Origin of the sequence: Erwinia sp. ErVv1 (assembly GCF_900068895.1) — a bacterium.
In the GTDB taxonomy this organism is placed as follows: domain Bacteria; phylum Pseudomonadota; class Gammaproteobacteria; order Enterobacterales; family Enterobacteriaceae; genus Erwinia.
Map to the genome: position 1 here is coordinate 57,672 of NZ_CDPK01000006.1, position 57,671 is coordinate 115,342.

The 57,671-nt window shown below is 55.3% G+C and carries 49 protein-coding genes and 1 pseudogene (1 of these 50 only partly in view); 15 read left to right on the top strand and 35 right to left on the bottom strand.

The genetic code is table 11. From position 1 onward, the window contains the following. Positions 1-13, bottom strand: the start of a protein-coding gene (locus A1830_RS22630; RefSeq protein ID WP_156484986.1) for a hypothetical protein. Its footprint begins 125 nt before the window's first position; the window shows 13 of its 138 coding nt (coding positions 1-13); its start codon is at positions 11-13; the stop codon falls past the left edge of the window. A gap of 100 nt (positions 14-113) precedes the next feature. Here A1830_RS22630 and ubiG point away from each other — a divergent pair, with 100 nt between their 5' ends. From ubiG to yfaE, 4 genes are all read left to right on the top strand, one after another. Next, positions 114-842 (top strand): bifunctional 2-polyprenyl-6-hydroxyphenol methylase/3-demethylubiquinol 3-O-methyltransferase UbiG, encoded by a 729-nt coding sequence (gene ubiG / locus A1830_RS10810; protein ID WP_067705637.1) that lies wholly within the window; start codon positions 114-116, stop codon positions 840-842. A gap of 525 nt (positions 843-1,367) precedes the next feature. After that, positions 1,368-3,653, top strand: coding sequence for a class 1a ribonucleoside-diphosphate reductase subunit alpha (gene nrdA / locus A1830_RS10820; RefSeq protein WP_067705642.1), 2,286 nt, complete (start codon positions 1,368-1,370; stop codon positions 3,651-3,653). A gap of 88 nt (positions 3,654-3,741) precedes the next feature. Next, the gene (nrdB, locus tag A1830_RS10825) at positions 3,742-4,872 is read left to right on the top strand and encodes a class Ia ribonucleoside-diphosphate reductase subunit beta (RefSeq protein ID WP_067705644.1); all 1,131 of its coding nucleotides are present in this window, start codon (positions 3,742-3,744) and stop codon (positions 4,870-4,872) included. Between the two features lies 1 nt (position 4,873). After that, positions 4,874-5,134, top strand: coding sequence for a class I ribonucleotide reductase maintenance protein YfaE (gene yfaE, locus A1830_RS10830; RefSeq protein ID WP_067705646.1), 261 nt, complete (start codon positions 4,874-4,876; stop codon positions 5,132-5,134). A gap of 51 nt (positions 5,135-5,185) precedes the next feature. Here yfaE and A1830_RS10835 read toward each other — a convergent pair whose 3' ends face one another. Continuing rightward, positions 5,186-6,382 (bottom strand): nicotinamide mononucleotide deamidase-related protein YfaY, encoded by a 1,197-nt coding sequence (locus A1830_RS10835; protein ID WP_067705648.1) that lies wholly within the window; start codon positions 6,380-6,382, stop codon positions 5,186-5,188. A gap of 140 nt (positions 6,383-6,522) precedes the next feature. After that, positions 6,523-7,440 (bottom strand): LysR family transcriptional regulator, encoded by a 918-nt coding sequence (locus A1830_RS10840; protein WP_067705649.1) that lies wholly within the window; start codon positions 7,438-7,440, stop codon positions 6,523-6,525. A gap of 97 nt (positions 7,441-7,537) precedes the next feature. Here A1830_RS10840 and A1830_RS10845 point away from each other — a divergent pair, with 97 nt between their 5' ends. From A1830_RS10845 to A1830_RS10855, 3 genes are all read left to right on the top strand, one after another. Next, positions 7,538-8,401 carry an aldo/keto reductase family oxidoreductase gene (locus tag A1830_RS10845; RefSeq protein WP_067705651.1) on the top strand — a complete coding sequence of 288 codons (864 nt, stop codon included), beginning with the start codon at positions 7,538-7,540 and terminating at the stop codon, positions 8,399-8,401. Positions 8,402-9,557: 1,156 nt separating this feature from the next. Beyond that, positions 9,558-10,256: a hypothetical protein gene (locus tag A1830_RS23330; RefSeq protein WP_231877613.1), complete on the top strand. Its 699-nt coding sequence runs from the start codon at positions 9,558-9,560 to the stop codon at positions 10,254-10,256. Positions 10,257-10,343: 87 nt separating this feature from the next. Next, on the top strand, positions 10,344-11,165 hold the full coding sequence (locus A1830_RS10855) for a hypothetical protein (RefSeq protein ID WP_067705654.1): 822 nt from the start codon (positions 10,344-10,346) through the stop codon (positions 11,163-11,165). A gap of 616 nt (positions 11,166-11,781) precedes the next feature. On the opposite strand, the gene A1830_RS10860 is transcribed toward A1830_RS10855, so the two are convergent. From A1830_RS10860 to A1830_RS21440, 5 genes are all read right to left on the bottom strand, one after another. Continuing rightward, complete coding sequence (locus tag A1830_RS10860) at positions 11,782-12,558, bottom strand: UvrD-helicase domain-containing protein (protein ID WP_197473325.1); 777 nt, start codon at positions 12,556-12,558, stop codon at positions 11,782-11,784. Positions 12,559-12,719: 161 nt separating this feature from the next. Further along, positions 12,720-13,340 (bottom strand): LysR family transcriptional regulator substrate-binding protein, encoded by a 621-nt coding sequence (locus tag A1830_RS21430; protein ID WP_255362078.1) that lies wholly within the window; start codon positions 13,338-13,340, stop codon positions 12,720-12,722. Positions 13,341-13,374: 34 nt separating this feature from the next. After that, on the bottom strand, positions 13,375-13,596 hold the full coding sequence (locus A1830_RS23975; RefSeq protein ID WP_369815706.1) for a helix-turn-helix domain-containing protein: 222 nt from the start codon (positions 13,594-13,596) through the stop codon (positions 13,375-13,377). Between the two features lie 172 nt (positions 13,597-13,768). Continuing rightward, positions 13,769-14,368 (bottom strand): DJ-1/PfpI family protein, encoded by a 600-nt coding sequence (locus tag A1830_RS10865; protein ID WP_067705657.1) that lies wholly within the window; start codon positions 14,366-14,368, stop codon positions 13,769-13,771. 252 nt (positions 14,369-14,620) lie between these two features. Further along, on the bottom strand, positions 14,621-15,073 hold the full coding sequence (locus A1830_RS21440; protein WP_073980999.1) for a serine hydrolase: 453 nt from the start codon (positions 15,071-15,073) through the stop codon (positions 14,621-14,623). 92 nt (positions 15,074-15,165) lie between these two features. Here A1830_RS21440 and A1830_RS10870 point away from each other — a divergent pair, with 92 nt between their 5' ends. Next, positions 15,166-15,870: an IS6 family transposase gene (locus A1830_RS10870; RefSeq protein ID WP_067705659.1), complete on the top strand. Its 705-nt coding sequence runs from the start codon at positions 15,166-15,168 to the stop codon at positions 15,868-15,870. A gap of 55 nt (positions 15,871-15,925) precedes the next feature. Here the strand turns inward: A1830_RS10870 and menE are convergent, their stop codons facing one another. From menE to elaB, 7 genes are all read right to left on the bottom strand, one after another. After that, entirely contained in the window at positions 15,926-17,362 is a 1,437-nt protein-coding gene (gene menE / locus A1830_RS10875) for an o-succinylbenzoate--CoA ligase (RefSeq protein ID WP_067705661.1), read from the bottom strand. Positions 17,363-17,402: 40 nt separating this feature from the next. Next, a complete protein-coding gene (gene menC, locus A1830_RS10880; RefSeq protein WP_067705663.1) occupies positions 17,403-18,413 on the bottom strand; it encodes an o-succinylbenzoate synthase in 1,011 nt (336 codons plus the stop codon). Continuing rightward, positions 18,413-19,270: a 1,4-dihydroxy-2-naphthoyl-CoA synthase gene (gene menB, locus A1830_RS10885; protein ID WP_067705666.1), complete on the bottom strand. Its 858-nt coding sequence runs from the start codon at positions 19,268-19,270 to the stop codon at positions 18,413-18,415. The genes menC and menB overlap by 1 nt, the downstream gene beginning before the upstream one ends. Positions 19,271-19,279: 9 nt before the next feature. Further along, entirely contained in the window at positions 19,280-20,044 is a 765-nt protein-coding gene (gene menH / locus A1830_RS10890) for a 2-succinyl-6-hydroxy-2,4-cyclohexadiene-1-carboxylate synthase (protein ID WP_067705669.1), read from the bottom strand. Next, on the bottom strand, positions 20,041-21,810 hold the full coding sequence (gene menD, locus A1830_RS10895) for a 2-succinyl-5-enolpyruvyl-6-hydroxy-3-cyclohexene-1-carboxylic-acid synthase (protein ID WP_067705671.1): 1,770 nt from the start codon (positions 21,808-21,810) through the stop codon (positions 20,041-20,043). Before menD ends, menH begins: the two co-directional genes overlap by 4 nt. Positions 21,811-21,862: 52 nt before the next feature. Beyond that, positions 21,863-23,161, bottom strand: a complete 1,299-nt coding sequence (locus A1830_RS10900; RefSeq protein ID WP_067705673.1) for an isochorismate synthase — start codon at positions 23,159-23,161, stop codon at positions 21,863-21,865. A 152-nt stretch (positions 23,162-23,313) separates the two neighbouring features. Next, the gene (gene elaB / locus A1830_RS10905) at positions 23,314-23,628 is read right to left on the bottom strand and encodes a stress response protein ElaB (RefSeq protein WP_067705675.1); all 315 of its coding nucleotides are present in this window, start codon (positions 23,626-23,628) and stop codon (positions 23,314-23,316) included. A gap of 344 nt (positions 23,629-23,972) precedes the next feature. Here elaB and A1830_RS10910 point away from each other — a divergent pair, with 344 nt between their 5' ends. Beyond that, on the top strand, positions 23,973-25,628 hold the full coding sequence (locus A1830_RS10910; RefSeq protein ID WP_067705677.1) for a glucan biosynthesis protein D: 1,656 nt from the start codon (positions 23,973-23,975) through the stop codon (positions 25,626-25,628). Positions 25,629-25,670: 42 nt separating this feature from the next. On the opposite strand, the gene A1830_RS10915 is transcribed toward A1830_RS10910, so the two are convergent. The 16 genes and pseudogenes from A1830_RS10915 to lrhA form a co-directional block, all read right to left on the bottom strand. Then, positions 25,671-26,132, bottom strand: a complete 462-nt coding sequence (locus A1830_RS10915; RefSeq protein WP_067705680.1) for a GNAT family N-acetyltransferase — start codon at positions 26,130-26,132, stop codon at positions 25,671-25,673. A gap of 28 nt (positions 26,133-26,160) precedes the next feature. Next, on the bottom strand, positions 26,161-27,459 hold the full coding sequence (locus A1830_RS10920) for an HdeD family acid-resistance protein (RefSeq protein ID WP_067705683.1): 1,299 nt from the start codon (positions 27,457-27,459) through the stop codon (positions 26,161-26,163). Positions 27,460-27,704: 245 nt separating this feature from the next. Then, a complete protein-coding gene (gene nuoN / locus A1830_RS10925) occupies positions 27,705-29,162 on the bottom strand; it encodes an NADH-quinone oxidoreductase subunit NuoN (protein WP_067705685.1) in 1,458 nt (485 codons plus the stop codon). 6 nt (positions 29,163-29,168) lie between these two features. Beyond that, positions 29,169-30,689, bottom strand: a complete 1,521-nt coding sequence (nuoM, locus tag A1830_RS10930; RefSeq protein ID WP_067705687.1) for an NADH-quinone oxidoreductase subunit M — start codon at positions 30,687-30,689, stop codon at positions 29,169-29,171. A 218-nt stretch (positions 30,690-30,907) separates the two neighbouring features. Continuing rightward, the gene (gene nuoL, locus A1830_RS10935) at positions 30,908-32,746 is read right to left on the bottom strand and encodes an NADH-quinone oxidoreductase subunit L (RefSeq protein ID WP_067705689.1); all 1,839 of its coding nucleotides are present in this window, start codon (positions 32,744-32,746) and stop codon (positions 30,908-30,910) included. Beyond that, positions 32,743-33,045 (bottom strand): NADH-quinone oxidoreductase subunit NuoK, encoded by a 303-nt coding sequence (gene nuoK / locus A1830_RS10940; protein ID WP_067705691.1) that lies wholly within the window; start codon positions 33,043-33,045, stop codon positions 32,743-32,745. Before nuoK ends, nuoL begins: the two co-directional genes overlap by 4 nt. Then, the gene (nuoJ, locus tag A1830_RS10945) at positions 33,042-33,596 is read right to left on the bottom strand and encodes an NADH-quinone oxidoreductase subunit J (RefSeq protein ID WP_067705694.1); all 555 of its coding nucleotides are present in this window, start codon (positions 33,594-33,596) and stop codon (positions 33,042-33,044) included. The genes nuoK and nuoJ overlap by 4 nt, the downstream gene beginning before the upstream one ends. A 10-nt stretch (positions 33,597-33,606) precedes the next feature. Then, positions 33,607-34,149, bottom strand: coding sequence for an NADH-quinone oxidoreductase subunit NuoI (gene nuoI, locus A1830_RS10950; protein WP_067705696.1), 543 nt, complete (start codon positions 34,147-34,149; stop codon positions 33,607-33,609). Positions 34,150-34,160: 11 nt separating this feature from the next. Continuing rightward, positions 34,161-35,138, bottom strand: a complete 978-nt coding sequence (gene nuoH, locus A1830_RS10955; RefSeq protein WP_067705697.1) for an NADH-quinone oxidoreductase subunit NuoH — start codon at positions 35,136-35,138, stop codon at positions 34,161-34,163. After that, entirely contained in the window at positions 35,135-37,861 is a 2,727-nt protein-coding gene (nuoG, locus tag A1830_RS10960) for an NADH-quinone oxidoreductase subunit NuoG (RefSeq protein ID WP_067705699.1), read from the bottom strand. Before nuoG ends, nuoH begins: the two co-directional genes overlap by 4 nt. Positions 37,862-38,066: 205 nt before the next feature. Continuing rightward, positions 38,067-39,413: an NADH-quinone oxidoreductase subunit NuoF gene (gene nuoF / locus A1830_RS10965; protein ID WP_067705700.1), complete on the bottom strand. Its 1,347-nt coding sequence runs from the start codon at positions 39,411-39,413 to the stop codon at positions 38,067-38,069. After that, positions 39,410-39,925 (bottom strand): NADH-quinone oxidoreductase subunit NuoE, encoded by a 516-nt coding sequence (nuoE, locus tag A1830_RS10970; RefSeq protein ID WP_067705701.1) that lies wholly within the window; start codon positions 39,923-39,925, stop codon positions 39,410-39,412. Before nuoE ends, nuoF begins: the two co-directional genes overlap by 4 nt. Positions 39,926-39,927: 2 nt before the next feature. Then, positions 39,928-41,741, bottom strand: a pseudogene (gene nuoC / locus A1830_RS10975) (NADH-quinone oxidoreductase subunit C/D). A 121-nt stretch (positions 41,742-41,862) separates the two neighbouring features. Beyond that, entirely contained in the window at positions 41,863-42,537 is a 675-nt protein-coding gene (locus A1830_RS10980; protein WP_067705705.1) for a NuoB/complex I 20 kDa subunit family protein, read from the bottom strand. A gap of 15 nt (positions 42,538-42,552) precedes the next feature. Then, positions 42,553-42,990, bottom strand: coding sequence for an NADH-quinone oxidoreductase subunit A (locus tag A1830_RS10985; protein WP_067705708.1), 438 nt, complete (start codon positions 42,988-42,990; stop codon positions 42,553-42,555). A gap of 689 nt (positions 42,991-43,679) precedes the next feature. Beyond that, positions 43,680-44,606 carry a transcriptional regulator LrhA gene (gene lrhA, locus A1830_RS10990; RefSeq protein ID WP_067705899.1) on the bottom strand — a complete coding sequence of 309 codons (927 nt, stop codon included), beginning with the start codon at positions 44,604-44,606 and terminating at the stop codon, positions 43,680-43,682. A 1,023-nt stretch (positions 44,607-45,629) separates the two neighbouring features. Here lrhA and A1830_RS10995 point away from each other — a divergent pair. Both A1830_RS10995 and yfbR read left to right on the top strand, forming a co-directional pair. Further along, positions 45,630-46,844, top strand: coding sequence for a pyridoxal phosphate-dependent aminotransferase (locus A1830_RS10995; protein ID WP_067705710.1), 1,215 nt, complete (start codon positions 45,630-45,632; stop codon positions 46,842-46,844). Between the two features lie 224 nt (positions 46,845-47,068). Beyond that, a complete protein-coding gene (gene yfbR, locus A1830_RS11000; RefSeq protein WP_067705712.1) occupies positions 47,069-47,665 on the top strand; it encodes a 5'-deoxynucleotidase in 597 nt (198 codons plus the stop codon). A 41-nt stretch (positions 47,666-47,706) separates the two neighbouring features. On the opposite strand, the gene A1830_RS11005 is transcribed toward yfbR, so the two are convergent. From A1830_RS11005 to yfbV, 4 genes are all read right to left on the bottom strand, one after another. After that, the gene (locus A1830_RS11005; protein ID WP_067705714.1) at positions 47,707-49,539 is read right to left on the bottom strand and encodes an SLC13 family permease; all 1,833 of its coding nucleotides are present in this window, start codon (positions 49,537-49,539) and stop codon (positions 47,707-47,709) included. A 79-nt stretch (positions 49,540-49,618) separates the two neighbouring features. Next, complete coding sequence (locus A1830_RS11010) at positions 49,619-50,278, bottom strand: sugar phosphatase (RefSeq protein ID WP_067705716.1); 660 nt, start codon at positions 50,276-50,278, stop codon at positions 49,619-49,621. 20 nt (positions 50,279-50,298) lie between these two features. After that, complete coding sequence (locus A1830_RS11015) at positions 50,299-50,793, bottom strand: YfbU family protein (RefSeq protein ID WP_067705718.1); 495 nt, start codon at positions 50,791-50,793, stop codon at positions 50,299-50,301. 148 nt (positions 50,794-50,941) lie between these two features. Continuing rightward, the gene (gene yfbV / locus A1830_RS11020) at positions 50,942-51,394 is read right to left on the bottom strand and encodes a terminus macrodomain insulation protein YfbV (protein WP_067705720.1); all 453 of its coding nucleotides are present in this window, start codon (positions 51,392-51,394) and stop codon (positions 50,942-50,944) included. Positions 51,395-51,720: 326 nt separating this feature from the next. Here yfbV and ackA point away from each other — a divergent pair, with 326 nt between their 5' ends. The 4 genes from ackA to A1830_RS22635 all read left to right on the top strand — a co-directional run bounded on the left by ackA (position 51,721) and on the right by A1830_RS22635 (position 57,502). Further along, entirely contained in the window at positions 51,721-52,923 is a 1,203-nt protein-coding gene (gene ackA, locus A1830_RS11025; RefSeq protein ID WP_067705721.1) for an acetate kinase, read from the top strand. A gap of 158 nt (positions 52,924-53,081) precedes the next feature. Beyond that, positions 53,082-55,226, top strand: coding sequence for a phosphate acetyltransferase (pta, locus tag A1830_RS11030; protein ID WP_197473327.1), 2,145 nt, complete (start codon positions 53,082-53,084; stop codon positions 55,224-55,226). Positions 55,227-55,582: 356 nt separating this feature from the next. Then, on the top strand, positions 55,583-56,584 hold the full coding sequence (locus A1830_RS11035) for a TIGR04086 family membrane protein (RefSeq protein WP_067705725.1): 1,002 nt from the start codon (positions 55,583-55,585) through the stop codon (positions 56,582-56,584). Between the two features lie 639 nt (positions 56,585-57,223). Continuing rightward, positions 57,224-57,502 carry a hypothetical protein gene (locus A1830_RS22635; protein ID WP_156484987.1) on the top strand — a complete coding sequence of 93 codons (279 nt, stop codon included), beginning with the start codon at positions 57,224-57,226 and terminating at the stop codon, positions 57,500-57,502. Positions 57,503-57,671: the final 169 nt, after the last annotated feature.

Below are 57,671 nucleotides of genomic sequence, written 5' to 3' on the forward strand. Positions count from 1 at the left end.
TTGGATATTTCATCTGCCGGGTAAACGGACCGGGTGGGCGCAGGCAACTCCGCTGCAACTTGCGGGATGAAGGGTATATACTTGCGGCAAACATTGAAGGGAGTGACCAGGTAATGAAGGCAGAACAGAACGCCGCCACGGCGAATGTGGACCAGAAAGAAATTGCCAAATTCGAGGCGGTAGCGTCGCGCTGGTGGGACCTGGAGGGAGAATTCAAACCTCTGCACCGCATCAACCCGCTGCGCCTCGGCTATATTGCTCAGCACAGCGACGGCCTGTTCGGTAAGAAGGTACTGGACGTGGGCTGCGGCGGCGGCATCCTGGCAGAAAGCATGGCGCGCGAGGGTGCGGAGGTGACCGGCCTGGATATGGGCGCGGAACCGCTGGCGATCGCCCGTCTGCATGCGCTGGAGAGCGGCGTTAAGGTGGATTACGTTCAGCAGACCGTGGAAGAGCACGCTGACCAGTTCGCCGGGCAGTATGACGTGGTGACCTGTATGGAGATGCTGGAGCATGTACCCGACCCGCGCTCGGTGGTTCACGCCTGCGCGAAGCTGATCAAACCCGGCGGCGAAGTTTTTTTCTCTACGCTAAACCGTAACAGCAAGTCCTGGCTGATGGCGATTGTGGGTGCCGAGTACGTTCTGCGTATGGTGCCGCGCGGCACTCATGATATTAAGAAGTTTATTCGCCCGGCCGAACTGTTGAACTGGGTCGATGAAACGCCGCTGCGCGAGCGTCATATCATTGGGCTGCACTATAATCCGCTGACCAACAGCTTTAAGCTCGCTCCCGGCGTTGACGTTAACTATATGGTGCATACGCACTGCCTCGCAGGTTAATACGTCCTGCGCTCAGCTCCGCTATGCTCTGCGACCGGCAACTGGCAACTGGCAACTGGCAACTGGCAACTGGCGGCATTTATAATGCCGCCGTTCACCCGAGGCAATAGCATTGTTTGCCAAAACGGACCGGCTAAAAATCTGTTTTTTTACCGCCAGGGCCGCGACGAACAAAAATCAGACTGGCGCGAGCGAGCGGTTTTCACTCAAAGTTACCCCTGCCATTTCTCAACTGAACAGGAAACCCGCTTCCGATCATAGAACAAAAAAAAAGATCAACCTGTTGACATGGCGGCACGCCTTGATAAACGAGGACTTAGGAAAAATACCCCCCTCTGAACAGTAAAATGGCGGTAAAATCAAGCCTTGTTAAGCGCGGATAAATATCTAAAATACTCACCATATTGATACAAATACTTCCCCAACCCCCTATATATAGTGTTTATCCACAGAGTTACTCACATCTGAAGATGCTGTGTATAACCGGGGGATACTTTCGACTTACGGACAGGATAACTACGCGACATGAATCAGAGTCTGCTTGTCACCAAACGCGACGGCCGCAAAGAACGCATCAATCTTGATAAAATCCACCGCGTGCTTGACTGGGCTGCCGAAGGGTTGCAAAACGTCTCCGTTTCGCAGGTTGAACTGCGCTGCCACATCCAGTTTTATGAAGGGATCAGGACCTCTGATATTCATGAGACGATTATCAAGTCTGCGGCGGATCTGATCTCCCGCGATGCGCCCGACTATCAGTATATGGCCGCGCGCCTGGCGATTTTCCACCTGCGTAAGAAAGCGTACGGCCAGTTTGAGCCGCCAACGCTTTATGACCAGGTGAAGCGCATGGTCGATCTCGGCAAGTATGACCGCCACCTGCTGGAAGACTACAGTCAGGAAGAGTTCGAGCAGATGGACGGTTTTATCGACCACTGGCGCGATATGAATTTCTCCTATGCCGCGGTGAAGCAGCTGGAAGGCAAATATCTGGTGCAGAACCGCGTCAGCGGTGACATCTACGAAAGCGCGCAGTTCCTTTATATCCTGGTCGCTGCCTGCCTGTTCTCCGGCTACCCGCGCGAGACGCGCCTGGACTACGTTAAGCGCTTCTACGACGCTATCTCGACCTTTAAAATTTCACTGCCTACGCCGATTATGTCCGGCGTGCGTACGCCGACCCGTCAGTTCAGCTCCTGCGTACTGATCGAATGCGGCGACAGCCTGGATTCCATCAATGCCACCTCCAGCGCGATTGTGAAATATGTCTCTCAGCGTGCCGGTATCGGCATCAACGCCGGCCGTATTCGCGCCCTGGGCAGCCCGATCCGCGGGGGAGAAGCCTTCCATACCGGCTGCATTCCTTTCTATAAGCACTTCCAGACCGCCGTTAAGTCCTGCTCGCAGGGCGGCGTTCGCGGCGGCGCGGCCACCCTCTTCTATCCTATGTGGCATCTGGAAGTGGAAAGCCTGCTGGTGCTGAAAAACAACCGTGGCGTCGAGGGTAACCGCGTACGTCATATGGACTACGGCGTACAGATCAATAAGCTGATGTACCAGCGCCTGCTGAAGGGCGAGGATATCACCCTGTTCAGCCCGTCCGACGTACCTGGCCTGTACGACGCCTTTTTCGCCAATCAGGACGAATTCGAGCGGCTGTATACCAAATATGAGCAGGACGACAGCATTCGTAAGCAGAAGATTAAGGCCGTCGAGCTGTTTTCGCTGATGATGCAGGAGCGTGCCTCAACGGGCCGTATCTATATTCAGAACGTTGACCACTGCAATACCCACAGCCCGTTCGATCCCAGCATTGCGCCGGTACGTCAGTCTAATCTCTGCCTTGAGATCGCCCTGCCGACCAAGCCGATGATGGACGTTAATGACGAAGATGGCGAAATCGCCCTCTGTACGCTCTCTGCCTTTAACCTGGGCGCGATTGAGAGCCTGGACGATTTGGAAGAGCTGGCCACGCTGGCGGTGCGCGCGCTGGATGCCCTGCTGGACTATCAGGACTATCCGATCCCGGCGGCAAAACGGGGCGCGATGGGCCGCCGCACGCTGGGTATTGGCGTCATCAACTACGCTTACTATCTGGCGAAGCACGGCGTACGCTACTCCGACGGCAGCGCCAACAACCTGACGCACAAAACCTTTGAAGCCATTCAGTACTACCTGCTGAAGGCGTCAAACAATCTGGCGAAAGAGCAAGGCGCCTGCCCGTGGTTTAATGAAACCACCTACTCTCAGGGCATTCTGCCGATCGATACCTACAAAAAAGATCTGGATGCGATCGGTAACGAGCCGCTGCATCTGGACTGGGAAAGCCTGCGCGAAGAGATCAAAACCCACGGTCTGCGTAACTCCACGCTCTCTGCCCTGATGCCGTCTGAAACCTCATCGCAGATTTCTAACGCCACCAACGGTATTGAGCCGCCGCGCGGACATATCAGCATTAAAGCGTCCAAAGATGGCATTTTGCGTCAGGTGGTGCCGGAGTATGAGCGCCTGAAAGACAGCTACGAGCTGCTGTGGGATATGCCGAACAACGACGGTTATTTGCAGCTGGTCGGCCTGATGCAGAAGTTTATCGACCAGGCAATTTCGTCCAACACCAACTACGACCCTACGCGCTTTGCTAATGGTCGCGTACCGATGAAGCAGCTGCTGAAAGATCTGCTGACCGCCTACAAATTTGGTGTGAAGACGCTTTACTATCAAAACACCCGCGACGGTGCGGAAGATGCGCAGGACGATCTGGCCCCTTCCATTCAGGATGACGGCTGCGAGAGCGGTGCCTGCAAGATTTAATCGTTAACCCTGGGACAGGGCAGCCTGTCCCCCCTCTTCTCTTCTCACGGGCTGGTTTTATCGGCCCGCGTACGATGGACAGATGCTAATGGCTTACACTACGTTCTCGCAGAATAAAAACAATCAGCTGGATGAACCGATGTTTTTCGGCCAGCCGGTTAACGTCGCCCGCTATGACCAGCAGAAATATGACATTTTTGAAAAGCTGATTGAAAAACAGCTCAGCTTCTTCTGGCGCCCTGAAGAGGTCGACGTATCGCGTGACCGCATTGACTATCAGGGGCTGCCGGATCACGAAAAGCATATCTTCATCAGCAACCTGAAGTATCAGACGCTGCTGGATTCAATTCAGGGAAGAAGCCCTAACGTGGCGCTTCTGCCGCTGATCTCCATTCCTGAACTGGAGACGTGGATCGAGACCTGGGCGTTTTCCGAAACGATCCACTCTCGCTCATATACCCACATTATCCGTAACATTGTTAACGATCCGGCCATTGTGTTTGATGACATCGTGACCAATGAGCAGATCCTATCGCGCGCGAAGGATATTTCCTCGTACTACGACGATCTGATTGAGATGACCAACTACTGGCATCTGCTGGGCGAAGGTACCCACCAGGTTAACGGTAAGTCGATCACCGTCAGCCTGCGGGCGCTGAAAAAGCAGCTCTATATCTGCCTGATGAGCGTTAACGCGCTGGAAGCCATTCGCTTTTACGTCAGCTTTGCCTGCTCCTTCGCCTTCGCCGAGCGCGAACTGATGGAAGGCAACGCCAAAATCATCCGCCTGATCGCCCGTGACGAAGCGCTGCATCTGACCGGCACGCAGCATATGCTCAACCTGCTGCGCAGCGGTGAAGACGATCCTGAGATGGCTGATATCGCGCGCGAATGCCGTCAGGAGTGCTATGACCTGTTTGTGCTGGCTGCACAGCAGGAAAAAGAGTGGGCGGAATATCTGTTCCGCGACGGTTCCATGATCGGTCTGAACAAAGATATCCTGTGGCAGTATATTGAGTACATCACCAATATCCGCATGCAGGCGGTCGGTCTGGATCTGCCGTTTAAGACCCGTTCAAACCCCATCCCCTGGATTAACTCCTGGCTGGTATCGGACAACGTGCAGGTGGCACCACAGGAAGTGGAAGTCAGCTCTTACCTCGTCGGTCAGATTGACTCTGAAGTCGGCGCAAACGACTTCGACGACTTTCAGCTGTAAGATGGCGGGAACGATCATTACGCTGCGTACCTCAGGTACGCAGCTGCACTGCCAGGATGAGCATCGCTCGCTGCTGGACGCGCTGGAGTTTCATCAAATCCGCGTGGAATATCAGTGCCGGGAAGGCTACTGTGGCTCCTGCCGCACCCGGCTGCTGAAAGGTGAAGTGTGCTATGCCGCCACGCCGCTGGCATTTGTCCAGGAGGGCGAGATCCTCCCCTGCTGCTGCCTTGCCAAAGGCGATATCGAAATCGAGATGTAAACCGGCTGTTGCGACCCGGGCCGCCAGAGCCGGTTATTATCAGGCTTCGCGTCAGGCTTTTAGCGTCCCGACCACGTCAATCCAGCCGTGTCCCGTTGTAACCTCCATGCCGTTCATCCAGCGGCGCAGCATATTCAGCGCCATCATCGCCGCCACGTCCTGCCGGGCTTTGAGCCCGTGTCGGTTAACGTTGAATTTTACCGTCTGGCCCCAGCTTCCTTCCGGCGTGTGTAGCGCAAAAGCCAGTATGCCCTCTTCCATCCCTCCGACCACCAGGGCGAGATCGGCCCCTGTATCGCGGGCAAGCTGGCTACCGCGCGCGACAATTTCGGACAGGGTTTCACTCCGCGCAGGCAGGACGTTTCCCGCCGCCAGTGGCGCAGCCGCGGAGGCCAGCTGCCACTGCAGCAGCCCGGCGGTAAACTGTTCGCTTACCGCCAGACGTAAATTCTGCTCCTTCAGACGGCGGGACACCTGTTCCGGCAGAATTTCAGTCCCCTCGAATATCACACTCTCGCCGACAATGGCGCGAACCTGCTGCCAGAACTGCTCCATTTCGGCCAGTTTCGAGGCCGGGCCGTTCAGCTTAAGCTCAATGATCGGCATGGACGCGCGATAGCCCATCACCACGCCTTCCGGCAGCGGCAGCGGCTCGATCTCCGAGGCCAGGTCGCTCTCACCGCGTCCAAAGGTGGTCATACGCAGGCAAACCGGCGGTGCCGGCAGGGAAAATCGCGCTTTCAGACGGGGCAGAATCTGCTGTTCCACCATCACCTTGTATTCGGAGGGCACGCCGGGCGTAAAGAAGATCCAGCAGCGGTTTAGCTGCATGGCAAAGCCGCAGGCGGTACCAACCGGGTTATCCAGCATTTCCGCCCCGGCAGGAATTTCAGCCTGCTTGCGGTTGCTGTCCGCCATTTTACGCCCCCGCCCGGCAAAGAAGGCTTCCATTTTTGCCAGCCACGCCTCCTGCATCACCAGCGGCACGCCCGCCGCTTTTGCCGCCGCCTGGGCGCTGAGATCGTCGCTGGTCGGCCCCAGTCCGCCGTTAACAATCAGCACATCGGCGACCTTGCTGCGTTCGGTCAGCACGGTAACCAGCTCGTTGATATCGTCGCCAACGGTCTGGCGGCTGGTCATGGGCAGGCCGTTCTGAAACAGCACCTCTGCCAGCCAGGCCGCGTTGCTGTCTACAATCTGGCCGTGCAGCACTTCATCGCCCGTTGCCAGCATCTCCACTCTAATCATTATCTTTTCCGCTTTTGGGTAGGGTGAATTAACTGTATGAAGCAACGGGGAAAATTACAACGTCGAATTTAAGCGCATTGCGTCCTCTGAATTCCACGTTATGCGCGATTAATCGCGCCGCTACAAATTTATAGCCCCTCTTATGGCGCGCAATACTGTACATTCAGCTCACGCACATAATCTAAAAACACCTGCAGCGGTGTCGGGATCAGACGGCGAGTGTTGTAATAGAGCCACAGGCCGGAGAAGCTTTGCCACCACTCCGGCAAAATCGGTTGCAGGTTGCCGTTACTCAGGGCCGGCTTGATCCAATCCTCAAACAGATAGACTACGCCGCAGCCGGCAATCGCCGCTTCTACCGTCAGCTCCATCGTCGCGCCGATGCTGCATAACAGCGGGCCTTTTGGCTGCAAACTTACTGTTTCCTCGCCACGGGTAAATTCCCATTCCGCTATCACGCCCGTTGCATAGCGTCCGTGCAAGCACCGATGCTGCATCAGGTCGCGCGGATGTTGCGGCCTGCCAAACTGCGCCAGATAAGCAGGAGCCGCCGCTAAGGCAAAGCGCTGTCTACGCGGGCCTATCGGCAGCGCCACCATATCCTGTTCCAGATGATCGTCGTAACGAATCCCGGCATCGCAGCTATCGCGGAACACATCCTGCACATTACTTTCCGCCACCACTTCCAGCTGAATATCGGGAAAGCGTTGCAGGAATCCCGGCACAATCGCCGGTAACACAATTCGCGCGGCGCTCACCGGTACATTTAAACGTAAGGTACCGCCCGGGGTGTCGCGGAAATTATTCAGTGCATCAAGGGCAGCATCCACTTCGTCCATCGCCGGTAGCAACCGTGACATCAGCGCCCTGCCAGCTTCGGTTAACGCCACGGTACGCGTGGTGCGATTAAACAGCCGTACGCCAAGCTGCTCTTCTGCGCGGCGCACCGCATCACTAATGCGTGATGGATTGCTGCCGGTCATGCGCGCCGCTTCGCGAAAGCCGCCTGCTTTTGCCACCGCCACTACCGTGTGTAGCAATGCAATATCCAGTGCCATTGTTCGCCACCTCGTACACTGTGTCCCGATTTACCTGGATAGTTGCATAGTGATGGAACGATTACAATTCCACCACACACTGACGAAGGAGCTTTCCATGTCTCATCCAGCATTGACTTACCCCCTTGGCCAACGCACCGTTGCACGACTCGGTTATGGCGCTATGCAGTTAGCGGGGCCGGGCGTATTTGGTCCTCCGGCAGACGAGGCGCGTGCTTTACAGGTGCTGCGCGAGGCCATTGCCGCGGGCATTAATCACATTGATACCAGCGATTTTTATGGTCCGCACATTACCAACCAGCTGATTAAAAAAGCGCTGCATCCTTACGCCAACGATCTGGTGATCGTGACTAAAGTGGGTGCGCGCCGCGACGAGAAAGGCGGCTGGTTACCCGCGTTTACCCCGGAAACGCTGACGCAAGCGGTTGAAGATAACCTGCGCAATCTCGGACTTGATGTGATGGAAGTAGTGAATCTGCGCTCGATGCTGGATGTGCATCGGCCGAAGGAGGGTTCGCTGGAGCCTCAGGTTGAGGCAATGATCAAACTGAAAGAGCGCGGTCTGATTCGTCACATCGGGCTAAGCAACGTTACCGCTAAACAGGTAGCCGACGCACAGGCGATGACGCCGATCGCCTGCGTACAGAATCTCTACAATCTGGCTAATCGGCAGGATGATACGCTGCTCGACCAGCTGGCAGCGCAAGGGATCCCCTACGTGCCGTTCTTCCCGCTCGGCGGTTTTTCTCCGTTGCAGTCAGATCAGCTAACCGACGTAGCCAAAGGGCTCAACGCCACGCCGTTACAGGCGGCGCTGGCGTGGCTGCTGCAACGTTCGCCAAACATTTTGCTGATTCCGGGTACCTCATCACCGGAACACCTGAAGCAGAACCTGGCGAGCAGCGAGTTAAAACTCACGCCTGAAGTGATGGAACGCTTAAACAGCATCGGGCAATCATAAAAATCGCATATCATAGCGGCGCGATGTGTTACGCAGTGTCTGGATGGACAACGTGCCGCTATTAACCGGATTGCCCCCGTCCGTTCTGTCCCAAAGCGCTGTTCTCCAGACTGGAGATGAGCCCTGCCCTGTCGGCAACAAGCAGTTTTAGCCGCCTTCGCGACGCCGAACTTTTTTATCTTCCGGGTAATCACGAACAACAGTCCTCGCTGGATACTGAACGGTAACCTTCCAGGCCATGAATAGCGGGGTTTCACCCCTCACGTATCCCTGTTGTTACTGAAAGCTTCATATACTTCCTTCAGCAATCCCGAAAGATCGGGATCACTCCTGTCAGCGATTTCATCAGAACGTGCCTTAAACAGACCATCGCTTCCAGTAATCCACCCGGCCCTCTCGATATCAAGTCTGAGATACTCCTCCCTGTGACTGCTGCTGACAGCCCCTCGCAGACTAAACAGCAGCCGCAGGGTCGCTTCTTCATAATATACATATCAGCACTTGGGAAAAACCTGTCCCACTGAAAAGCCGCCCCGCCCCGGGCCAAAGGCCCGGAACAGAGTGGCTTTATAATGGGTGTTGTAACTAAAGTTTTGAGTCGCTGGAAGTCATGTCGCGGCAAGTCATTCGAACACGCTCGTAAGCGGCCCTCACGGCCCGCCTGCGCCAAAGGCTTATTGGGAACTACTCCGACCGCGTAATGAAGCACCTACGCTACTTTCAGCGGGTTTAGCTTTGCAGGGAGGGGGGGTGGAATGGTGAAACCTATCAAACCGGAACCGGCTACGCCGAGCTATCGGCGCCAGTTACCAGCAGAGTTATAGTTAATACCCGCTGGCGCCTCAATGCCGCGATGCGGCGTTGAAAAGACAGGCTGCGCACTGCTCGCCAGTCCGGTAAGGGCATGATATAAACGTTTGTGTTTATAAACACTTTTGTGGATATCGTTATGCAGTAGAGCGACTACATTGACAGTGTATACGGAACAGCCAGGGGAAACCTTGCGCGATTTCTGAAAGATAATCCTGATATTCTGCCCCAGGAACTCAGCCGTTGGCTGAAGGCCGAACTAAAAATCAGACCTGAAACCGGCGAGATATACAAACCCGTTTCACGCCGTGTCAGGATACCGTCAGCCGTTGCTGCCGGTGCCGGAGTGTTCCTCTCTGACGACCTGCGTGAGCGTGTTGCGTCGCTGGCCACTTCACAGATCGTAACGCCCGATACTATGCTGAACTCCCTGGTAGAGCGGGAGGAGCTGTGTCGTAAACTATCTCCTCCAGCCGTTTTTGGCGCAGTCGTGCCGGGGCAGCTGATTGCCAGTACGGTCAGTCGCCATTTTACTGTGCTGTCTGAAATCAGTGAGACGAACGTCTGGCATAGGGTTCTGGAAGCACTGGTCAGTGAACTGACCGAATTTGATCTGCTGTCATTTCATACCGGCAACATTGCTGAAAGTCGCCGGCTGAACATTCCCCGCACCGCGTATTACTGGTATGGGGGATTAGTGGCAAAGCGGGTGGCCATGATGCTGGGTTGTTTCGATGTGTACCTGTGGAATGAAATGATGCGGCCGGCCAGTGACGTGGTTTTTGTTGGCGATGCGAGCAACGTGGTGGCCTGTTACTTCATCTGTCAGCAGATGTGTCGTCTGCTGAAATCAGTGCGGCTGAACTGGCGTAAGCAGCAGGGAGCATGGGGAAGTCGGGCTGAACTGGACGAGGCGTCGCACCTATACACACAACGACTGGCGGAGGGGATAATGGAGAACGGTATTTTTATCGGTAGTGACGAACAAAACTTTTACCGGCTGCACAGTTATGCAGAAAAGCATTATGCCTGGGCCATGTGCTGAGACAGACAAGAAAGGTAAAGCAAGATATTATTTTGAGGTGGCTTTTGATATCCCGGAAATAAACTGTAACAGGAGGCCTTTATTACTATGTTTGATATTATTTGTACGTTTGGTGGTAGCGATAAGTTTTACTCTATTCTCGATTTTCAAAAATTATTTGACAGCGACATTGAAAAATTACGATATTCTTTGGTATGCCCTGATTGCCGTAAACAGGCATTTTACAGGAAGAAAAGTGTTGATGGAAAAAAGGCCTGCTTTGGGTCCCGATACTGTACCTGTAGGGAACCCACACCTTCATCCCAACGACAAAGGGAGGTCGGGAATGCGACTGAAGTTAAACAGATTATTGCCGAGTCTGATACGATAGAAATCAGTTACGATTCTGACAGAACTTCTTCAGCAGGAAACGAAGCGTCTGGCTTCAGCGGTGTTTCGGATATAACCCAGACTAGTAACAAAAAAGTGCACTCCATAAAGTCAGAACAAAAGCGAGTCCCAAAAGTCTCACTTGAAAAAATACTGCATAGCTTAATCAGAGGGACAGGGTTAGCGACGTCTGACACAATTATCCCGATAGGTAAATATAAATATAAAGCCAAAAATTTATTTGTGAAATTTCCCGATGCAGAACCGATGACTAAAAATGCACATAGATTTTATTGGGGAACTCTATATAACTCAAATAATGATATTGAATGGTTTAATCCTGCTGAGTGCAGAGATGTAGGAATACCGTTAGGCAGTCTGCGTGAGATCATTCTTGAAAAATTCAATATATCAGATACTGAAAGTCTCGAAGGAGCAGCAATCATTTTCTCTGGCCGTTGTCATTGGAATAAAGATAAAACAAAAAAGATAATAAAAATATGTGACAGTGAGCGTATCTTTATTTCTTTACCCGATTAAATAAGGAAGATCATCGTGTCAGTCAAAAAAATAATAATTGCTTTATTTTATATGACTGCCAACCTCCTTTGCGGTTGAAACATGCCGGAATTATGTATGCATATCCGGGAATGTAAAGGAAGAAGGACACGCAGTGACGCTGACAGAAAAATAGCGCCATCTGGCGTGGTTCTCCCTGGTGGCGCTTGCGCTGGCCAGACTGAACGAAGATGTGTAGTCATCGGCGCAGGAAACAGCGCTTACAATTAGCGTTGATAAATTGCTGAGCCAGAAATAACGGTAATGGATTTGGCCCCACGGGAAAGCGCTACATATAGATCATTTGCACTCATGCAACCTGCATCAAGTATGATGGCATGATAGCATTCTAGTCCTTTAAGGAGTAAGGTTGAGCCAATAGCCCTTGATGGGATTGGTTGATCGCCATGACATCTGCGCTGTACACGTATTATCCCCGCACATTCTGAAATGCTTTTTTCAGGGCTGCTCACTGCGAGGGACATAGTGTCTTTCAGAGCATGATAGGCACCCTGACGGTACACTTTCACACCCGGTTTGTGTTGCAGTGAGCAGAGCGCGGTGAATATGGTCTGACGTGATGGTGCCCTGGACAGATTCAGGAACTCCACTTCAACTGCGGTAGGGACGTCCTGTTCCGTCCGGCAAGAAGTGTAGAAATATGGCTTATTGTCATGGGAATCTCAACGTTTGTCATCATCTCACCTGCTGCGTGGAGCAGCACACTTAACTGTGTTCCATTCACTGCAGCATCAAGGGACGCAGCCATGCGGAGTACATCCCTGAGCTCAACCGGTTCAACAACATCGAGGCCATTAAGCTTCGGCGCGAACGCATGTCGTGCGGACGGTCTTCTCGAGTCTCCTGGAACAAGCACTGAGCCGCCTCCATCATGGCGTATCAGCCTGTAAAAATCCTGCTGTTGCATCTGTATATCGGTTAATGCAACTCCGCTCAGGTGACGGTAAGTTACATGCGCTGGACTGGAGTCAAGACTGATATTTTGGCCCTTGAGAAGAGCTTCCCGGTTTTCGAGCAGCCAGTTCCCCAAAGCATGAGTTCCGGCATTGTTCCAGCGCCATGGAGTCTGAAGCGTATTCAGTAGAGGGAAACAGGTCATTACCTCGCGCTCCCAATCGGTCATAGCGCCGCTGAAACTAAAAATGCACTGCATGGGATCACCGAAAACTATAGTAGGGAGTATTTCTGCCAACGTATTAACAAGCTCATGCTGGAGCATGATGCAATCCTGGTATTCATCAACCAACAGGCGAGAATAAGATGCCCGGATGATATCACTGATATTGCCTGAGCGTATTAATGCCAGTACTCCTTGGCGCAAGGCGTTGTAGCAGGGGTCAGTTTGGATATCCAAACTGACCCCTGCTACGTTCATCATCCAGCTGGCAATGAATTGTTGCCTGCTGAACAATTTTATCTGTTGGCTGATTAAATAACCAACAACGCCACTTTTGATGACTTGTTGCCGTTAATGCGACAGAGTCTTTAAATGGCGGGGTTACCCCGACAAACAATTTACTCACTGTTGCTAGATGTATGAAAGAACGGCTGAAGATGGCATTTTTTTAAACACTCTATAGTCGTACGGGCAGCTCCTGACAGTAAGGAACTGGACGGCGCAATTACCGCTATACGTCTTGAACAAGGCGGTTCTAGAGGAGCGGCCCTGATCTTATCATCTTGCAATGGCAAAATACTGCTCGGCAATATTGAACAGCACCCGCCTGCAGTAACGAGTTCGATGATGGCTGAAACATCACCCATAAAAGTTTTATGGGCTGGTAGTTTCTGATGTACAGAATGAGTTTGCAAAAATGCCTGACCCGCATGGATATAAGCCAGATATCGTTTTGTATCGCCTTTTCTTAGCGGCTCATGACTATCATTCACACCTGTGACCAGTCGATAATCGTCATACCAATGGAGATACTCAACGTAATCATGAGAATGAGGTTCGAGTTGAGTAATGATGATATCTGAACGGTTCCTTTTTAACGCATCAAGCGCATCATCCATGGTGGGGCACTGGAGCCATTCAGTTTGCACTCCTGGCGCTAATCGCCAAATCAAATCGATAATTCTTTTCATCAGAATCGGGCTCAGTGATAATGTATGGATAATCTTTACACAGCCCACAATCTCATTTTTTTTATAGTTTCTATAATGTCGATTATATTAGATATTTTTTTACTATAGTCGCCCCTTCTGTTGTAAGCTGGCAACCGCGCCGATTACGCAGGAATATTTTCTTGCCAAAATACTTTTCAACCTCACTGACCGCGTAACTAATGTTGGACTGGCTGCAATTAAGCACTGCTGCCGTTTCAGAAAATGAGTGTAACTCTGCTATAGCACGAACTATTTCAAGAAAAAAAATTTTCACTGAGTTCACCGTTTTTTAAAGTGTTTAATGCATTTTTTTGGATAGGCTATACGTATGCATACTTGTCAGATGCATATAACAAATTATTATCGCTATGCTTTATCTATAAATTAGATATAGCTGTTTGAATGGAAAGTTCCCTGCCAATCAGATAGTTCATCGACAGGGCAAAAATTAACTACTAAGATGCTCTGTTCTCAGTCCAATCAAACTCAAGTTGTTTAGCCGTTCTCAAAGCAAGATCTCTGTTTTTGAGCCGTTCGATCAAATGTAAACTCATATCTATTCCTGCAGAAATGCCTGCCGAAGAAACAGTAGCTCCTTCATCTACCCAACGAAGCCCTTCTTTAACAGAAAGTTCGGGAAACATTGCGCGCAGATCAGCAATATCTTCCCAGTGTGTAGTGGCTGATTTCCCCTCTAAAACTCCAGCCGCCGCAAGTAAGAATGCTCCAGTACATACTGATGCAGTGATTTTCGTGTTTAACGACTGCTTAGCTATCCATTCAATCACGTTTTTTTTATTGAGTTCAGCACTAACGACTCCACCTGGAATAATCAGACAATCAATCTCAGGATGATTTTCCAGTGAGAAATCAGGGTCAATTTTAAGTCCTGCCCTGGCATGAATGGGTTTTAACGTCTCACCCACTGTAAAAACATTAAATAGCGGGTTTTCACCCTGGTTAACTCTTGAAGCACAGGTGAAAACTTCGTACGGGCCTGTAAAGTCGAGCACTTCAACATTATCAAAAATAAAAATACCAACCTGCATAGTCATAACTAGACTCCTTTGATAGTACTAATAATAAGGTGATGAAACTTGTTTTTTTGAATAAAGCGCTAGCTAAATAGCTGTTCCTAATACCGCTACACTTGCTATTTATGGGCGTGCAACAGTCGTGTTAGGGCAAAACATGACAGGAGCTGATGTAGCGCGGCCCAGACATAAGAACAGCACAATCCCTTGTCCTGCAAGGGCTAGCCCAAAGTGGAGCACTATTCCGCACAGCTATTTAGTTCTAATATATATCTATGAATACAGCGTTGTCAGGATTTTTTTAGCAAGGGTTACCCATATTTTTTCACCCGCAGTGTTGGTTAACATAACAAGCGACAAGCCTGCTTGAGGATCTACCCAATAATAGCTGCCATAGAGACCAAACCAGCTCCAGCTGCCTATACCTTCACTTCGTTGAGCCTTTTTGGGGTCTGTAAGCACCAAGCAACCTAATCCGTGGCCCCATCCCGCGTTCCTATCCCCGATACTTATTTCACCGGTCGAATTTCCCAATAAACGTGCTGTAGATTTAGCGCTGAGTAGAGAGCCACCGCCTTGACGTAGACATTCAAGCAAGCAGTGGTAATCTTCTGCGGTTCCAACTAATCCAGCTCCTGCGGAATACCAGGCATTGGGTGTTATTGCACGTTCTGGAGATAATCGGGCGCAACCACTTCCGACCGCGAGGATTTCATGAGCAGCCATCCGTCGCCCTGACTGCAGATAGGGAGTTGGGCACTGTTGCAAAGATCTGGCGATGGTAAACTGATGCCACTGTTTAGTTGAAGGAGCAGCACATGAACCCATTCAAAGGTCGGCATTTTGAGCGTCATATTATCCTGTGGGCCGTCCGCTGGTACTGCAAATATGGCATCAGTTATCGTGAGCTGCAGGAGATGCTGGCTGAGCGAGGGGTAAATGTCGATCACACCACGATTTATCGCTGGGTTCAGCGTTATGCACCTGAGATGGAAAAGCGGCTGCGCTGGTACTGGCGTCAGCCTTCCGGTTTTGGCTCATGGCATCCCGATGAAACCTACGTGAAGGTCAACGGACGCTGGGCTTATCTGTACCGCGCCGTCGACAGCAGGGGCTGCACCATTGACTTTTACCTGTCTTCACGTCGTAACACCAAAGCCGCATATCGCTTTATGGGTAAACTTCTGAACAATACGAAGCGCTGGCAAATTCCACGGTTGATCAACACAGATAAAGCCCCGACGTATGGGCGGGCGCTGGCATTGCTGAAGCGGGAAGGTAAATGTCCGCAGCATGTGCATCACCGGCAGATAAAGTACCGGAATAATATAATCGAGTGCGATCATGGCAAACTGAAACGGATAATCAACGCCACGCTGGGCTTCAAATCAATGAAGACGGCTTACGCCACAATCAAAGGGATTGAAGTGATGCGTGCGCTACGGAAAGGTCAGGCAGAATCATTTTATTTTGGGCATCCCCTGGATGAGATGCGTCTGGTGAGCAGAGTCTTTGAAAGATAAGACCTTTCAATAACACGAAAGGCTAACTCATCAATAACTTTGCAACAGTGCCAAATTATTCACCTGGTCCAGAACCTCCATTACTCCCGCTTTCGCATAGCGCTACCCAGGCCATAAGCCGCTTCCTTGAAATTTTAACCCCGCCGCCGCTCAGATCGGGCAGCCTGTACCATGCTACCGGCCGCTGGAAACCGGCCAGCCTGCTGCCTGCCCAGTCGGCAATCTCTGCCAGCATGGCGGCCTCTGTTGCCACCAGCGCGACCGGGCGATGACCATATTCAGCGTCCTCGCGCGGCACAATAAAAACCTGTGAAATAGCGGGATGCGCCAGCAAAATCTGCTCGATCTGCTCGGGCTGAATACCTTCTCCGGCAGAGAAAAACTGATTATCCATGCGTCCGCACACCCGAAGCTCCCCTGCCCGCCAGTCGCCTCTGTCGCGGGTAGAGAACCAGCCCTCCTCGTCCGTCAGCGGGATCAGGCCACCGTTTTGCCAGTAGCCGCAGCCCAGCGCCGCCGACCGGATCTGGATCTGGCCGTCATTAATGCGGATGCGCTGCCCGTGAAGCGGCAGGCCCACGCCATCTTTCCCATCTGCCCGCTTAGCGGCCACGGTGGAGGCGGTTTCCGTCAGGCCATATCCGCACCAGCAGGCGATGCCGCGCGCTTCCGCCTCCGAGGTTAACGAGGCCGGTATTGCCGCTCCACCCAGCAGCACGGTATGCAGCGTTTCCGGCAGCGAGGGCTGCTGCAACACCCGCCAGAGCTGAGTAGGCACCAGCGAGGCGAAAGTGGCGTTTTCCAGCGCCCGGGACAGGGGTAGTTCGCCCGGCAGCACCAGCCCGGCCCCCATCAGCAGCCAGCGCCAGAGAATGCCCTGTCCGGAAACGTGAAACAGCGGCAGGGAGAGCAGCCAGCTCTCTTCGGCGGTAAACCCCAGCCGCTCACACACGCCTGACGCACTGGCCAGATGCGCGCTGAACCTGTGTGCCACCGCCTTCGGGGTACCGCCGGAGCCGGAGGTAAAGGTCAGCGTGGCGATGTGGGCGGGATCCCACGGGTGTGGGATCCCGCCCGCCTGCTCCGCCAGGGTCAATACACGGAGTGCAGTATCGGTTTCGCTTTCGGGGCGCAAAAAACAGGACGCAGGGTAGGAGTCGATTTCTCCCTCAGCCGTCAGGATAAACTCTGCATCAAGGCCGCAGAGCATCGCCGTCAGCTGGGCAGCAGGGAGTCGGGGGTTGACCGGTATCAGCCGCGCGCCGCATTTGAGTAGCGCCAGATACGCCAGCAGGCTCGTTTCACCGTTCGCTCCCCGCAGCACCACGGCACTGCCGCAGCGTACCCCCTGCTGGCTGAACCCAACGGCCAGACGCTCAATCCTTGCGGCCAGCGTATGCCAGTCGTAGCCCTGTTCACCGCAGCAGAGCGCAACTCGCTGCGGATAACGTCGCGCCCAGCATAGCCAGGGCCAGTCAGTTAGCTCTGTCATATGCTCTCCAGCTCACCCTGCGAGACAGCGGGCGGCATATTCAGCTCTGCCATATGCTCTCCAGCTCACCCTGCGAGACAACGGGCAGCGCGCTGCCGGGCCAGCAGCGGATAAGCTGCTGCTGCATTAGCGCAAGCGTATCCAGCCCGGGCAGCGCATCCGGCGTCAGCCAGCGGGCGATACGCGCCAGCTGCGTCAGGCCCAGGCTCGACTCCAGCGAGGAGCCGATCACCGCGACCAGCCCCGCCCGCTGTGCAAGCTCTACGCGCTGGCGAACGGCGTGCAGGCTGCCGGTCAGGGTGGGTTTGATGATGACTGCGCGAAGATGAGGCTCAGCCTTCAGGGTGAAACCCGGCTCGCGCGCGCTTTCATCCCAGCCCAGGGCGATGCCCGTCTCCAGGGCAAAGCGGCGAGACTCTGCCGCCGTACGGCACGGCTCCTCAATAAACGCGATACGAGAACGGTATTCGCTGGCGACGAAGTGGGCAAAGCGGGCGGCTTTATCGGGCGACCAGCTGCGGTTGGCATCCAGCCGCAGCGTCAGCCCCGGCACCGCTTCCAGCAGCAGATTGACCATTACGCCATCGCGCACCGGTTCGTACAGCCCCACCTTCATTTTGGCGACCGTAGCGCGCTGTTGCCGCAGCCTGTCGATAAGCTCATCGGGATCGCCATTGCAGAGAAGGGCACTGTCGTAATTCCCCTCTCCCGGGAGCTCGCCGGATAATTCCGCCTGGGCGCAGCTCAGACCAAAGGCAACCGACGGCAGCCGACTTTCGCTGTCCAGCTCACCCCGACACCAGCGAGACAGCCGACTTTCGCTATCCGACTCGCCCCGACACCAGCGAGACAGCCACGCGATGGCGTCCTGCCGCGCCTCGTCCAGCGACTCAGCGCTGAATCCGACCAGCGGTGCGATCTCTCCCCATCCTTCGCGATCGTCTTCCTCAAGCCTGACCAGCAGGCCGGATCGGGTTTTGATGCGTCGGTCCCGCAGAACCGTGCCCGCCTCAAGGGGGATCGCATAATGAAATAACGCAGCGCGGCGCATCAGGGATTCCGCGTAAATTTACTGAAGTCGGGCTGGCGCTTCTGATTGAACGCGTTACGCCCCTCCTGCCCCTCTTCCGTCATATAGAACAGCATGGTGGCATTGCCGGCCAGCTCCTGTAATCCGGCCTGACCGTCGCAGTCGGCGTTAAGCGCCGCCTTCAGACAGCGCAGCGCCATCGGGCTGTTCTGCAACATCTCGCGACACCAGCTTACCGTCTCCTGTTCCAGCGAGGCCAGCGGGACCACCGCATTGACCAGCCCCATCTCCAGCGCCTGCTGCGCACTGTACATCCGGCACAGGAACCAGATCTCCCGCGCCTTTTTTTGCCCGACGATACGCGCCATATAGGCAGCGCCCCCCCCGCCGTCAAAGGAGCCGACTTTAGGCCCGGTCTGACCGAACTGAGCATTATCAGCCGCGATGGTCAGGTCACACAGCATATGCAACACGTGCCCACCGCCCACCGCGTAGCCCGCCACCATCGCCACCACTGGTTTAGGACAGGTGCGGATCTGCCGCTGGAAGTCGAGCACGTTAAGATGGTGTACGCCCGATTCATCACGATAGCCGCCGTAGTCGCCGCGAATTTTCTGATCCCCGCCCGCGCAAAACGCCTCATTCCCCTCACCGGTGAGGATAATTACCCCCACCCGCTCATCGTGACGGGCATTGTCTAACGCCTTAATCATCTCCTTAACCGTTTGAGGCCGAAAGGCATTGCGCACCTCCGGACGGTTGAGAGTGATTTTTGCAATACCCTCCGGTGATTTGTGAAAGCGGATATCGCCATAGCCGGCGCTACAGTCCAGCCATTCAACCGGTGCCAATAACATTTCTGGATCAGGATAGATCATGATTATTCCTTAGTCGGGAAGACGCTGCGCCAGATGGCGGGCGAACGCCTGGGGATTGGCCCGATGGGCGTTATGGCCCGCTGCGGGGAGGGTTTCAAATGGAATTCCAGCCTGCTCTGCCAGCGATCTGAAACGGCGATCCTGTTCTCCACAGAGATACTGTAGCGGGCAGGTGAGCTGCGCGATGTCAGGGCGTAAATCGGGCTGTACGGCGAGTGAGGTGGCCATCAGCATCTCCGCCAGCGCCTGAGGATGATTGTTGCGGCGCAGGGCGATCAGCGCCTGGCGATCAGGTTCCCCGAGGTCGGCAAAAACGGCCTGGCGATACCAGCCGTCAAGAGTCTGCTCCAGCGGCTGCTGGCGGAATCTCCTGGCCCAGGCCCGATCGTTTTCACGTCGCTGCTGCCGCTCCTCATCGCTGGTCAGCCCGAAATGCCCGCCCTCGACGGTCAGCCCCAGCAGATCGCTGCCGCCATGACGGCAGGCGTGGTATAACGCCACGCGCCCCCCGAGCGAATAGCCGATCAGCCAGTAGCGTTTCACCCGATGAAAGCGCAGCGTGGCGGTGAGACGTTCAGAGAGCTGCTCGAAATCGGCTACCCGCTGCGCGCGGGAGCCACCGTGTGCGGGCAGGTCAATACTGAGCTGGGGACTGTCAGGAAAGTAGCGCTGCACGCTTAGCCATTCTGCCCCGCTGCCAAGAAAACCATGCAGCCAGACCAGTACCGGCCTGTCGCTAACGTGCTTACCGCACCACTGCGCGTGAAGGATCATTGTGCGTCCTTACCGGCTTCAGCCAGAAACTGCGCCGCGGCCTGTTCCTCTACCCGCAGCTCTATCAGGGCGGCGCCGTTCTGCCACCCCTTGTCTACCGCTGCCAGCAGTGCCTCCCAGCTCCGGGGCTGATGATAGGCGAGGCCGAACAGGGCCGCCGCGCCGGAAAAATTGACCTGCTGCGGCAGGGCAAAAAAGCGTTCACGCTCGGCTTTCGGCGTGGGCAGCATCGAGAAAATCTGCCCACCGTTGTTATTCACCACAATCAACACCAGCGGCGCACTGCCCTGGCGCAACAGGGCGAGACTGTTGATGTCATAAAGCGCAGAGAGGTCGCCCACCACGGCCAGCAGCGGCTGACCGCTGCCGCGTTGTATACCGGCGGCGGTTGCGATCGGGCCATCAATGCCGCTGGCACCACGGTTAGCAAACACCGGATAGCCCGCCGGAAGCTGCGCCAGGGCATCCGCCAGCCGTATGGTCAGGCTGTTACCGAGGAACAGGCTGCCCTTTTCAGGCAGCAGCGCCGGCAACCGGTGCGCCAGCTGCGCCTCGCCGAAATGGTCGAGCGCCCGGTGCAGAATTTCCCGCGTTTGCGCCACCCGCGCGTTTAGCCTGCTGTACCAGGGTCGCTGCGACGTGAGAGGATCGGTATCGTGCCGCGGACCTGGCTCCAGGGATGAATCTGCGTCCTGCCGGAGGTTTGGCATCAGGGCAGAGTTGCCCGTCAGCCCTGACGCTGGCGCGACGGCAGGATGGGCCGCCAGCCAGGGGAGAATGTCAGCGACAATGCGCACGCCGCGATGGTGGACAGGGTCGCGCCTGCCCGGCATCGACTCAATCAGCCAGAAGGCATCGGGCTGTGTGTCGCCCAGCCAGCGGCTAAGCTGTTTACTGGTCAGGTGACTGCCGAACTGCACCACCACCTCAGTCGCCGACAGGATGTCACGCGTTTCCGGCTGCCGCAGCCAGACTTCAGCGCTGGCAAGCGGCTGTCCGCACTGTGACTGAACGTCGGCCAGCAGGGGCCAGCCCAGCGCGCTGGCCCACGCCGCCAGCGCGATGCCCTCCTCCGGCGTAATTTTCCCGGCGATCGCCACGCCGCGTTTTTGCCGCAGGGTGGGCCACTCCGGCTGAACGGGTATCGCGGACCGCGCGGGCATGCTGAGCCAGGGCTGGTCGCTATGCCACCAGTCGCCCAGCGCGTCGTGCCAGTCGCTAAATGCATCAGGATCGCCGCCATACAGCGGTTCGGCAAACGGGCAGTTGAGGTGTAGCGCGCCCCAGCGATGTTCACCAAGTAGCGCGTCCACCGCCGAAACCAGCCAGCGGGCGGGAATATCCGGCGTGGGTCGCGGAAGGTTACATGCGGCGGCGACCTGCCCGGCAAACAGCCCCGGCTGCTCAATGGCCTGGTTGGCCCCACAGTCGATCAGCTCCGGGGGGCGGTCGGCAGTCAGAATAACCAGCCTTTCACCGGTAAGCCGCGCTTCGATAATCGCCGGATAGAGGTTAGCAGCGGCCGTTCCCGAGGTCACAATAACCGCCACCGGCTGGCGCAGCGCTTTTGCCAGGCCCAGGGCAAGGTGCCCGAGGCCCCGCTCATCGAAGTGAGTGTGACAAATCAGAGTGGCATGCGCCGCAGCTTCGAGCGTCAGGGGCGCGGATCGCGACCCGGGAGCGATGCAAATATGACGCACGCCGTGGCGCGTAAGGGCTTCAAGGATAACGCCCGCCCAGCGGCGGTTGAAGGTGCTATGTGACATAACCCGCTCCGAAATCAAGCCAAGCTTGCAGTATAAAAGCAGCAGGCCACGACTATTTTGATTTGAGGCAGGATCCCGCAGTTAAATCGACATTAAGCAGGGAAGCCAGTCCCGCCGCCTTATGGTTAAGCTCCTGCCACTCACTCTGCGCTTCAGACCCGGCGACAATTCCCGCCCCGGCATACAGTCGCACGAGATTTCCCTCTACCCCGGCTGAACGCAGTGCGACGGCAAATTCGCTCACCTCCGCGGAAAGATAGCCTACCGACCCCGCATACCAGCCGCGCGGGAAGGGTTCATTAGCGGCAATAAACGATCTGGCGGGCTGACGGGGCAGTCCGGCGACGGCAGCGGTAGGTTGCAGGCGCGACAGGCACAGCAGGTCGTCCGCACGCGCCAGGCTGGCGCGAATTCTGCGCCGAAGATGCTGAACGTGCCGCAGGCGAAGGGTTTCTACCGGCAGCACATCCAGGTCGGCGGTAACCGATCGCAGGCGCAGGCAAATATCTTCCACCACCATGCCATTCTCACGCAGGTTTTTATCATCCTGCAGCAGCTCGTGTGCCAGCCTGTCGGCCTGGGCGCCATCCGCTGAATTGGCGCAGGTTCCTGCCAGCGCCTCGGTTAAGAGCCGTAATTCACGGCGGTGATAGAGGCGTTCCGGACTGGATCCAATAAAGGCGCGGCCCGGTTCAAGCGCCAGCAAAAAGTGATAGCAGTGCTGGTTGATATCACGACTGGCGCCCAGCAGCGACGCCGCCGACACCGCGCGGGTAAAACTCAGGTCGGTGGCGCGGGCCAGCACCACTTTATCCAGATCCCCTCGCTGAATTGAGGCCAGCGCGCGTTCGACCAGCCCGGTCCAGTCGTGGCATTGCGGCAGATGCGTAAGCCCGCTCAGCGGGTCGGGGAGATCACCGACGTCGCGTGCAGGAAGGAGGCTATCGAGAAAGGCGATTGCCCGCTGCAAATCGGCCTGAAGTGAGACGGCATCATGCAGAAAAATGCTCAGGGTAGTCCCCTGCAAAAGCAGACGGGGGAGAAACAGAAAGCTGCGGGTAAGCCCAAATTCATTGGCGCCCACCAGCTTCCAGCCGGGGGGCAACGTCTCAAGCAGTTGACGGGCATCTGCTGCCGACTCTGCATGCATCAGTTCACCGCAGGCGGTAAGCGTTTCGCCTGTATCACGCGGCTGCCAGTAGAACTGCGGCCAGACGGCCTGTGCGGCCAGCCAGCGAAGTCCATCACTTTCGGCAGGCAGCAGGGTATCCAGCCTGGCGTAGCCGGGGCGGCTATCGGTAATCTTAAGCAACTGCTGACGCAGATGCTGGATCGCGGCAAAAATTAACACGGCTGTCTTCCCGGGCTGCGAAGAATGCCGCTATTTTACGCGTGAATCATTCAGCTATTTTGATCCAGACCCAATTCAGACTCGCAATCAGGTTTTTTGAGCATAAAAAAACGGGCGCCTTTTCAGACGCCCGTTCAGTCAATCCGTTACCCTTAGCGACGGGCCAACAGCAGACCTACAACCAGACCCAGCGCGGCACCGACGCCGACACCCTGCCATGGCTTGTCGTGAACGTACTCATCCGCACGGTCAACGGCCTGCTTAGCGCGAGCATAGTAGGAATCAGCCGCATCGCTGGCGCGGGATTTCACCTCTTTCAGCGATTTTTCCGCTTTGGCTTTCAGCTCAACATACTTCTGATCGGCCGTGTCGCCTGACGAGTTCAGAACATCTTCCAGCGTTTGGGTTAACAGCGCCAGATCGTCGTCCAAACGAGTATCTTGTGGTTCAATATTTTTAGTAGCCATAACATCTCCTTGTGCGAATTAATTTTCTTCACTAACTATAGACACTTTAAGAACTTCTGCCGCTTAAATGGACCAGGAATTGACTGATAAAATGCCCGATCCGGTGAATAATGCGTCAGTTAAAAAAAACCGCGATTAAACGGAATACACTGCTTTGATTAGATTAATCTGATAAATTTCGCAGCAGTGAATTTTCAAACCGCTACGCTGTCGTACCCCTCTGTGACCTTGCTCACACCTCGGGTAAAGCAGGCTGCGTTTCGTTCGGGTCGTGACGCAGCTGATGTGCATCAGTGCGCGACAGGCTCTACACACTCCGTTCAGCAAAGGAAATGACTTCTGGCATGAATCGAAGAATGTTTATGAAAGCGTCAATGGCTTTCGCTACGGTAAGCGGGATGTCCGGTTTATCAACGTTATTTGCTCAGGCCGCCTGGGCAGACACCGATATTGCCGACGGCACGGCGAAACGATTTGATTTCGACGTGCTGAAAAAGATGGCCGCCAGTTTGGCCAAACAGCCCTGGAGCGGCGCGCCAGCGCCTCTGCCGGAAACGCTGGCCACGCTGACGCCGCAGGCCTATAACGAAATCCAGTATGACGCCAACCACTCGCTGTGGAATGCCACGCCTGACCGTGAGCTGGACGTACAGTTCTTCCACGTGGGGATGGGATTTAAGCGCCGCCTGCGCATGTTTTCCGTTGATGCCGCCAGCCGTGAAGCGCGTGAAATCCACTTCCGGCCTGAGCTGTTTAACTACAACAACGCGAAGGTTGATACCCATCAGCTTGAGGGCAAAACCGATCTGGGCTTTGCCGGCTTCCGCGCCTTCAAAAAACCCGAACTGGCCAGTAAAGATATTGTTTCCTTCCTCGGCGCCAGCTACTTTCGCGCCGTTGACGAGACTTACCAGTACGGCCTGTCCGCGCGCGGCGTGGCCATTGACACCTTTAGCAGCAAAGAAGAGTTTCCGGACTTCACCGCGTTCTGGTTTGAAACGCCGGCCGCGGGCGACACCACCTTTACCGTCTATACCCTTCTTGATGGGGCAAGCTGTACCGGTGCCTTCAAGTTTGTTATCCACTGCGAAGATAAGCGGGTGGTGATGGAGGTGGAAAACCACCTTTATGCACGTAAGGATATTGACCAGCTCGGTATTGCGCCGATGACCACCATGTTCAGCTGCGGCAATAATGAGCGTCGCATGTGCGATACCATTCACCCACAAATCCATGACTCCGATCGTCTGGCGATGTGGACCGGCACCGGCGAGTGGATCTGCCGCCCGCTGAACAATCCGCAGCGCCTGACCTATAACGCCTACCAGGATGAAAATCCGCGCGGCTTCGGCATGTTGCAGCTGGATCATGATTTTCAGGACTATCAGGATGTGATCGGCTGGTACAACAAGCGCCCCAGCCTGTGGGTGGAGCCGGTTGGCAAGTGGGGCAAGGGGGCCATTAATCTGATGGAGATCCCTACCACGGGTGAAACGCTGGATAATATTGTCTGCTTCTGGCGTCCTGCCGATGCCATCAAGGCAGGCAGCGAGCATAGCTTTAGCTACAAACTTTACTGGAGCGGCCTGCCGCCGGTCCGCAGCGGCCTGTCGCGCGTAAACGCCACGCGCACCGGCATGGGCGGTTTCCCGGAGGGTTGGGCACCGGGCGAGCATTATCCTGACGTCTGGGCGCGTCGTTTCGCGGTGGACTTTGTTGGTGGCGATCTCAAAGCCGCTGCGCCAAAGGGGATTGAACCGGTAATAAACGTGACGTCAGGCACCATCAAACAGGTGGAAATCCTCTACGTTGAGCCGATTGATGGCTACCGTATCCTGTTTGACTGGTACCCCAACAGCGACTCCACCGAGCCGGTAAACCTGCGCCTGTTCTTACGCACTAAGGATGAGACGCTGAGTGAAACCTGGCTTTATCAGTACTTCCCGCCGCCGCCCGATAAGCGCCGGTACGTGGATGATCGCCAGATGACCGCTGGCTGATACGAAAAGGGCGAGGCTTTCTCGCCCTTTTATTTCACCGCTTCACGCCCCCGCTGATCTTTCCATATCAATATGCGGAATATTGTCTTCCAGATAAGCGTCGCTCACCGGCGTAAACCCGAAACCGGCATAGAAGCGTTGCAGATGGGCCTGTGCAGAGAGAAAAATGTTGTGCTGTGGCCAGTGCTGTTCGCAGCGATCGACGGCCTGCTCCATTAGCCGGTTACCCAGGCTCAATCCGCGCGCTTCACTGGCAACAATAACCCGGCCAATTTTCACCGGTTCACTGGCCGTTTGCGGAGCCAGCAGGCGGGCACAGGCGACCAGTTTGTTATCCAGCATGCCCAGCAGATGGCGATTTTCACCCAGCAGATCGATGCCGTCCACATCCTGATAGGGGCAGTTTTGCTCAACCACAAACACCGCGCTGCGCAGGGCTAACAGCTGGTAGAGCTGCGCCGTGCTCAGTTCACTGTGATGCAGATCGTGCCACTCTGGTTTCATGCGTTTTCTCCGTTTCAGCCAGTGGCATCTACTTTAGCTGTAATCGCCTGCGGAAACGACTCTGCCGTATGCGTCCTGCTGCGGGCGCAGTGACTTTTTTAAGCAGCGTTACGTAGTCCATCAACAGACCGGGCGTCCAGGTCATGCCTTCCGCACGGCTGCGTACCAGCCCCAGCAGCCAGAATTGCGGGTCAAATAAGAGCGCAAATCCCCGCATACCCCGATCGCTTAATATCCCCTCCATCGCCACATCCAGCGCCTGCATAACGCTGGTTGAACAGTTGCGGGATGTCAGGTTATAGGTGGTATCTGACGAGTAAATTTGCCAGTAGTTTCGCAGGGCCTCTGCATTGTAGCGCGGCAAATGGATACGGTGGTCAGGCAGGCACCAGTCATCAATTTCCTGCTGGAGCGAGGGCAGAAAACAGCCCGACACGTCGTACTCTTCCCCTGCGCGCAGTACGGCGCGGAAGTTCGTGAAGTTGCGATCGATATCCTTTACCGGATAGTGGCTGATGTAAATCTCCTGCTCCAGGGAGAGCGCAGCATGACCGGCTGAAATGATGCCGTGCTGATCCACCGCGGCAAGATAGCGATCGATAATTAACCGCCGGTCGGTGACCGCAGCCGATCCGACCGGCGTCCACACCAGCACCTTGAGCGGAGCCGCCGGTTCGCGGTCCGGAAACGGGGGATGGACATAGGCCGTACCGTGCGGGCGGCGCAGCCCGCGCGAGGTGTACATCGGCAGGCTGGTGACCGAGGCGTTTTCCGGCAGCCGCCAGACCTGCAGGGCCATCGCCATGGTTGCCGCTCCCCAGGCCAGCAGAACCAGCGCAAAGCAGAGCGGAACGGTGATGTGATGATGAAAAGGCCAGTTGCTGAAGATCACGCCGCTCAGGCCGATCTCCGTCAGCCCCAGCATCACCTTCCTGCGCCAGAGTCGACAGCGCATCAGCGAGGTAGAAATCAGCCGGAACAGGCCGTCCAGCAGGAATGCCACCCCGAACAGCAGCGAGGCGGTGACATTATTCTCGGCGGGATCGCTGAAGATCAGAAACGCGATTAGCAGAAAGGCGCAGCCTTTCGCCATCCCCGGCCAGTCAATGCGTAAATCGGCCACCCGCGCCGTTATACACTCCCCTGCCCCGGCAACAATCAGCAGTAAGGCCAGCATATTGAGCGGCACCGACAGCAAACCATCCTGAGCAATATCAATAATGATAGCGATCCCCAAACAAAAGCAGATCAGGGCGACCCCGACCAGCGTCAGCCAGCGTGCTTTCAGCAGCTGTGCGCCCATCAGCAAAAATAACAATCTGAGCAAAGGATCTCTCCGGCCTGAGTTGTCTGTTACAGACATCCACTACTGTATCCGGTTAAGACGATGCGCCCGGGAAAGCGTTCAGTCGTTCGGCGGTTAAAGCACGTCTGTTTACTAACCGTTAGCAATAGCAGGCAACATACGCCAGTTTGCTTAGTTTTTGCTTAATGCGTTAGGTGTACAGAGGGAAAACAGGAAGCAAAAAAAACGGGCTCCCAGGGGAGCCCGTTTTATCAGCAGGGTGAGAATTACATTAAGGGCTGCGCCATCTGCACCAGTGAAATCAGCGGCTGAGGATAGACACCCAGCAGCAGTACGAGGATGGCAGAAATCAGCACCACGACGCCGCCTGCGGTAAACGCCCAGTTTGCCGGCGTATCACGCTGCAACAGCTCCGGCGGGTTCAGGTAGAGACTGACGGTCACGCGCAAATAGTAGTAGAGGCCGATAGCGCTCCCGACTACCACTGCGCCGGTCAGCCACCACAGATGTGCCCCCACGCCCACCGCGATAATATAAAACTTACCGATAAAGCCCAGCGTCATTGGGATCCCGGCCAGCGACAGCATCATCACCGTCATCACCGCCGACAGAATCGGACGATGCCAGAACAGGCCACGATAGGAGTAGAGGGAATCCGCATCCGGCCCACGGTAAGGGCTGGACATCAGGCTGACTACGCCGAACGCACCCAGGCTGCTGAACAGGTAACCTGCCAGGTAGACCCCGACCGCTTCCAGCGACAGCTGGTGAGTCTGAATAGCGATCAGCGCCACCAGCAGATAGCCCAGATGCGCGATAGAGGAATAACCAAGCAGACGCTTAATATTGGTCTGCGAAATGGCCATCAGGTTACCGAAGAGGATCGAGGCAACGGCGATGAGCGCCAGCACCAACCGTACCGCTTCGCTGTCCGCTACCGGCGCATCAAGGAATAAACGCATCACCACGCCGAAAATGGCAATCTTGCTGGCGGTTGCCAGGAAAGCCGATACCGGTGCGGGTGCGCCCTGATAAACATCTGGCGTCCACAGGTGGAAAGGCACCAGTGACAGCTTGAAGCCCAGACCGACGATCATCATGCCCAGCCCTGCCAGCAGCAGTGGCTGATGCAGCAGACCGTCGTTCAGGCTTTTGCCCAGCGCCACAAAGCTCAGATTGCCGGAATCGGCATAGATAAGCGCCATCCCAAACAGCAGGAAGGAGGAGGCCACCGCTGACATAATGGTGTATTTGATGCTGGCTTCCAGTGAACGCTTTTGCTGGAAGGCGTAGCCCACCAGACCAAACAGCGGCAGGGAGATCAGCTCAATGCCGATAAACAGCGACGCAAGATGGTTCGCGCTGGCCAGAACGATACCGCCTGCCGCTGCGATCAGCACCAGCAGGTAGAACTCTTCGCGGTTATCGGGATAGGTCGCCAGCCACGGGTAGGCAAAGGTGCAGGTCGCCAGGCTGGCAAGGATCACCAGTCCGCTATAGAGCATCGAATAGCCATCCACGCGCAGCAGCGGCGTAACGTCCATCGCGCCGACGTGCCCCACAAAAAAGAGCGAGAACAGGGCAACGTTAAGACCTACCACCGCCAGCGTGGCATTGGCGAAGTGGTTGCGCCGCCACGCAATGGAGAGCATTACCACGACCACCGTCAATCCGACGATCAGCAACGGCAGTAGCGCGATCAATTGTTGAGGAGTTATTGTCATGGCGAGTTACGGCCTTGTAGTTAAAATTGAAGCGGTATACCACTGCTGAATGTTACTCATAGCGGCATGAGAGGTATCCAGAATCGGCTGTGGGTAAACGCCCAGCAGCACCAGCAGGACCACCAGCACCATAATCATCAGAAACTCTCTGGGCGACATTCCGCGCAGCGGCGTTTCAGACTTGGGTGCGCCGTAGTAAGCACGCTGCATCATAACCAGTGAATAAACGGACGCGAACACCAGCCCAAAGGTCGCGATGACGATAATCACCGGCACGGACCTGAAGCTGCCGGTCAGGATCATAAACTCACCCACAAAGTTACCGGTCCCCGGCATCCCCAGGTTGGCAACGGCGAAGAACAGCGACAGTCCCGGCAGCCACTTGATGCGTGACCACAGGCCGCCCATCTGGCGCATATCACGGGTATGCAGACGCTCATACAGCTGACCGCAGAGGATAAACAGCGCGGCAGCAGAGAGACCGTGAGCAATCATCTGCACCACCGCCCCCTGGAACGCCAGCTGGCTGCCGGTGTAGATTGCAATCAGCACGAAGCCCATATGCGAAATGGACGTATAGGCAATCAGGCGCTTAATATCGTACTGCGAGAAAGCCATCCACGCGCCGTAGAAGATGCCAATAATCCCGAGCCACATGGCGATCGGGGCAAATTCCGCAGAGGCGTGTGGAAACAGCGGCAGCGCGAAGCGCAGCAGACCATAGGCCGCCGTCTTCAGCAGAATACCCGCCAGATCCACCGAACCCGCCGTGGGTGCCTGACTGTGCGCATCCGGCAGCCAGCCGTGCAGCGGCACTACCGGCATTTTTACCGCAAAGGCGATGAAGAAGCCGAGCATCAGCGCATATTCAACGGTGTGCGACATCGGCGTTTTCAGCAGGTCTTCGTAGTTGAAGGTCCAGATGCCCGTAGCGTTGTAGTGCACAAAGACCAGCGCCAGAATGGCAATCAGCATCACCAGACCGCTGGCCTGGGTATAAATAAAGAATTTGGTTGCGGCGGTAATACGGGTTTTACCGTCCGATGCCTTGTGACCCCAAAGTGCGATCAGGAAGTACATCGGCACCAGCATCATTTCCCAGAAGAAGAAGAACAGGAACATGTCGATGGCAAGGAACACGCCAATCACGCCGCCGAGGATCCACAGCAGGTTCAGGTAGAAGAAGCCCTGCCACTTTTCAATCTCATTCCACGAGCAAAGCACAGCCATCACACCGAGCAGGCCGGTCAGCACCACCATTAACAGCGACAGACCGTCCAGCGCCAGATGCACGTTAATGCCAAAGCGCGGGATCCAGGAGACGAGGAATTCCGATTGCCACTGCGGCAGGCCCGCAGCCTGCGTTAACGAATAGCCTCCCTGCATCCAGAGCTGCAGCGAGAGTACCAGCGTCAGTCCCATCGAGATCAGCGCTATCCAGCGCGGCAGTTTGCTGCTTATGCGCTCAAGCTGCCAGCATAGCAGGCCACCGATGAACGGGATGAGTATAAGCCAGGGTAACAGCATGGCGGTATTTTCCCTTCTTTTGTCCCCGTTTGGGCTATCTCACTCGGTATTTTGGTTTCCGGCAGTGCTCGCAATCCTCACCTACAAAAGTAGGCTGCGGTTGCTGCGCGCTGGCGAAAACCAAACTCCCGTCGCCGATAACGCCCATTTATCTGGGGAATATTTTCAAAATATATTTATTGGGCTGGAGCAAACCGCACCACCCCGCCCACTAACCTTTAAACCACCATCAGCAGCGCCAGCACCACGACGGCACCGATGCTCATGGAAGCGACATACCAGCGCAGATAGCCGTTTTCACTGACCACCAGCCCCTTGTTCGCCACGCGGGAGAACAGAGCAGGCAGGTTCATCAGCGTATTCAGCGGATCGCGTGACAAAAGTCTGGCGACAAACAGGTAAGGTTTGACGAAAACGTTGTCATACAGCCAGTCGAAGCCCCAGGCGGCAAACCACCATGTGCTGAAGAAGCGGCCCGGCGCGCTGTTGGCAATACGGGTGACCAGCGTCCGGTTGCCCAGCCACAGCGCCGCAGCCAGCAGGATGCCGACAATCGCCACCACGCCAGAGGTGATCTCAAGCTGAAGCACACGGTCATGCGCCAGCCCGGTGGTTTCTGGCAGTACGCCCCTGAGCGGAGGCACAATCATCGCGCCAATAAAGGTCGAAAGGAGCAGCAGTACGATCAGCGGCAGATGGTGCGTAATGCCTTTGCCCGCATGCGCGTGAATTTTCTCTTTCCCGTGGAAGGTGATAAAGATCATCCGGAAGGTATAGAGCGAGGTCATAAATGCCCCGACCAGACCGGCCACCATCAGGTTGATATGCCCGTTAGCCAGCGCACCGGCCAGGATTTCATCCTTACTGAAGAAGCCCGCGGTGATCAGCGGCAGCGCCGACAGCGCCGCGCCCCCCACGAGGAAGCAGACGTAAACCAGCGGGATGCTTTTACGCAGGCCACCCATTTTGAAAATATTCTGCTCGTGGTGGCAGGCCAGAATCACCGAACCCGAAGAGAGGAACAGCAGGGCTTTAAAGAACGCATGGGTCATCAGATGGAAGATGGCGGCGTCCCAGGCCTGTACGCCAAGCGCCAGGAACATATAGCCAATCTGACTCATGGTTGAGTAGGCCAGCACCCGCTTAATATCCGTCTGCACCAGCGCGGCAAAGCCCGCCAGCACCAGGGTCACCGCACCGATAATCCCTACCAGATGCAGGACTTCCGGCGTCAGCAGGAACAGGCCGTGCGTTCGTGCAATCAGATAAACCCCGGCGGTTACCATGGTCGCCGCATGGATCAGCGCGGAAACCGGGGTTGGACCCGCCATCGCATCCGCCAGCCACGTTTGCAGCGGCAGCTGAGCCGATTTACCGACCGCGCCGCCGAGCAGCATAAGCGTGGCCCACTGCAGCATATGATTATCTGCGGCAAAGTGCGCCGGTGCCAGCTCGACCATTTCCCGGAAGTTCAGGGTGCCCAGCTCGTTGTAGAAAATAAACAGCGCGAAAGCCAGGAACACGTCACCGACGCGGGTAATGATAAAGGCCTTCATCGCCGCCGCGCCGTTTTTCGGATCGGTATAGTAGAAGCCAATCAGCAGATAGGAGCAGAGGCCCACGCCTTCCCAACCGAGATACATCAGCATCAGGTTGTCGGCCAGAACCAGAACCACCATGCTGGCGATAAACAGGTTGGTATAGGCGAAAAAGCGCGAATAGCCCTCTTCTCCCCGCATATACCAGGAGGCAAACATATGGATCAAAAAGCCCACGCCGGTTACCACCGACAGCATGGTCAGCGACAGGCCGTCCAGCGTCAGGTTAACGTTAATGGTGAAGTTGCCCACCTGCATCCAGGTCCACAGCGCCTGGTTAAAGACCGCCTGTCCGTGACTGAAAAAATCGATCCCGACATAAATCGTCACCAGCGCCGCCAGACCGACGGACCCCATACCTACCGTCGCCGACAGGTTTTCCGACCAGCGGCCCCGGGAGAAGGCCAGCAGCAAAAAGCCGATAAGCGGAAAGAGAACAGTTAAATAGAGAAGATTCATCCGCGCATCTCGCTCACTTTATCAATGTTGAGGTTCTGACTGCGGCGATGAAGCTGAAGCAGCAGTGCCAGACCGATACTTGCCTCGGCCGCGGCCAGGCTGATGGCCAGGATATACATCACCTGACCGTCCGCCTGCCCCCAATATGCCCCTGCCACCACAAATGCCAGCGCGGCAGCGTTAATCATGATTTCGAGACTGATTAACATAAACAGCAGGTTGCGGCGAATGACCACGCCGGTCAGCCCAAGGACAAATAAAATAGCGGCCAGAATCAGACCATGTTGCAAAGGGATCATGCGTGTTCCTCCTTCCTGGCATTTTCAGCGTCTTCCGGGCGATTGCTTAACACCTCACCCACGCGTTTTTCGCGGCCAATGTGATACGCCACCACCAGACCCGCCAGCAACAGCATTGAGGCAAGTTCAACCGCCAGAACATAAGGGCCAAACAGGCTGATACCCACCGCTTTCGCGTCGATCATCGACCCCGCAATACCGCGATCCTGGACGGAGAGGATGGCGTAAATCATCACCGCCAGCAGTACCAGCGACAGCAGACCGGGGCCTATCCAGGCGCCAGGCTGTAGCCACTGGCGCTCCTGCGCCTGTACGCTGTCGCCCAGGTTGAGCATCATCACCACGAAGACAAACAGCACCATGATGGCGCCCGCGTAGACGATAATTTCCAGCGCGCCGGCAAAATAGGCACCCAGCGAGAAGAATACGCCGGCAATCGCCAGCAGTGAGATGATCAGATACAGCAGCGCGTGCACCGGGTTGCTATGGGTAATAACACGTAGCGTGGTGAGTACCGCCACCAGTCCGCAAAGATAAAACGCAAATTCCATGCCTGGCTCCTTAAGGTAACAAGCCCTTGACGTCGACAGGTTTGGCTTCATTTTCAGCCTGACCTTTGTCTTTCCCGTCGATTGCCATACCCGCCATCCGGTAAAAATTATATTCCGGGTATTTGCCCGGGCCGGAAATCAGCAGATCCTCTTTTTCATAAACCAGATCCTGACGCTTGAACTCACCCATTTCAAAGTCCGGGGTAAGCTGAATCGCCGTGGTCGGGCAGGCCTCTTCACACAGGCCGCAAAAAATGCAGCGTGAGAAGTTGATGCGGAAAAACTCGGGATACCAGCGGCCATCCTGCATTTCAGCTTTTTGCAGCGAAATACAGCCTACCGGACAGGCAACCGCGCACAGGTTACAGGCCACGCAGCGCTCCTGACCGTCGGGATCGCGCGTCAGCACGATGCGTCCACGATAGCGCGGCGGCAGATAAACCGGCTCTTCCGGATACATCATGGTTTCACGCTTCGCGAACGCGTTCATACCAATCAGAAATATACTGCGAACCGTGGTGCCAAAACCCACCACAATGTCTTTTAATGTCATTGTCTTACCCCTTACTGCGCGTTGTACAGAATCACTGCGGCGGTGGCCAGCAGGTTCAACAGCGTCAACGGCAGACAAACTTTCCAGCCGAACGACATCACCTGGTCATAGCGCGGGCGCGGTAACGCAGCACGAATCAGTATGAACATCATCATGAAGAACGCCGTTTTGATCGCAAACCAGAAGATCGGTGGCAGCCACGGACCATTCCAGCCGCCGAAAAACAGCGTCACCATCAGCGAGGAGACGGTAACAATCCCGACGTATTCACCCACAAAGAACAGGCCAAACTTCATTCCGGCATATTCAATATGGTAACCGTCGGCCAGTTCCTGCTCCGCTTCCGGCTGGTCAAAGGGATGACGGTGACAGACCGCAACGCCCGCAATGGCAAAGGTCAGAAAGCCAAAGAACTGCGGAATGATATTCCACAGATGCTGCTGGCTGTTGACGATGTCGACCATATTGAACGAGCCCGCCTGTGCTACCACGCCCATTAGCGACAGGCCGAGGAACACTTCGTAACTCAGGGTCTGTGCCGAGGCGCGCATCGCCCCCAGCAGGGAGTATTTGTTGTTACTTGACCACCCGGCGAACAGCACCGCATACACGGCCAGCCCGGCCATCATCAGGAAGAACAGCAGCCCGATATTGAGGTCCGCCCCCATCCAGGTTGAAGTCACAGGAACAATAGCCATCGCCAGCAGCAGCGAGGTAAAGGCGATCATTGGCGCCAGCGTGAAGATCACCCGGTCGGTAAACGGCGGCGTCCAGTCCTCTTTGAAGAACATTTTGATCATGTCCGCCACCAGCTGGAGCGAACCGCCCCAGCCAACCCGGTTGGGTCCGTAGCGGTTCTGGAACAGGCCGAGCAGGCGGCGTTCGCCGAAGCTCATAAAGGCGCCACAGCCCACCACGACAAACAGGATCACGAGGGCCTTAACCACAGCAATCAATACGTCAATAACTTCCGGTGTCAGCCAGCTCATTGTGCCGCCTCCTGCAGATTGTCAATGTTGGCACCCAGCAGGAAGGGAGGAATACCCGGCAGGCCAATCGGCAGCCCTACCTGCCCCGCCTGTAACGTTTCGGAGAAACGTACCGGCAGACGCAGGGTTTCACCGGCACAGCTAAACTCGACGGTGGCCCCCGCATTTACGCCAAGCGTTGCCGCATCTGCCGGGTTAACCATGGCATACAGTGCGGGCATACGCTGCTGAATCACCGCTGAACGCTGCGTCATCTCCTCGCTGCCAAACAGGTGGAAGTAAGGCGCTACGCGCCAGCGACCCACCTGACCGGCAAAGGCGACCGGCACCACGTCGAACCAGTCCATCTGTGCTTCACCGGCCTCGAACAGTCGAACGCCCGGGTCGCCATTACGCAATTTCCCGCCCACTTCAGCCTGGAATTTATTCCACGCCTGCGGGGAGTTCCAGCCCGGCGCCCATGCAAAGGGGATCTGCGAACGCGCGGCTGAGGGCTGGTTGTTACCTTCCATTGAGAAGGCAAACATGGTGTCCTTATCCTGCGGCTGACGCGGCTCATGTACGCTGATGTTAGCGCGCATGGCGGTACGGCCGCTGGAACGCGCAGGGGAGCGCGCCAGTTTCTGTCCGCGAATACGGAAGCTGGCATCCGGCGCGGCGTCTTTGATCGCGGCCAGCTGCGGCAGCGCCTGAACGCAGGCGTCGATCACATGGTCAAGCTGGGTCCAGTCCACTTCACGGCTGCGGATAGTACTCTGCAATGAGTGCAGCCAGCGCCAGCTTTCAAGCATCTGCACGCTGTCGTTATAGTAGGCTGGGTCGTAAACCTGGAAGAAGCGCTGCGCGCGGCCTTCCTGATTCACCACGGTGCCGTCGCTCTCTGCAAAGCTGGCGGTGGAGAGGATCAGCCCCGCCCTGTCGCTGGTCGCCGTGCGCTGGTGATCGACCACAATCACGTTAGCGGCATTGCTTAACGCTGCGTCCACGCTGGCCTTAGGCGCATGGCGATAGAGATCGTTCTCCATCACGATAACCGCATCCGCCGCGCCGCTTGCCAGTTCGTCCAGCGCCGCTTCCAGCGGTTGCCCACCGATCAGGCCCAGACCTACGCTGTTAGCCGCACCGGAAAGCAGGGTAATGCCAACGTCCGCCCCACGGCCCTTCAGCGCTTTTGCCACGTTGGCAGCCGCGTGGATAACGGCTTCGCTGCCCGCGTTAACGCCGGAGATAATCAGCGGCTTTCTTGCCCCGGCCAGCGCCTGGACGATAACATCAATTTTTCCGCTCAGCGCCCGATCGATATCGCTGACCGCCGGTGCCGTTTCATCCAGCGCGTGTGCAATGGCAAAGCCCAGACGGGCCTGGTCTTCCACCGGTGCACAGTAGCTCCACGCTGCGATGTCATCCATGCGGGTGCGATCGACGTTGGTAACAAAAAGCGGATGTTTGGCATGCTGTCCAATGTTCATAATGGCCGCAATCTGCCAGTCCGCCACTTTCTGCGCGGCGGCCATCTCACGCGCTTTGCCCTTCACCGCCTGGCGTACCGACAGTGCCACTCTGGCACCGGTCTGGGTAAGGTCTTCGCCCAGCACCAGTACCGCATCATAGCTTTCAATTTCACGCAGGGCAGGCGTGTGAATGCCGCCATCGCGTAGAATATTCAGCATCAGCTCAAGCCGCGCCTGTTCAGCGGCCGGGATGCCGGTAGAGAAGTTTTCAGCGCCAACCAATTCGCGCAGAGCGAAATTGCTTTCAACGCTGGCGCGCGGAGAACCAATACCAATAACCTTCTTCGCCTGGCGCAGCACGTCCGCCGCGCCCTGCATTGCCTGTTCGGCGTTGAGGGCGATCCAGTCATTGCCGCGACGCTGCATGGGCTGACGTGGCCGGTCTTTCAGGTTCACATAGCCATAGCCAAAACGCCCGCGATCGCACAGGAAGTACTGGTTTACGGTGCCGTTGTAGCGGTTTTCGATGCGCCTGAGTTCGCCGTAGCGCTCGCCCGGGCTGGTGTTACAGCCCACGCTGCACTGCTGGCAGATGCTCGGGGCATACTGCATATCCCATTTACGGTTATAGCGCTCGGAGTGCGTTTTATCGGTAAAGACGCCGGTCGGGCAGACCTCCACCAGGTTACCGGAGAATTCACTCTCCAGCGTGCCATCTTCCGGACGACCGAAATAGACGTTGTCATGCGCGCCGTACACGCCAAGGTCGGTACCGTCCGCGTAATCTTTGTAGTAGCGAACGCAGCGATAGCAGGCGATACAGCGGTTCATTTCGTGCGAGATAAACGGACCGAGATCCTGATTGCGGTGGGTACGCTTAGTGAACCGATAGCGACGGAAGCTGTGGCCGGTCATCACGGTCATGTCCTGCAGGTGGCAGTTGCCGCCCTCTTCACAAACCGGACAGTCGTGCGGGTGGTTAGTCATCAGCCACTCCACCACGCTTTCGCGAAACTCTTTCGCTTCACCGTCATCAATGGAGATGAACGTGCCGTCGGAAGCCGGGGTCATGCACGACATGACCAGGCGACCGCGGGTGTCTTCGGCATTTTGATATTGCTTCACCGCGCACTGGCGGCAGGCGCCCACGCTTCCCAGCGCCGGGTGCCAGCAAAAATAAGGAATATCGAGGCCGAGCGAGAGGCAAGCCTGTAGCAGGTTGTCCGCTCCATCAACGTCATATTCTTTACCGTCTACATGTATTGTAGCCATAGTGAACATGCTTCCGTAAGGCTCATACGAGCGTTAAACACAATTCTTAAATAACCTTCTTACTTGACGTTGTAGCGGTGTTAGCTGCGCTCTCTTACCCCGGTCACTTACCTATGTAAGCTCCCGGGGATGCGTTCTCTTGCTGCCTTGCTACAACGCCAATTAATTTGGTTATTTCGCACTTCTTGTTACGCGTGAGCTTTTTTTACCAGCGGGCTTTCAGCAGGTTAGCCTGGATACCCGCAATCGCGTGGGCGTTACTGAACACCTGCGGGGCAATGCCTGCCTCGAACTCTTCGCGGAAATATTTGATCGCGCTTTGCAGCGGCTCTACGGCACCCGGGGCGTGCGCGCAGAAGGTTTTTCCCGGACCGAGCTGACGGCAAAGTTGCAGCAGCGTTTCGATATCGCCCGGCTGCCCCTCTTTCCGCTCCAGCGCGCGCAAAATTTTGACGCTCCACGGCAGGCCGTCACGGCATGGCGTACACCAGCCGCAGGATTCGCGGGCAAAGAACTCTTCCAGATTGCGCACCAGCGACACCATGTTGATCTCATGGTCCACCGCCATCGCCAGCGCCGTACCCAGACGGCTGCCCGCTTTACCGATGCTGGCAAACTCCATCGGCAGGTCGAGGGGTGATTCGGTCAGGAAGTCAGTCCCTGCCCCGCCCGGCTGCCAGGCCTTGAATTTCAGGCCGTCGCGCATGCCGCCAGCGTAATCTTCCAGAATTTCGCGCGCGGTGGTGCCAAACGGCAGCTCCCAGACGCCAGGGTTTTTAACCCGGCCCGAGAAGCCCATCATCTTGGTACCGGTGTCGTCACTGGAAGAGATGCTTTTGTACCACTCCACGCCGTTGGCGAGGATGGCAGGCACGTTGGACAGGGTTTCCACATTATTGACGCAGGTGGGTTTACCCCATACGCCAGCGGAGGCCGGGAAAGGCGGCTTGGAACGCGGGTTCGCGCGACGCCCTTCCAGGGAGTTGATCAGCGCCGTTTCTTCACCGCAAATGTAGCGCCCCGCCCCGGTGTGAACGATCAGCTCAAAGTCGAAACCGGTGCCGAGAATGTTTTTACCCAGGTAACCGGCTTCGGTCGCTTCAGCAATCGCCCGGCGCAGGTTCACTGCCGCTTCAATATATTCGCCGCGCAGGAAGATGTAGCCCCGGTAAGCTTTCAGCGCAAAAGCACTGATCAGCATCCCCTCCACCAGCTGGTGCGGTAGTTGCTCCATCAGCAGGCGGTCTTTATAGGTGCCGGGTTCCATTTCATCCGCATTACACAGCAGGTAGCGGATATTCATCGACTCATCTTTCGGCATCAGGCTCCACTTCAGCCCGGTGGAGAAGCCCGCGCCGCCGCGCCCTTTCAGGCCGGACTCTTTTACCGCCGCGACGATTTCGTCCTGAGACAGCGTCTTTAGCGCTTTGTCGGCACCGGCGTAGCCATTTTTGCTGCGATACTCATCAAAGAAGATGGGTTGCTTATCGTCGCGCAGGCGCCAGGTCAGCGGATGCGTTTCCGCCGTACGAACGATCTCTCTGACTGTCATGGATACTGCTCCAGCAGGTTGACGATGTTTTCCGGCGTCAGGTGAACGTGCGTATCGTCGTCCACCATCATCGTCGGCCCCTTGTCGCAGTTGCCCAGACAGCAGGTGGGCAGCAGCGTGAATCGGCCATCCGCCGTGGTCTGACCCGGTCTGATGTGCAGATTCTCTTCCAGCGCCGCCTGAATGCCCTGGAAACCGGTGATATGGCACACCACGCTGTCGCAGTAGCGGATCACATGACGGCCCACCGGCTGGCGGAAGATCTGGCTGTAGAATGTCGCCACGCCTTCAACGTCGCTGGCCGGTATGCCCAGCACCTCAGCGATGGCATGGATAGCACCGTCCGGCACCCATCCACGCTGTTTCTGCACGATTTTCAGCGCTTCAATTGAGGCTGCGCGTGCGTCTTCGTAATGATGCTTTTCATGCTCAATGGCATCACGCTCTGTCGCGCTCAGCACAAACGCGTCGTGGTTATCGATCGTTTCGATCGCAATTCTTTCCTGGTGCATAGTTAGCGGTCCACGTCTGACATAACAAAATCGATACTACCGAGGTATACGATCAAATCGGATACCAGGCTGCCATTGATCACCGAAGGGATCTGTTGCAGGTGCGGGAAGCTCGGCGTTCGCACGCGAGTGCGGTAGCTCATGGTGCTGCCGTCGCTGGTCAGGTAGTAGCTGTTAATCCCTTTCGTCGCCTCAATCATCTGGAAGGATTCATTGGCTGGCATAACCGGGCCCCATGAAACCTGCAGGAAGTGGGTGATCAGGGTCTCGATATGCTGCAGGGTGCGCTCTTTCGGTGGCGGCGTGGTCAGCGGATGGTCCGCCTTAAACGGCCCCTCCGGCATGTTGTTCAGGCACTGTTCAAGAATACGCAGGCTCTGGCGCATCTCTTCCATTTTCAACATAACGCGGGTATAGGCACAGCTGACGCCATCGCCAATCGGTACTTCAAAGTCGAAATTTTCATAGCCTGAGTAGGGACGCCATTTACGTACGTCAAAGTCCAGACCGGTAGCGCGCAGGCCAGCACCGGTGGTTCCCCAGGCCAGCGCCTCTTCCATCCCGTAGGCAGAAACGCCTTTTGCACGGCCAATCAGCACGCTGTTTTTCAGCGCGGTCTGCTCATAGGCTTTCAGGCGTTTCGGCAGCCAGTTGAGGAATTCACGCAGCAGCCGATCCCAGCCTTTTGGCAGATCGTGCGCCACGCCACCAATGCGGAACCAGGCGGGATGCATACGGAAACCGGTTATCGCTTCCACAACGTCGTAAATTTTCTGGCGGTCGGTAAAGGCAAAGAACACCGGTGACATCGCGCCGACGTCCTGAATAAAGGTGGAGATATAGAGCAGATGGCTGTTTATGCGGAACAGCTCTGAGAGCATCACGCGGATCACATCAACGCGTTCGGGGACCTTAATGCCCGCCAGCTTTTCAACCGCCAGCACATAAGGCATTTCGTTTACGCAGCCACCGAGGTATTCGATACGGTCGGTATAGGGAATGTAGCTGTGCCACGACTGACGCTCACCCATTTTCTCCGCGCCACGATGGTGATAGCCCACATCCGGGACGCAGTCGACGATCTCTTCGCCATCCAGCTGCAGCACAATACGGAAAGCCCCGTGCGCTGAGGGGTGGTTAGGTCCGAGGTTGAGGAACATAAAGTCCTCATTAGCAGTGCTGCGCTTCATGCCCCACTCTTCCGGCTTGAAGGTCATCTGCTCCATCGCCAGATCTTCAGTCTGTTTGGTCAGCTCAAAGGGGTCGAATTCAGTGGCGCGCGCCGGATAATCTTTACGCAGCGGATGACCTTCCCACGACTGAGGCATCATGATGCGCGTCAGGTGGGGATGGCCATCAAAGGTGATACCAAACATCTCCCAGGTTTCACGCTCATACCAGTTGGCGTTAGGGAAAATTTTGGTCAGGGTTGGGACGTGCAGATCTTTCTCAGAAAGCGCCACCTTGAGCATAATGTCGCGATTACGCTCAATGGAAATGAAGTGGTAGAACACGGAAAAGTCTGCGGCAGGCAGGCCCGCGCGGTGGGTGCGAAGACGCTCATCCATGCCGTGCAGGTCGTAAAGCATAACGTAAGGCTGCGGCAGCTTGCGCAGGAATTCCGTGATTTCCAGCAGCTGTTCACGCTTCACCCACACAACCGGCACGCCGGTGCGGGTAGGCTGAACGGTGAAGGCATCGGGCCCAAAACGGTTACGCAGCTCGCCAATCACCGGGTCATCCAGGTGATCGCGGGTTTGCCATGCTGGCTGAGCGAGATCTTGCGTGGTCAAATCAGTCATAAGTTATTCACCATGTGGGCCTGCATGCAGGCGCTCATTATTGGCGTCAGGACGGGCCTTGCGCTGGTTGTGGTTTTTATGCGCCGGGTTTTTCAGGCCACGTCCATAAACTGCAGTGCCCTTTGCGGGCATTCTTTAAATTTCGTCAGGCGTACGAAGCGTGGTAACGGCAATGCGCTCGCCCTGCTTACGTTCACGCTCGGACTGCATATTGGCGCGATACACGCCCTGGTCGCCAACCACCCATGACAGTGGGCGACGCTCTTTGCCGATCGATTCCTGCAACAGCAGCAGCGCCTGCATATACGCCTCTGGGCGCGGTGGGCAGCCGGGGATATACACATCAACGGGCAGGAATTTATCCACGCCCTGCACCACAGAGTAGATGTCGTACATGCCGCCGGAGTTAGCACAGGCACCCATCGAAATCACCCACTTAGGCTCCAGCATCTGGTCGTATAGACGCTGAACGACCGGTGCCATTTTGGTAAAACAGGTACCGGCAACCACCATAAAGTCCGCCTGACGCGGCGAGGCACGAATAACTTCCGAACCAAATCGCGCCACGTCATGTACGGCTGTAAATGACGTGGTCATCTCTACGTAACAACACGAAAGGCCAAAGTTGAAGGGCCACAGAGAATTTTTGCGCCCCCAGTTCACCATGTCATGCAGCGCGTGTTCGAGCTTGCCCATATAGACGCTTTGGTGAACGTGCTTTTCCAGGGGATCGCTGACGATTTCCTGTTTCTGCAGGGGATAACGGTCATTCTCACCGTTCGGGTCGGCGCGGGTGAGCGTATAGTCCATCTTAATGCCTCGCTGTTACTGCGTATGACGATTGGAATGCGAAATGGTGGTTGGCTTGACCACGATGCGGCGCGGTGCAGGAGCCCAATCCAGTGCACGTATACGCACCAGATAAACCAGACCAGCAAGCAGTACCAAAATGAAAATCGTAGCTTCCACAAAGCCGGTCCATCCGCTTTCGCGAATGGCGGTCGACCATGCGTATAGATAGAGGGCTTCAACGTCAAAGATGACGAAGAACATGGCCACCAGATAGAATTTGGCGGACATGCGCAGCTTAGCCGTACCGACGGGCGCGGCACCGGACTCAAAAGGGGTATTTGTATAGCGTCCGCGTGCTTTACCGCCCAGAAACCAGGCCCCGGCTAACATCGCGCAGCACAGACCGACGGAGACAATGAGAAATACGGCGAATGCCCAGTGATGGGCAACAATTCCATTAGTAGTTGACATGCTTTCTGCTTCACTCACACAGTGATGTCCGGCGTACTGCTCTGTCTCGGCAGCTGACCCACCACATCGATTCAAGGGAAAAAATAAAAAACCTTATAAATTTTACTGTCTTTTTTGATAAGACAGCAGTTTTATGGGGTTTTTTACTCCTTTCTATAACCTTTTGTCAACTTTGACAAAAGTATCCACACGTTAATTTACACCCGCAGCATTTATTTAACATATGATGCGCAGAAAGTGAGCTAAATCGAGTCAGTCTCATCCTGTGAACAAAGTGTAGCGGGTATTCCCCTGCATGGATCGAGGTTTTAACACGCTCTATTCTCGCAGGAATTGTCTGCTTTTCCTGCCCCTCACCAGGGTTATTTTTTTGATCCAGGACACAGTTTTATCTTTTATGAAGAAAATCCACTCATCCCCCAGGGGCGAGGGCCGCGCGGGCTGGCGCTAGTTGAGAAGAGGAATCATTTAAAAAAGTTTAACCAGAGGCATTTCAGGGTTTTAAAACGGACCGAACAGACCTGTAAAGCAGCAGAAAGTTTATTGCAGATAATCGGGTAGAAACGGGCAGAAAATCACACCAAAAAAAAGCCTTCCCACTTTACATCGCGGGAAGGCTTTATTTATCTCAGTTTCCCCTTATTTATCTCAGATAAATAATAGGTTGAGAAAGACTAATTAACTTAAGACTATTCAGCGTCGTCAGTAAGATCGCTGCTATCCTGCACAGCCAGAGCGAGGTTATAAGGATCGTTACTGGACTCCATCGCATTAAATATCGCCAGAGCCAGCTCATTATCGCTTTCCGGGTTACGGCAGAGTAAATATTCGGTGTCCGGCAGTACCGGCAGGCCTTCAGCCGCGCCCATTACCCGCAGTTCCGGGCTCATCATCTCAACCGGGCGTGCAGTGACACCCAGCCCGGCCTTAACCGCAGCACGAACCGCTGCCAGCGTTGAGGCCACGTAGGAGATGCGCCATGGAATACCCGCCTCGTTGAGGTGGTCGATAGCCATGTCACGATACGGGCTTGGCTCATCCAGCAGCACCAGCGGAATCGCTTCCCCGCGCTGAAAAATATAGTCTGCTGCGCAGTACCATAATGTTGGAGAAGTACGCAGTACCTGCCAGGTAAAGTTCATCGGGCTGGAAGTGGTGACCACCAGATCGACTTCGCCCTGGTTTAACATCTCCATCATAAAGGGGTTACGCTTCACCCGCACATCTATAGCCAGCTTAGGATAAACCGAGGTCACACGGTTCAGCAGAAACGGCAGGATGGTATCGGAGGTGTCATCGGATGCACCAATAGTCAGGACGCCCTGAATATTGCTGTACATCAGAGAAGTACAGGCCTCGTCATTAAAGCGCAAAATTTTGCGCGCATAGCCCAGCAGCTGGATACCATGCTCAGTCAGTAATTTATTGCGGCCATGTCTGGCAAACAACTCTTTGCCTACCAGTTGTTCAAGGCGTTGCATCTGCTGGCTGACCGCTGACTGCGTTCTGCATACCGCGGCGGCAGCGGCCGCAAAGGTATTCAAATCGGCTACGGCAACAAACGTTCTCAATAGATCAAGGTCAAGATTGAGGATGGGACGATTTGTACTAGTCATTTTTTTCTTCACTTTATAAGTTTTTATTAACAGCTATCCTGGTGTTTTCCCTTAGATATCAAATTGGTATCAAGGAAATCTATCGGTAATGCGTTCGAAATTATTGGCGCATTACTTTTTATCGCAGACCCTACAACCTTGCCAGGCTAAAACCTGAGATAAATCTTTAGGTAATAGCCGTAACAGGTTCTTCGATCTGATACATCTCTAACGCATATGGCCCTGACCCATAAGGATCAGAAAGCCAGGCGGTTAAGGGAGGGCAGCGTATGTTGAGATACAATTATCCAGACTGCGCACCCGGCATTGTAAAGCAATCATCAAAAACTTGATGGATTAAAAGTTGCTATATTCTCACGCTACTATTAAGAAACCCTTAAGCTTAAAGGCAACAAAAATGCTGATTATGCCACCTGAAACACCTGCATAGTCGGTGCAAAGTCCGCTGAACATTATCCTGACATACTGTCGATTAATTTTTAAGCCCAAAAGCGATTATTCTTATCAGTAAAATAAGATTTTATTGGCCAACCCCCATCACATCAGCATTCCGCCATAAGAATTTATCATTTCTTACACACTTATTCCTGGAGCAGGAACCCAGGGAACGACAATCGCACCTCAGGCATCTATCAAGCCATTATGTCACGGTGGTTAATTATTATACAGCCAGTGAAGTTTTTTTGGACAATAACTGTATGCATCAATGCACTATACTTAACCAAATACTGCCAAAAAAGTTTTGCCTCATATGAATAAACCCGCTGATTTTATCCCCCTCCGGCCCTTGGTTTACGCCATATGCGCCGATCGGCACGATTAAATATTTATGATATTAATTAACCACTAAACAACCATACTTCCCTTTGACCTTGTCCGGCCCGGTTCATTCATATGGATTTGTTGGATATCGCGGGCTAAAGCCGTTCAGCACCCTTCAAAAGTGCCGGTGACAGGAGTACATTGTGCAGGTTTTAATTTTCCACGGCAGGAATGCGGCTCTGAGAGTTTAAGGCGAGAAAAATGAACCCAATTAATAAGTCCGATAAGCTGGATAATGTGTGTTACGACATTCGTGGTCCGGTACTGAAAGAAGCAAAACGTCTGGAAGAAGAAGGCAATAAAGTCCTTAAGCTGAACATCGGCAACCCGGCCCCCTTTGGTTTCGAGGCGCCTGACGAAATCCTTGTCGATGTCATCCGTAACCTGCCCAGCGCGCAGGGCTACTGTGATTCAAAAGGCCTGTACTCGGCGCGTAAGGCGATTGTGCAACACTATCAGGCGCGCGATATGCGGGACATGACCGTTGAAGATGTCTATATCGGCAACGGCGTCTCCGAGCTTATCGTGCAGTCAATGCAGGCGCTGTTGAACAGCGGTGATGAAATGCTGGTGCCTGCGCCCGATTATCCGCTTTGGACCGCGGCGGTTTCGCTCTCAAGTGGTAAGGCGGTGCACTATCTTTGCGATGAATCGGCCGGCTGGTTCCCCGATCTCGATGATATCCGCAGCAAAATTACGCCGCGCACCCGGGGCATCGTCATTATTAACCCAAACAACCCGACTGGTGCGGTTTATAGCAAAGAACTGCTGATGGAAGTGGTTGAACTTGCGCGTCAGCACGATCTCATTATTTTCGCCGATGAGATCTACGACAAAATTCTTTACGATGCCGCGCAGCATCATTCGATTGCCGCCCTGGCTCCGGACCTGCTGACAGTAACCTTTAACGGCCTGTCCAAAACCTACCGCGTGGCGGGCTTCCGTCAGGGCTGGATGGTGCTTAACGGTCCGAAAAAGCATGCTAAGGGCTATATCGAGGGGCTGGAGATGCTTGCGTCGATGCGTCTTTGCGCCAATGTCCCGGCTCAGCATGCCATTCAGACTGCGCTGGGCGGATACCAGAGTATCAGCGAATTTATCGCTCCTGGCGGCAGGCTGTATGAACAGCGCCAGCGTGCCTGGGAGCTGATCAATGATATTCCGGGCGTCAGCTGCGTGAAGCCAGACGGCGCGCTGTATATGTTTCCGCGCATTGATGCCAAAAAGTTTAATCTGCACGACGATCAGAAAATGGTGCTGGACTTCCTGCTGCAACAGAAAGTTCTGCTGGTACAGGGGACCGCCTTCAACTGGCCATGGCCGGATCACGTGCGTATCGTTACCCTGCCCCACGTAAACGATCTGGAGATGGCGATCGGTAAATTTGGTCGCTTCCTTGAAGGATACCGTCAGTAGGCCGGGGCTGCCATCAGACAGACGCGGTGTCGCCTGACGTGCTTCACATGCTATTCGTCCGCCGAATGCAGTCGGAGGCGCCTCCGGCTGTCGTTAGCCCGAAGAAGTCAGCCGCCTCTACCTTTGCCTGTCCGATCCCTACAGCCCGATTGGCGCAGGGTGTATACTTGCACCGAGGGCCGGGACACTCTGGCTCAGTCGCCAACGCACAGGAAAACCGCCCGATGAGCCAGAGCCATTTTTTTGCCCACCTCTCACGTCTTAAGCTGATTAATCGCTGGCCACTCATGCGTAATGTGCGGACTGAGAATGTGTCTGAACACAGCCTGCAGGTTGCGATGGTGGCCCATGCGCTGGCGGTGATCAAAAATCAAAAATTCGACGGTAATCTGAACGCCGAGCGTATCGCACTGATGGCGATGTATCACGATGCCAGCGAAGTCCTGACCGGCGATTTGCCGACGCCAGTGAAGTATTACAACGCGCAGATCGCCCACGAATACAAAAAAATCGAGAAAATTGCCCAGCTGAAGCTGATTGATATGCTGCCGGAAGAGCTGCAGGCCGCCTACCGCCCACTGCTGGATGAACACCAGCACAGTGAAGAGGAGACGGCGATTGTTAAGCAGGCTGACGCGCTGTGCGCTTACCTCAAATGTCTGGAAGAGCTGTCGGCGGGAAATCACGAATTTCAGCTGGCTAAGGCGCGGCTGGAAAAAACGCTGACGGCGCGTCACAGCCCGGAGATGGACTATTTTGTCGAAGTCTTCGTACCCAGTTTCAGCCTCTCTCTTGATGAGATAAGCCAGGAATCTCTTTAATAAAGCCTGCCGGGTATGAAAAGGAGGCGGCGGCTAACGCGCTAAAAAGGAAACAGCACCGGCACCATCACTACGCTGACCACCATAATCAGCAGGGTAAAGGGGACGCCGACCTTCACAAAGTCACTGAATTTGTAGCCTCCCGGGCCAAGAACCAGCGTATTGACCGGTGAAGAGACCGGGGTCATAAAGGCAGCCGAGGCCGCCACCGCCACGATTAACGTAAAGGGATAAGGTGAAACGCCCATCTGATGAGCGGCAGCCACTCCAATTGGGGCCATAAGCACCGCCGTGGCGGTGTTAGAGATAAATAAACCAATGGTTGCACAGAGTGCGAACAGGCAAAGCAGCATCATATGTGGGCTGCGCCCTCCCGCAATGCCCATCAGCCCATCTACGATAAGCGTTACACCACCCGTTTTTTGCAGGGCCAGCGCAAACGGCATCATCCCAACAATCAGAATGATGCTGGGCCAGTGAATGGCCCGGTAGGCGCTCTCCATATCGATGCAGCGGAATTTCCCCATAAGCAGGCAGGCAATCAGCGCCGCTATCGCGTTGGGGATCTCGTCGGTGAGCATCATCGCCACCATCAGCGCCAGAGAAAAAATCGCGTGGGGGGCCTGACTGTGAGCGGGGGCAACGTCGTCAATCTCAGCGGGCAGGTTGAGCATAACCACATCACGCGTTTGCTGCTGTAACAGGCGAATCTTCTTCCAGTCGCCGATCACCAGCAGGATGTCCCCCTGCTCCAGCGGTAAGTCAATCACCGAACCTTCATAGAGCTGACCCCGGCGGCGCAATCCCACTACGCTGGTGTCATAGCGGGTACGGAACGTGATTTCACGCAGCGTTTTTCCCGCCAGCGTCGAGTCCGGCACGATCAGCACCTCGGCCAGCCCTACGTCCTGCGCACGATCTGAAAAGTAATCTCCCCGCAGGATCTTTGGCTCAAGCCGCTGTTCGCGTAAAAACTCGCGTAAATCGGTACCGGTAGCGGAGATATCAACAAGCAAAATGTCCTGCGCCCGAAATTCGGTGGTTCCGCTGACGGGAACCATCACCCGACGAAACTTGCGCCAGCGTTCCAGCCCGACCACGTTAATACCGTAGCGCTCACGAAGCTTTAAATCATCCACCCGCTGGCCAATCAGCGGCGAACCGGCCCGAACTGCCAGCCTTCTGGCGCGCCCACTCAGCTTATAGTCGCGGATGAGGTCCTGCCAGCTGCGCCGGGGGTGCCGCATGGCCTCACTCTCACTCTGCGGAGTCACCAGCCAGAAGCGCGCGATCAGCATATAGCCGATGCCCAGCATCAGGGCGACCAGCCCGATGGGCGTGACGTCAAAGAAGCCGAAGCCTTTGAGCCCCTCCCTGACCAGCTCGCTGTTAACCACCAGGTTTGGCGGCGTTGCAACCAGCGTCAGCATGCCGCTAATCAGCCCGGCAAAACTCAGCGGCATCATCAGGCGGCCAGGCGATCGCTTCATCTTCGCCGCCACGCTGAGCACTACGGGAATAAAAATCGCCACTACGCCGGTCGAGCTCATGATTGCGCCCAGCCCTGCCACCGTGAGCATCAGCAGCACCAGCATGCGGGTTTCACTGCTTCCGGCCATTTTTATCAGCCAGTCGCCCATTTTAATCGCTACCCCGGTGCGCACCAGGCCAGCGCCAATCACAAAGAGCGCAGCAATCAGTATCACGTTAGGATCGCTGAAACCCAGGGTCGCTTCCTGGAGCGTCAGCGTGCCGCTGAGGACAAACGCAACGATGACCAACAGCGCGACGACATCCATGCGCAATCGGCCACTGGCGAATAACAGCACGGCCACCAGCAATAAACCGATTACCCAGATAAGCTCTTTATTCACGGCAACCCTCTGTACGTTAACGGGAACTGTACAGATTGTGGCATAAAAAAACCCCGCATAAGCGGGGTTAAATCATCTCTTAGTGCTTTCGGTGTACATCAATGCTGCCGTCAGGGTTCTTATGCACAATCAGCTCTTCAAGGGAGCTGAGCTGCATATCGACATCTTCCAGTCGCGGCGCGCCCGCAGGCGGATTGACCGCAAGCACATGGCAGCCTGCTGCCAGTCCCGAGAGAATACCGGCGGCGGCATCTTCGACAACGACACACTCTTCCGGCTCCAGATCGAGCAGCTGAGCGCCCAGCAGATACGCATCCGGCTCAGGCTTGCCATTCTGCACCCGCTCGGCGGTGACCAGCACTTCCGGCTCGGGCAGCCCCGCCGCCTTACGTCGGGCCGATGCCACCGGCAATGAGCCTGATGTCACAATCGCCCAGGGAATGTCCAGTTCGTCCAGCGTAGCCAGAAGCTGCATGGCACCCGGCAGGGCGGTGATCCCGTCGGTATCCTCAGCCTCACTCTTTTCCAGAGCAAAAAATTCCTGCTGAATCGCCTCGTCCGACGCCCCGGCCATAAAATGGCGCAGTGAGGTAATTGCCTGCTTGCCGTGAATAAAATTCAGCACGTCATCCGCTGCAATACCGTGACGCGATGCCCAGCCTGTCCAGGCGCGTTCGACCACCGGAAGTGAATCCACCAGCGTGCCGTCCAGATCAAACAGAAAACCTTTACACTTCACTACGCTCTTCCTTACCCAACTCAGGCGTTGATGATTTGCGCGATCTCATTCGCACTCAAATGGTACTGCCTTGGACAAGTGTGCCACACAGTCAGCATCCGTTGGTACTTTTCCCACATCGGCGTCTGGGCATTAAAGCCGTGAAGGCTGGAATCAAAGTGCGTATAACGCCCCTCCACGTGCACCATAAACCGCACATAGCCAAGCAACTGCGCCTCGGTGGCCGCGTCAAAACCATGAAACATCAGTCGGCGCGCTTCAATAACGCTGGGATCTTTCAGATTAGTCCAGGAAACGTGCAGTGCGTGATGCATCTCCATAATATCAATCAGCGTTCGGCACTGGGCTTCGCTCAGCGCACCGAACTCACGATCCAGCTCGCGCATTTGCAAACCGTAGCCGCGCTCGATGATTGTCTGCTGACGGCGATAGCTCTCAGCGTTATCCGGGTCGAGCATGCTCATGATTTTATACTGATTAGCGAGGATCAAGCGCTGAGGGGCGGTCATTTCCATTATGAACTCCTGCATCGGGGTAGAGAAACTGAAATCGGAAGAATGACTCAGGATCGCATAACCCGCCTGCAGGCGGTATGGCAAGGTGACGGTTCTTTGATTCAGGCCGGGTTTTTCGTGGCTTTAAGGCGTTAACCCCGCCATTGCATCAAAGATCGTCCAGAAAGGTTTTATCAAGCTGTCTGAAGGCCCGCTTCAACACGTCGGCCAGCGACTGATAGGTCGGTTTACCCTCAACGGGTGCGATGGCCTGTCCGGCAGCCTGCAATTTTTCACGAACCTCGTGGAACCAGCTCAGCAATGCAGGCGGCAGTGGCGTAACAGAGCGCTTGCCCAGCCACCATAGTCCCTGCATAGGCAGGCTACAGGCAAACAGGGCGGTCGCAATGGCCGGTCCCAGCTGCCCCCCGAGGGCAATTTGCCAGGTCAGAGAGAAGATAGCCAGCGGCGGCATAAAGCGAATGGCGAAACGCGTTGCGCGAGTGACTCTATTCTCAGGAAACATTGGGGCGAGGCGCTTATCGACTGGCCACGTCTTCATATAATACTGCCCGTTCTGGAACAGTTTAAACCAACCGACGCTGCCTGATTCATTAGCCATAGCTGACCTCAATTCTGAAGAGATAAAATTAATAACACGCTTAAACAACTTTACACGACATTTTTCAAAAAATTTTGTCTTTAAAGGGCTCTCTGGTTATCCTGTGCGCATTTGTTGACTACCTGTTGCAGGGTTGCTGCCGCCTGACAGGCTTATGTGCACTTAAGCGGCAACAATCAAAAAATCGCGTAAATTTTCTGAGATTTTTTTGCTTTCGGACAAAATTTTCCAGGAGCATATTGTTCATCATTAATGTCCTGCTTTCATGCGTCACGCTGATAGCCCGATCGCGTTTTTTTCGCCACTTTTAACTAATAGGACCTTCCATGTCGAGTAAGTTAGTTCTGGTTCTGAACTGCGGCAGTTCTTCGCTTAAGTTTGCCATCATCGATCCTGCAAGCGGTGAAGAGTACCTCTCCGGTTTAGCCGAATGTTTCCACCTGCCCGAAGCACGCATCAAGTGGAAGATCGAAGAGGGCAAACAGGAAGCCACGCTGGGGGCAGGTGCCGCGCACAGCGAAGCCCTCAACTTCATCGTTAAAACTATTCTGGCACAAAAAACCGCCCTGTCAGCACAAATTACTGCAATCGGCCATCGCATTGTTCACGGTGGCGAAAAACTCACGCACTCGGTCATTATCGATCGTGATGTGATTCAGGGTATTAAAGATGCCTCTTCCTTCGCTCCGCTGCACAACCCGGCGCACCTGATCGGCATTGAGGAGGCGATGAAAAACTTCCCGCACCTCTCTGATAAGAATGTCGCGGTTTTTGATACCGCTTTCCATCAGACAATGCCTGAAGAGTCCTATCTCTATGCCCTGCCCTACTCACTCTATAAAGAGCACGGCATCCGACGCTACGGCGCGCACGGTACCAGCCACTACTACGTCACTCAGGAAGCAGCCAAAAAGCTGAACAAGCCGGTCGATGAGCTGAATATTATCACCTGTCACTTGGGCAACGGCGGCTCCGTCTCCGCCATTCGTAACGGTAAGTGCGTGGATACCTCCATGGGCCTGACGCCGCTCGAAGGCCTGGTGATGGGCACCCGCTCCGGTGATATCGATCCCGCCATTATCTTCTTCCTGTACGATACGCTGGGCATGAGCGTTGACGCGATTAATAAGATGCTGACTAAAGAGTCGGGCCTGCTTGGCCTGACGGGCGTGACCAGCGACTGTCGCTATGTGGAAGATAACTACCAGGTGAAAGAGGATGCCAAACGGGCGATGGATGTTTACTGCCACCGTCTCGCCAAATATATCGGTTCCTATACCGCGCTGATGGAAGGTCGACTGGATGCAGTAATCTTTACCGGCGGCATCGGCGAAAATGCCGCGATGGTGCGCGAGCTGTCGCTGGCGAAGCTGAGCCTGCTGGGCTTTGAAGTCGATCATGAGCGCAATCTGGCCGCGCGTTTTGGTAAATCCGGCTTTATCAGCAAAGACGGCACCCGGCCTGCTCTGGTTATTCCAACCAATGAAGAGCTGGTCATCGCCCGTGATGCCAGCCGTCTCACCGCATAAGCACGTCTTCCGCCAGCGCAGCTGGCGGCATTAGTTTTGACACTAACAACTACATACCCGGTATAACGGGAGCTGTGGCAGAGAGAAGTCTCGGCTTGCTGACCCTGAAGCAAGCGCCGCCTGCCGCCGCTATAAAAGGTTAACAAGAGAGGTTTATCGTGTCTCGTACCATTATGTTGATTCCTACCGGCACCAGCGTCGGCCTCACCAGTATTAGTCTCGGCGTAATCCGGGCCATGGAACGCAAAGGCGTTCGTCTCAGCGTGTTTAAACCTATCGCTCAGCCGCGCACCGGTGGTGATGCCCACGACCAGACGACCCTTATTATCCGAAAAAACTCGTCTATCCCTGCTGCCGAGCCGCTACAGATGAGCCGCGTCGAATCGCTGCTGGGCACCAATCAGCAGGATGTGCTGATGGAAGAGATCATCAAGCGATACCATGAAAATACGAAAGATGCCGAAGTGGTGCTGGTTGAAGGGCTGGTCCCGACCCGCAAACATCAGTTTGCCTCCGCGCTGAACTATGAAATAGCTAAAACGCTGAACGCCGAAATCGTTTTTGTTATGTCGCTGGGCAACGATTCGCCAGCGCAGTTAAAAGAGCGCATTGAACTGACGCAAAGCAGCTTTGGCGGCAGCAAAAATAAAAGCATCACCGGCGTGATCATTAACAAGCTGAACGCCCCGGTTGACGATCAGGGACGTACCCGCCCCGATCTTTCTGAAATTTTTGATGATTCCACCAAGGCCAGCGTCGCCAATATCGATCCGAAGCAGCTGTTTGCCAACAGCCCCCTGCCGGTACTGGGCTGCGTCCCCTGGAGTTTCGATCTGATCGCGACGCGCGCGATTGATATGTGCCGTCATCTGAATGCCGATGTGATTAATGAAGGTGATATCCAGACCCGACGCGTCAAATCGGTGACCTTCTGCGCGCGCAGCCTGCCACATATGCTGGAGCATTTCCGTCCCGGCTCTCTGCTGGTGACCTCAGCAGACCGTCCCGACGTGCTGGTCGCCGCCTGTCTGGCCGCGATGAACGGCGTGGAAATTGGTGCCGTACTGCTGACCGGTGGCTATCAGATTGACGAGCCGATCCGTAAGCTTTGCGAACGTGCTTTTGCCACCGGCCTGCCGGTGTTTATGGTGAAAACCAATACCTGGCAGACCTCACTAAGCCTGCAAAGTTTTAATCTTGAAGTGCCTGCCGACGATACCCAGCGCATCGAGCGCGTGCAGGAATATGTCGCCAGCCACATTGATGCCGAATGGATTGACTCGCTGACGGCAACCTCCGAACGTAGCCGTCGCCTCTCACCTCCGGCTTTCCGCTATCAGCTGACCGAGCTGGCGCGCGAGGCGGGCAAGCGCATTGTCCTGCCGGAAGGTGACGAACCGCGCACGGTTAAAGCGGCAGCTATCTGCGCCGCACGTGGCATCGCGACCTGTATCCTGCTGGGTAATCCGGATGAGATCCAGCGCGTGGCGGCCGTTCAGGGCGTTGAGCTGGGCAAGGGGATCGAGATTGTTGACCCGGATGCCGTGCGGGAGAATTACGTACCGCGCCTGGTCGAGCTGCGTAAAAGCAAGGGCATGACGGAAGTCGTCGCTCAGGAGCAGCTTGAAGACAACGTGATGCTCGGTACTATGATGCTGGAGCGGGGAGAAGTTGACGGCCTGGTTTCGGGTGCGGTACACACCACGGCGAATACTATCCGTCCGCCGCTACAGTTAATTAAGACCGCCCCGAACAGCTCGCTGGTCTCTTCGATCTTCTTTATGCTGCTGCCTGAACAGGTACTGGTATATGGCGACTGTGCAATCAATCCGGATCCTAATCCGGAGCAACTGGCAGAAATTGCCATTCAGTCCGCAGATTCCGCCACCGCCTTTGGCATCGAGCCTCGTGTGGCGATGATCTCCTACTCTACCGGCAACTCCGGCGCGGGCAGCGACGTTGAGAAAGTGCGCGAAGCAACGCGCATTGCCAAGGAGAAGCGTCCCGATCTCATTATTGACGGTCCGTTGCAATACGATGCAGCTATTATGGCTGACGTGGCGAAATCCAAAGCGCCAGATTCTCCGGTCGCAGGTCGGGCAACCGTGTTCATCTTCCCGGATTTGAACACCGGTAATACCACCTACAAAGCCGTGCAGCGCTCTGCCGATCTGATCTCAATCGGGCCAATGCTTCAGGGAATGCGCAAGCCGGTCAACGATTTGTCACGTGGCGCGCTGGTTGACGATATCGTTTATACCATTGCGCTGACTGCGATCCAGTCAAAGCAGGCTGAAGGCTAATCGGATCTGAGTTTTCTATGGCGGGGCATTTTCGACCCGCCTTTTATTAAAAAGCATGCTTAGCCGATGAGTGAACTTTTAGCGGCAAAAAGGCGATCTTAGTCCCAAAACACCCCTAAGAACATTCCATAATCCTATATTTTCGCCTGAGACATTCATCTCCCTAAAGTCATTTCCTCATCCAACCTTCCATTAACTCAATAATTCCCAACAAGAATTTAATTTTTTATTTTTTTTCTGGTAGAAACAACCGATTGCGACCAGGCTTATCACCAGCAGGGCGTATTAGATAAAGTCATTAATAACGATGTTTGATTATGGCATCGAATAACTATCCGACTAAGGGAGACTTCGCAATGAGTGATACTCAAATCCATCCGGTTTACAGTGAATTAAACACGGGTATACCGCTTAAGCGTATTTCGTGGAGCGCCGTTTTTGCAGGCGTTATCATTTCCATCGTTATTTATTTGTTACTCACCATTTTAGGTACGGCAATTGGTGCTACGACAATTGACCCGCTTAAAGAACAAAATCCAGTGGACGGTCTCGGTAAAGGCGCGTTGATCTGGACCGGCCTTTCAATGCTTATTTCTATTGCAGCGGGTGCATTTATTACCGGTCGACTGGCCCAGCGTGAAGGCGCGCTGCACGGCGTGCTGATGTGGGCAGTTAACACGCTGATTTGCGTCTGGCTGGTGGTATCGGTATTAAGCAGCGCGGTAAGCGGCACGGCCAGCGTTATTGGTTCTGGCTTCAGCTTACTGGGTAATGGTATTTCTGCCGTTGCGCCTTCTGTCACTCAGGCAGCAAAGGATAAGCTACAGGAAAATAATATCGATCTTAACAGTATCCAGAATGAGCTTGAAACCACGCTGCGCCAGACCGGTAAACCCGAACTGCAGCCTGAAAATCTCAAGCAGGATGCCAACAATGAGAAAAATCACGCACAGAACCAGGCTGAAAATACCGCTACGCATCAGCAGTCAGCGGATACTGATTTAGCCAACTGGTTCCAGGGCGTTATTCAGCGCAATCAGTCAACGCTTCAGGCTGCTGACCTTGATGCACTGAAAAATATTATTAAAGCACGTACAGGCAAAAGCGATCAGGAAGTCGATCAGATCGTTGCCCAGACGCAGCAGAGTTATCAGCAGGCGTATCAGAAATATGAAGAGTTGAAGAAACAGGCTGAGCAGAAAGCGCGTGAAGCCGGTGATAAAGCAGCCTCTGCCACGGCTAAAGCCAGCTGGGTGACACTTATCATTCTGCTGATTGAAGCCGTTATCGCAGGTTTCCTGGGCAAGGCCGGTCGTAAAAGCCAGCCGCATCAGGTTAATCAGGTAAATGTGCATTAATTAATATCGTTATCCGCATTACCCGAAGGGCCAGCCAGCGAGCTGGCCCTTTTTGCATTTGAGCAGGCTGAGGGAATTATGGCGCGGGAAGGTTTGCGGGTAGGGCCAGTCGCGGGAAGGTTGTAGGGGTCGCCTACGGGTGGGGCCCGGTGCCTGGCGGTCCTCGCGCCGCGCGTTGCGCGGTTCCTTCGCTCCGTTCGTCGACCTTTCGGACCGGGCATGACGGGACGTCCCTGTCCCGGCATGCCCTTGTGCCAGCATCCCTGCTGGCCCATCCGGGTCTTCCTCTCTCCACTCAGCGCTGCGGATTGCCTGTCCCCGGGCCCCACCCGCCTGCTCCTCTTGCATTGTGCTGGCTGCGGGTAAGAGCGGTTCCGGGGGTAACATAAACTCTTTCGGCAGGTTTGGAAGAGGAAGAACTCTGCAAATAAGAAAACTTCTGTGCTAAAAATTCAGTGCCATTGGCTGGGCAGGCGCTATCAAAAGCACATTACCGGATTACCTGCTAGTGGGCCGGGCGGGCTACAAAGCCTGAGCGCTATTAGGGCTTAACTGGAAGTCGTGCTGATGATACCTGCGGAGACTAAAGGGTTTTACTAAAAGCAACTCAGCAGCCTGAGAGGTGGACAATCCCTGCGGGTGACGGGCATTCCGCAGCGCTGCGGCGAAGATGTAAGGCCAGGCGAGGGCAGCAGGGATGCTGCACTCAGGGAGTGGCGGGCAGGACGCCCGCTCGCGACCGGGCCGTCCGGCCTGGAGCCGGAGCCAAAGGCACCACGTAACGCGTGGCGTGAGGACGCCCGGCGAACGCTGGGATTGTCCACCGGCATCGCAGGTATTGCAGCCTGCACAACTTACCAGGTAACCAGCGGGGTGGCGGAATGCCTGTCACCGGGCCCCCATCCGTTGCTGCTTTAACATTGTGCTGGCTGCGGGTAAAAGCAACTCAAAAACCTGAGAGGTGGACAATCCCTGCGGTTGACGGGCATTCCGCAGCGCTGCGGCGAAGACGTAAGGCCAGGCGAGGGCAGCAGGGATGCTGCTCTCAGGGAGCGGCGGGCAGGACGCCCGCTCGCGACCGGGCCGT

What these genes read in the sequence shown, in the direction of transcription:
- ackA (WP_067705721.1), top strand. Translation starts at nt 51,721, where the DNA reads ATGTCGAGTAAGTTAGTTCTGGTTCTGAACTGCGGCAGTTCTTCGCTT.
- A1830_RS10870 (WP_067705659.1), top strand. Translation starts at nt 15,166, where the DNA reads ATGAACCCATTCAAAGGTCGGCATTTTGAGCGTCATATTATCCTGTGG.
- yfbR (WP_067705712.1), top strand. Translation starts at nt 47,069, where the DNA reads ATGAGCCAGAGCCATTTTTTTGCCCACCTCTCACGTCTTAAGCTGATT.
- menE (WP_067705661.1), bottom strand. Translation starts at nt 17,362, where the DNA reads ATGACAGAGCTAACTGACTGGCCCTGGCTATGCTGGGCGCGACGTTAT.
- nuoI (WP_067705696.1), bottom strand. Translation starts at nt 34,149, where the DNA reads ATGACATTAAAAGACATTGTGGTGGGTTTTGGCACCACGGTTCGCAGT.
- yfaE (WP_067705646.1), top strand. Translation starts at nt 4,874, where the DNA reads ATGGCGGGAACGATCATTACGCTGCGTACCTCAGGTACGCAGCTGCAC.
- A1830_RS11015 (WP_067705718.1), bottom strand. Translation starts at nt 50,793, where the DNA reads ATGGAAATGACCGCCCCTCAGCGCTTGATCCTCGCTAATCAGTATAAA.
- menC (WP_067705663.1), bottom strand. Translation starts at nt 18,413, where the DNA reads ATGCGCCGCGCTGCGTTATTTCATTATGCGATCCCCCTTGAGGCGGGC.
- nuoG (WP_067705699.1), bottom strand. Translation starts at nt 37,861, where the DNA reads ATGGCTACAATACATGTAGACGGTAAAGAATATGACGTTGATGGAGCG.
- nuoN (WP_067705685.1), bottom strand. Translation starts at nt 29,162, where the DNA reads ATGACAATAACTCCTCAACAATTGATCGCGCTACTGCCGTTGCTGATC.
- nuoH (WP_067705697.1), bottom strand. Translation starts at nt 35,138, where the DNA reads ATGAGCTGGCTGACACCGGAAGTTATTGACGTATTGATTGCTGTGGTT.
- A1830_RS10855 (WP_067705654.1), top strand. Translation starts at nt 10,344, where the DNA reads ATGTTTGATATTATTTGTACGTTTGGTGGTAGCGATAAGTTTTACTCT.
- A1830_RS11035 (WP_067705725.1), top strand. Translation starts at nt 55,583, where the DNA reads ATGAGTGATACTCAAATCCATCCGGTTTACAGTGAATTAAACACGGGT.
- A1830_RS10865 (WP_067705657.1), bottom strand. Translation starts at nt 14,368, where the DNA reads ATGACTATGCAGGTTGGTATTTTTATTTTTGATAATGTTGAAGTGCTC.
- nrdB (WP_067705644.1), top strand. Translation starts at nt 3,742, where the DNA reads ATGGCTTACACTACGTTCTCGCAGAATAAAAACAATCAGCTGGATGAA.
- menH (WP_067705669.1), bottom strand. Translation starts at nt 20,044, where the DNA reads ATGATCCTTCACGCGCAGTGGTGCGGTAAGCACGTTAGCGACAGGCCG.
- A1830_RS10985 (WP_067705708.1), bottom strand. Translation starts at nt 42,990, where the DNA reads ATGTCAACTACTAATGGAATTGTTGCCCATCACTGGGCATTCGCCGTA.
- nuoL (WP_067705689.1), bottom strand. Translation starts at nt 32,746, where the DNA reads ATGAATCTTCTCTATTTAACTGTTCTCTTTCCGCTTATCGGCTTTTTG.
- nuoJ (WP_067705694.1), bottom strand. Translation starts at nt 33,596, where the DNA reads ATGGAATTTGCGTTTTATCTTTGCGGACTGGTGGCGGTACTCACCACG.
- menB (WP_067705666.1), bottom strand. Translation starts at nt 19,270, where the DNA reads ATGATCTATCCTGATCCAGAAATGTTATTGGCACCGGTTGAATGGCTG.
- A1830_RS10980 (WP_067705705.1), bottom strand. Translation starts at nt 42,537, where the DNA reads ATGGACTATACGCTCACCCGCGCCGACCCGAACGGTGAGAATGACCGT.
- ubiG (WP_067705637.1), top strand. Translation starts at nt 114, where the DNA reads ATGAAGGCAGAACAGAACGCCGCCACGGCGAATGTGGACCAGAAAGAA.
- A1830_RS10835 (WP_067705648.1), bottom strand. Translation starts at nt 6,382, where the DNA reads ATGATTAGAGTGGAGATGCTGGCAACGGGCGATGAAGTGCTGCACGGC.
- nrdA (WP_067705642.1), top strand. Translation starts at nt 1,368, where the DNA reads ATGAATCAGAGTCTGCTTGTCACCAAACGCGACGGCCGCAAAGAACGC.
- nuoK (WP_067705691.1), bottom strand. Translation starts at nt 33,045, where the DNA reads ATGATCCCTTTGCAACATGGTCTGATTCTGGCCGCTATTTTATTTGTC.
- A1830_RS10845 (WP_067705651.1), top strand. Translation starts at nt 7,538, where the DNA reads ATGTCTCATCCAGCATTGACTTACCCCCTTGGCCAACGCACCGTTGCA.
- yfbV (WP_067705720.1), bottom strand. Translation starts at nt 51,394, where the DNA reads ATGGCTAATGAATCAGGCAGCGTCGGTTGGTTTAAACTGTTCCAGAAC.
- elaB (WP_067705675.1), bottom strand. Translation starts at nt 23,628, where the DNA reads ATGGCTACTAAAAATATTGAACCACAAGATACTCGTTTGGACGACGAT.
- A1830_RS10915 (WP_067705680.1), bottom strand. Translation starts at nt 26,132, where the DNA reads ATGAAACCAGAGTGGCACGATCTGCATCACAGTGAACTGAGCACGGCG.
- lrhA (WP_067705899.1), bottom strand. Translation starts at nt 44,606, where the DNA reads ATGACTAGTACAAATCGTCCCATCCTCAATCTTGACCTTGATCTATTG.
- A1830_RS10910 (WP_067705677.1), top strand. Translation starts at nt 23,973, where the DNA reads ATGAATCGAAGAATGTTTATGAAAGCGTCAATGGCTTTCGCTACGGTA.
- nuoM (WP_067705687.1), bottom strand. Translation starts at nt 30,689, where the DNA reads ATGCTGTTACCCTGGCTTATACTCATCCCGTTCATCGGTGGCCTGCTA.
- A1830_RS10995 (WP_067705710.1), top strand. Translation starts at nt 45,630, where the DNA reads ATGAACCCAATTAATAAGTCCGATAAGCTGGATAATGTGTGTTACGAC.
- nuoF (WP_067705700.1), bottom strand. Translation starts at nt 39,413, where the DNA reads ATGACAGTCAGAGAGATCGTTCGTACGGCGGAAACGCATCCGCTGACC.
- A1830_RS21440 (WP_073980999.1), bottom strand. Translation starts at nt 15,073, where the DNA reads ATGGCTGCTCATGAAATCCTCGCGGTCGGAAGTGGTTGCGCCCGATTA.
- nuoE (WP_067705701.1), bottom strand. Translation starts at nt 39,925, where the DNA reads ATGCACCAGGAAAGAATTGCGATCGAAACGATCGATAACCACGACGCG.
- A1830_RS10840 (WP_067705649.1), bottom strand. Translation starts at nt 7,440, where the DNA reads ATGGCACTGGATATTGCATTGCTACACACGGTAGTGGCGGTGGCAAAA.
- menD (WP_067705671.1), bottom strand. Translation starts at nt 21,810, where the DNA reads ATGTCACATAGCACCTTCAACCGCCGCTGGGCGGGCGTTATCCTTGAA.